The sequence below is a fragment of the Streptomyces paludis genome (assembly GCF_003344965.1).
In the GTDB taxonomy this organism is placed as follows: domain Bacteria; phylum Actinomycetota; class Actinomycetes; order Streptomycetales; family Streptomycetaceae; genus Streptomyces; species Streptomyces paludis.
Genome location: NZ_CP031194.1, coordinates 1,313,879 through 1,371,549 on the forward strand (window position 1 = coordinate 1,313,879; position 57,671 = coordinate 1,371,549).

Consider the following 57,671-nt stretch of genomic DNA (forward strand, 5'->3'; position numbering starts at 1 on the left):
TGGGTGAGCCCGAAGATCGCCGGGATGGAGTCCAGCGCGAACAGCACGTCCGTGGTGCCGATGGCGAGCATGACCACCATCAGCGGGGTCATGATCCGCTTGCCGTTGGCCTGGATGAAGAGCTTGGTGCCGTGGTACCGGTCGGCCACCCCGAAGCGGCGTTCGACCGACTTCAGCAGGCGGTTCTCCTCGAACTCCTCCTCCTCGTCGCCGGAGCGCGCCTCCTGGATGAGCTTCCAGGCGGTGTAGATCAGGAACGCGCCGAAGATGAAGAAGACCCACGAGAAGCTCGCGATGATCGCGGCGCCCGCCGCGATGAATCCGGCCCGCAGGACCAGCGCTATCAGCACGCCGATGAGCAGCACACGCTGCTGGAGCTGGGAGGGCACCGAGAACTTCGCCATGATCAGGACGAAGACGAAGAGGTTGTCGACGCTCAGTGACTTCTCGGTGATGAAGCCCGCGAAGAACTCACCGGCGGCCTGGCCCGTCCCGAACACCATCAGGCCGAAGCCGAACAGCACGGCGAGGGCGATCCAGACGGCGGTCCAGATGCCGGCTTCCTTCATCGAGACGTCATGGGGCTTGCGCCCGATGAAGAAGTCGACGGCGATCAGGGCGCACAGACCAAGGATGGTCAGCACCCACAAGTTCAGGGAAACGTCCACGCCGAAAACAGTAACAGCAAAACCCAAGAAATGGTAAAGAAAAAGGTAAGGGACTACAAAAACCGCAGGTCAGCGGCGCCAAGTTCGGCGGGCATCGGCCACCTGTCCCAACACCTGGCGCACCACACGGCTCCCGCGCGACACCACCAGTGGATCATATGTCCAGGTATGACCCACCCAGGGATCTGCCAGATGGTCGTCGGGCAGCGCGGTGATCCGCAGCAGCGAGCGCCAGAACGGGTCCAGCACCGGGCCGTAACCGGCGGCGTCCGCGCGGTCGGCGACCATCATCAGATGCACGCCGACCGACGGGCCCTCGTCGGCGAGATAGCGCAGCTGCGTCACCGCGCGGTCGTCGAAGCCGTGCGGGAAGTCATTGATGATCAGCAGCTGCTCGGCGGTGTCCAGCTCCGCCGGCAGTGACCCGGTGGCGCCGGCGCGCACCGCCATCTGCACCAGGTCCACCCGCTGGGTGAGCCGGGCGAGGACCGACGCCACGCCCGCCGCGCCGGCCGCGGGCGGCCCGTCGAGCACGCCGGAAGCGGTCAGCGGGGCCAGTGCGTGGGCCGCCGACCGGGCCGGGTCGATCACCTGCACGGTGAATTCGCCGGGCGGGTAGACGGCGAGGAGACGCGCGGCATGGACGACCGCCGTGTCCATGGCCGACAGCCCCGGCCCGGTCCCGCCGGCCCCCGGGGCCGCGCCCGCCGGGGCCGTGCCGGAGCCGGACCGGCCGCTGTCGATCCACAGCCCGCGCTCCAGCGGCAGCCGGATGAGCATCGGGATCCGCAGGCCGGGGCGCTCGGGCAGATGGACATCGCCGAGGCGCAGCGCCATCGGGATCTCCCGGGGCGGCCGGTAGGCGTGCCAGACGGGGCTGTCCCACCGCGCGTAGGCCGGGGGCAGCGCCGGTTCGACGACCTCGGACTCGGCGGTGAGCCGGTCGAGGTCGCGGTCGAGGACGGCGCGGGCCCGCTCGGCCAGCTCGTCATGTCTGGCCCGGGCGTCGGCGCGGGCCGCGTCGGCCGCCGCGCCGACCCGCCGGCGGGGGTCGGCCAGGGCGTCGTCAAGCTCCCGGTCCAGCCGTGACTGGGCGAAGTCCCGCGCGCTGCGGTACGCGGCGACCGTACGGGCCAGGTCCTCGAACATGCCCCAGACCTGGTTGTAGAGGCGCTCGTCCATGGTCCAGCCGGTGGCGTCGCCAGCGACGGGCCGGGGCGGCTCGCCCGCCGGGGCGGGGGCCGGAGCGGCCGGGGGCGCGGGGGCCGCGCGCCGCCGCTTCGGGTGGGTGTAGTCCACGGCTCCGGGCGCGGCGGCGGGGGCCTGTACGGCGCCGGCCAGATGCCGGGCGACCGCGTCCTGGGCAGCGGCGGCGGTCTCCCCGGCGCCCGGCAGCCCCTGGTCGGCGAGGAGTTCGGCGAGGCCGCCCGCGTACCCCTGGCCGACGGCGCGCACCTTCCAGGCGTCCTCGCGGCGGTACAGCTCCAGCGCGATGACGGCGGATTCGGCGTCCAGTCCGGTGAGGGTGAAGTCGGCGATCGCGGCGCCGTCGGTGGAGGTGACGGCGGCGAAGGGGGCGGCGGTGGCGCCGAAGCGGGCGGGTCCGGCGGCGCTCTCGGGGAGCGCGAGCACCACCCGTACCAGCCGGGCCCGTTCGGGCAGGGCCGCCAGGTCGATGTGGAAGCGCAGCGCGGCGGCGGCCTGGCGGGAGACCTCGACACCGGGCAGGGCGGGCGAGCCCGGGTGGGCCGTCCAGCCGGCGTCGGGGGTGGTGCCGTGCTCGTCGCCGAGCGTGACACAGCCCAGGACGGGGGCGGCGGCCGTCACCCGTATCTCCAGCCGGGTGCGGGGCAGTGGATGGTTCTGCCCCCGGACCAGCTCGGCCGTCATCGGCTCTGTCCCCTCGTCGGCGGTGGTGGTGGGCAGGGGCGCGGTCCCCGGCGGCGGTGTGTCTCGCCGGGGACCGCGCGGTTGCCGTAGGGCGGGTCTACAGGTGCAGCAGGATCGCCGGCATCAGGTCCTGGAACGTACGGCCGTTGGCCGCGGTGCCCAGGGCTGTCATCCGCCAGCCCGCGCCCGCGCGGCTGACCTTCGCCATGATCTGCGCGGTGTACTGGCCGCCGCCGTCCAGGGTGTAGCGGGCCAGCTCCTGGCCGTTCGTCTCGTCGACGATGCGGCAGAACGCGTTCTGGACCTCCTGGAAGGTCTGGCCGGTGAACGAGTTCACCGTGAAGACGATCTGGTCGACATGGACCGGGACGCGCTCCAGATCGACGAGGACCGCCTCGTCGTCGCCGCCCTGTCCCGCGCCGCCGACCAGATTGTCCCCGGTGTGCTTCACCGAGCCGTCGTCGCTGACGAGATGGCGGAAGAAGACCACGTCGACCGGCTGCTTGTCGGCGAAGAGCACCGCCGAGGCGTCGAGGTCGATCTCGCGCGTACGGGAGCCGAACAGCCCCCGGCGGGGCGCGGCCTGCCAGCCGAGCCCCATCCGCACCGCGGTCAGGGTGCCCCCGCCCTTCTTCTCCAGACTGATGGCCTGCCCCTTGGTCAGATTGACCCCGGGTCCCCCGGGCGCGGCGCCCTTGGATACGTCAGCCACGTGCTGTCCCCTCTCGCACAGTCCCCCGCAACCGTCCGTATGCGGTTGTGCGGAACCCTACGCAGCGACGCGGGCCCCGCAGCAGGCTCCGGCCGCATCTGTGTCGGTCTTGCAACACACCGGATGTCCCGGTGTGTCAGGCCAGTCCCGCCTCTCTCATCTGCCGCAATTCCTTCTTCAGCTCACCGACTTCGTCGCGCAGCCGGGCGGCCACCTCGAACTGCAATTCGGCGGCGGCGGCCCGCATCCGGTCGGTCATCTCCTCGATGATCCCGGCCAGTTCCGCGGCGGGCCGGTCGGTGACCACCGCTCCCGCCCTGCCGCCCTTCGCGCCCTGCGCGGTCCGGGTGGCGAGCGCGGGCACCGGCGCCCTGCCGGGCTTGCCGTCCTTGCCCTGGCGGTAGCCCGTGCCGAGCAGCGCCTCGGTGTCGACCTCCTCGCGCGCGATGGTCGCGACGATGTCGTTGATCTTCTTGCGGAGGGGCTGGGGGTCGATACCGCGCTCGGTGTTGTACGCGGTCTGCTTCTCCCGGCGGCGGTTCGTCTCGTCGATGGCCTTCTCCATCGCCGGGGTGATCTTGTCCGCGTACATATGGACCTGCCCCGACACATTGCGCGCGGCCCGGCCGATGGTCTGGATCAGTGAGGTGCCGGAGCGCAGGAAGCCCTGCTTGTCGGCGTCGAGGATGGCGACGAGCGAGACCTCGGGGAGGTCGAGGCCCTCCCGCAGGAGGTTGATGCCGACCAGGACGTCGTACTCCCCGGCGCGCAGCTCGCGCAGCAGCTCGATCCGGCGCAGGGTGTCGACGTCGCTGTGGAGATAGCGCACCTGGATGCCCAGCTCCAGGAAGTAGTCCGTGAGGTCCTCGGCCATCTTCTTGGTGAGGGTGGTCACCAGGACGCGTTCGTCCTTGGCGGTGCGCTCGCGGATCTCGTGCACCAGGTCGTCGATCTGGCCCTCGGTGGGCTTGACGACGACCTCCGGGTCGACAAGGCCGGTGGGGCGGATGATCTGCTCCACGAAGCCGTCGGAGCGGGACAGCTCGTAGGCTCCCGGGGTGGCGGAGAGATAGACGGTCTGGCCGATCCGCTCCTGGAACTCCTCCCACCTCAGCGGCCTGTTGTCGAGGGCGGACGGCAGCCGGAAGCCGTGGTCGACCAGGGTGCGCTTGCGGGAGGCGTCGCCCTCGTACATCGCGCCGATCTGCGGCACCGTGACATGCGACTCGTCGATGACCAGCAGGAAGTCCTCGGGGAAGTAGTCGAGGAGGGTGTTGGGCGGGGAGCCGGGGTCCCGGTCGTCGAAGTGCATCGAGTAGTTCTCGATACCGGAGCAGGAGCCGATCTGGCGCATCATCTCGATGTCGTACGTCGTGCGCATGCGCAGCCGCTGGGACTCCAGCAGCTTGCCCTGCTTGTCCAGCTCGGCCAGCCGGGTCTCCAGCTCGTGCTCGATCCCGTTGACCGCCTTCTCCAGCCGCTCGGGTCCGGCGACGTAGTGGCTGGCCGGGAAGATGTACAGCTCCTGGTCGTCGCTGATGACCTCGCCGGTGAGCGGGTGGAGTGTGGAGAGCGCCTCGATCTCGTCCCCGAACATCTCGATCCGGACGGCCAGCTCCTCGTAGACCGGGAAGATCTCGATGGTGTCGCCGCGGACCCGGAAGGTGCCCCGGGTGAACGCCAGGTCGTTGCGCGTGTACTGGATGTCGACAAAGCGGCGCAGCAGCTGGTCGCGGTCCAGCTCCGCGCCGACCTTGAGCGGCACCATGCGGTCCACGTACTCCTGGGGCGTGCCGAGGCCGTAGATGCAGGAGACGGAGGCGACGACGATCACGTCGCGGCGGGTGAGCAGGGAGTTCGTCGCCGAGTGGCGCAGCCGCTCGACCTCCTCGTTGATGGAGGAGTCCTTCTCGATGTAGGTGTCCGACTGGGGGACGTACGCCTCGGGCTGGTAGTAGTCGTAGTACGAGACGAAGTACTCGACGGCGTTGTTGGGGAGCAGCTCCCGGAACTCGTTCGCCAGCTGGGCGGCGAGCGTCTTGTTGGGCGCCATGACCAGGGTGGGGCGCTGGAGCTTCTCGATCATCCAGGCGGTCGTCGCCGACTTTCCCGTGCCGGTCGCGCCGAGCAGGACGACGTCCTCCTCACCCGCGCGGACACGCCGCTCCAGGTCGGCGATGGCCGTGGGCTGATCGCCGCTGGGCTGGTAGGAGCTGACGACCTCGAAGGGCGCCACCGTACGTTCGATCTTGGAAACGGGCCGCATGGATCCACCGTACGACGCCCCACTGACAGTCGGGTCCGGCCGGCCGGTCCGTCACCAGTCGTGGAGGTCCGGGGAGCCGCGGCGGGTCCGGCCGACGCGGGAGGCGGCGCGCTCGGCGGCCTTGTCCGCGGCCTTGGCGGCGGGGTCGCGGCGGGCCGGGCGCGGGCGGATCCGCTGGGCCGGGACGCCGACGCTCCCGCAGGGGTCGGCGGCGGCCTTGGCGGCGCGCTCGCGCTTGCGGCCACCGGTCACCAGCAGGGGGTCGAACACCATCGCCACCGCGGACAGCAGCAGGAAGACGGCCGGGCCGAGCAGCATCGGCAGGAGCAGTTCGGCGGCGGGTTCGCCGCCCGGCGCGCCGGCGTTCTGCGGCAGATGGACATGGACGGCGGCCATGCCCGTGTAGTGCATGCCGGTCGCGGCGAAGCCCATCACCAGGCTGGCGGCCACGCTCGCCATCAGACCGCGGTACGAGACGATGACCCACAGGGCGGCGGTCGCCGCGCCCACGGCGATCAGTACGGAGAGGGTGACGATCCCGGTGTCGTAGTCGACGCGCCCGTCCACCCGCAGTCCGGCCATGCCGAGGTAGTGCATGGTCGCGATGCCGAGGCCGATGATCGTGCCGCCGGTGCCCAGCGCCATCGGGGACGAGCCCCGGTAGCCGACGATGAAGATCCCGATGCCGACCATGACGATGCCCACGGCCAGGCTGGCGAAGGTCGTCGGCGCGTCGTAGCCGATGCGGGCCTCGGCGACGGTGAACCCCGTCATCGCGATGAAGTGCATGGTCCAGACGCCGGAGCCGATGGTGGCGGCGCCGAGCGCCAGCCCGCCCGGTTTCCAGGGACGGCAGGTGCGCAGGGATCTCGCGGTGCAGCGCAGGCCGAGCGCAGCGCCGAGGCAGGCCATGAGAAAGGCCGCCACGGGTGTGACGAGGCCATAACTGAATCCGTCGATGGTGCCCTGCATAGTCTGTGCCCTTCGCCCCTTGTGCCTAACTGTACGGATGCGCTGGTTCCGGGAGGGTAGGACGGCGGACGCACGAATCAAACAGCAGGCTGGAGACTTGTCGATATGACGTTTGCCTCACTCGCGTTAGTGGGTTCCCTTCTGCTGCTGGCGCCGGGCGCCGTGGCGGCCCCGGAGAGCACCGTTCCCACCGCTCCCACCACCGCTGTTCCGCTGGTCATCGCCCATCGCGGGGCCTCCGCGTACGCGCCGGAGAACACGCTCGCGGCCGTCGACATGGCACATGCCCTCGGCATTGACTGGGTGGAGAACGACGTCCAGCGCACCAAGGACGGCGAGCTGGTCGTGCTCCACGACGAGACGCTGGCCCGGACCACGGACGTGGAGCGGGTCTTCCCCGGCCGGGCGCCCTGGCGGGTCGGTGACTTCACGGCGGCGGAGATCGCGCGGCTGGACGCGGGCGGCTGGTTCGCGCCTCGGTGGTCGGGCACGCGCGTGCCGACACTCGCGCGCTATCTGCGGGCCGTCGAGGCCAACCGGCAGAGTCTGCTGCTGGAGATCAAGGGGCCCGAGCGGTATCCGGGCATCGAGGAGGACATTCTGCGGGTGCTGCGCGAGGAGGGCTGGCTGGACCGGGCGCATGTCGCGCGCCGGCTCGTCGTCCAGAGCTTCGGCGCGGACAGCATCCGTACGGTGCACACACTGCGCCCGGACATCACCACCGGGTTCCTCGGCTCGCCGGCGGTGACGGAGCTGCCCGCGTACGCCGCGTTCGCCGACCAGATCAACCCGTCGCACACCTCGCTCACGGGGGCGTACGTCGCCGCGGCGCACGGGCTGAGGGGCCCGCACGGCAAGCCGCTCGCGGTCAGCACCTGGACCGTCGACGACGCGGCGGGCGCGGTGCGGGTCAGGGACATGGGCGTGGACGGGATCATCACCAACCGGCCCGATGTGGTGCGGAGCGCGGTGGGCCGATCCGGGGCGGGCCCGTTGTCAGTGGGGGACCGTACCGTGGTGGCATGAACGAGTACGGAGAGTCGCGGCCGTCGGTGGAGTGGGCCGTCGTGCCGAGCGCCATCGGGCCGCTGCTGCTGGCCGCGACGGAGCGGGGGCTGGTCAGCGTGGCCTTCCACGCCGAGGGCCCCGTGCGGGAGCGGACGCTCGACGGGCTGCGGAGCCGGCTGGGTGCGGAGCCGGTCGAGTCGGCGTCGGGTCGGCTGGCCGGGGCGATACGCGAGCTGTCCGCGTACTTCGCGGGCGAGCTGCGGGACTTCGGGCTGCCGCTCGACTGGTCGCTTTCCTCGGGTTTCCACCGGCAGGTGCTGCGGGAGCTGGCCGCGGGCGTGCCGTACGGCGCGGTGATCGGTTACGGCGAGCTGGCCGCGCGGGTGGGCCGGCCGGGGGCCGGGCAGGCGGTGGGCGCCGCGATGGGCTCCAATCCGCTGCCGGTGGTCGTGCCGTGCCACCGGGTGGTGGAGAGCGGCGGGGGGCTCGGCGGGTTCGGTGGCGGGCTGGAGACGAAGCGGCGGCTGCTGGCGCTGGAGGGAATCCATCCCGAGCCCTTGTTCTGAGGTGACGTTCCGGGGTGAGGTTCTGGGGTGAAGCTCTGGCGTGAAGTTCTGGGGTGAGGCTCCGGCGTGAGGTTCGGGGCGAAGCTCAGGGCGAAGTTCTGGGTGAATTGCCAGGCTTTACCGGCACTTGTCCGCCTTGTGCGGCGGGCTTAGGCTGAGGAAGGGAGCGCCCGCGTCGGGCCACGCTCAACGCGGCGGCGGGCGGGCTCTCCGCTGACCGGGTCATCGGCTGGACGAGCAGGATCCGAGAGGACGGCGAATCGGCAATGAGCGGTGGAAACAAGGCGGTCGCGTACATCAAGCCGGGTGAAGTGGAGGTGAGGTCCACGGATTACCCGACACTGGAACTCCAGGACGGACCGGGCGTCGCCCCGGCCAATGTCGGCCGCACCTGCCGGCACGGGGTCATTCTCAAGGTCCTGGCCACCAATATCTGCGGCAGCGACCAGCACATGGTGCGCGGCCGCACCACGGCGCCCGAGGGCCTGGTCCTCGGACACGAGATCACCGGGGAGGTCGTCGAGCGCGGTCCCGACGTCGAGTTCATCGAGGTCGGCGATGTCGTCTCGGTCCCCTTCAACATCGCCTGCGGGCGCTGCCGCAACTGCAAGGAGCGCCAGACCGGCATCTGTCTGAACGTCAACCCGGCCCGGCCGGGCGCGGCGTACGGCTATGTCGACATGGGCGGCTGGGTCGGCGGCCAGGCGGAGTACGTGATGGTGCCGTACGCCGACTTCAATCTGCTCCGCTTCCCCGACCGGGACGCGGCCCGCGAGAAGCTCCTCGATCTCACGATGCTCTCGGACATCTTCCCGACCGGCTTCCACGGCGCGGTCACCGCGGGCACGGGCGTCGGTTCCACGGTGTACGTGGCGGGCGCGGGGCCGGTGGGTCTCGCGGCGGCCGCCTCGGCCCAGCTGCTCGGCGCGGCGGTGGTCATCGTCGGCGACCTGAACGCGGAACGGCTGGCCCAGGCCCGCAGCTTCGGCTGCGAGACCGTCGATCTCACCCAGGGGACGGTCGAGGACCAGATAGCCCAGATCCTCGGCGAGCCCGAGGTGGACGCGGCGGTCGACGCGGTCGGCTTTGAAGCGCGCGCCCACGGCCGGGACTCCGAGGAGGCCCCGGCGACGGTCCTCAACTCCCTGATGGGCGTGGTGCGGGCCGGCGGTGCGCTGGGCATCCCCGGGCTGTACGTGACCGAGGACCCGGGCGGTGTCGACCAGGACGCCAGGACCGGCACGCTGAAGGTGCGGCTCGGTCTCGGCTGGGCGAAGAGCCATCAGTTCAACACGGGCCAGTGCCCGGTGATGAAGTACCACCGGGGCCTGGCGATGGCGATCCTGCACGACAAGGTCCATATCGCCAAGGCGGTGAACGCGACGGTGATCACGCTGGACGAAGCGCCGCGCGGTTACGCGGAGTTCGACCACGGCGCGAGCCGTAAGTACGTGCTCAACCCGCACGGCGCGCTGGACGGCGTGCAGGCGGCCTGACGTTTGCGCGGGCGCCGCGCGTGCCAGGGATGGGACATGTCAGACACCACATCGCACCGCACCACACCCGACCTGTCCCCCGAGGTACGTGAGGCGCTCGCCGCGGGCCGTCCCGTGGTCGCCCTGGAGTCGACGATCATCGCGCACGGACTGCCGCGCCCGCGCAATCTGGCGGTCGCGGAGGAGCTGGAGGCGCTCGTACGGGCCGGTGGCGCCGTGCCCGCCACGGTGGCCGTGCTGGACGGCCGGCCCAGGGTGGGGCTGGTCAAGGACGAGCTGGAGCGGGTCGCCGAGGACGACTCCGTACGGAAGCTGGGCCACCGGGATCTGGCGCCCGCGCTCGCGTCCGGAGCCTGCGGCGCGACGACCGTCTCCGCGACCGCGTTCCTGGCCGCGCGGGCCGGGATCCGGGTCTTCGCCACGGGCGGTCTGGGCGGGGTCCACCGGGGCTGGATCGACACCCAGGACGAGTCGGCGGATCTGCGGCTGCTGGCGAGGACCCGGATCACGGTCGTGTGCGCGGGCGTGAAGTCGATCCTCGACGTACCGGCGACGCTCCAGCGGCTGGAGACGCTCGGCGTCACGGTCCTCGGCTACGGAACGGACCGCTTCCCCGGCTTCTATCTGGCCTCGTCCGGCGAGCCCGTCGACTGGACGGTCCGTACGCCCGAGGAAGTCGCGACGGTGACGGCCGCCCAGGACGCGCTCGGCGGACCGGAGTCGGCGGTCATCGTGGCGAACCCCGTACCGGAGGCGGAGCAGTTGGATCCGGCGCTGCACGACCGGGTGCTGGCGGAGGCGCTCGACGCGTGCCAGGAGCGGGGCATCGGCGGGCAGGCCGTCACCCCGTTCCTGCTGGACCAGCTGATGCGGCGGACCGGCGGCGCCTCCCTGGAGGCCAACCTCGCGGCGGTGCGCGGCAATGTGCGGCTGGCGGCGCGGATCGCCGTCGCGCGGGCCGCGGCGGCCCGGTGAGCGGCGGTGGCCGCGCGCTGCTCGTCGTCGGGGACGTGATCACGGACGTCGTGGCGCGTTACCGTACGCCGCTCGCGCACGGTACGGACACGGCCGCCGAGATCCATACGATGCCGGGCGGCGCCGGGGCCAACGCGGCATGCTGGGCGGCGCGCGCCGGCTGCGCCGACGTACGGCTGCTGGCGCGCGTCGGCGCGGACGCCCACGACTGGCACGGGGAGCGGCTGCGCCGGGCGGGGGTACGGGCCCGGCTCGTCCGCGACGAGCGGCGGCCGACCGGTACGGTGATCTGCCTGGTCGACGCCGCCGCCGAACGCACGCTGCTCACCGACAGCGGCGCCGCCCTGTGTCTGACGCCCGCGGACTGGTCGCCGTCCCTGCTGGACGGGGTCGGCCGGCTCCATCTCTCCGGTTATCTGTTCTTCGCGGACACCAGCCGCCGACTGGCCGCGGCGGCGATGGAGTCGGCCTCGGAGCGGGGCGTTCCGGTGAGTGTGGATCCCGCTTCCGCGGGCTTCATCGAGGAGTGGGGGGTCCACCGCTTTCTGACGGCAGTCGAGGGCGCCGAAACGCTTCTGCCCAACGCGGACGAGGCGAGACTTCTCACCGGCCGGTCCGACCCGGCGGTGGCCGCCGCCGAGCTGAGCCGCCGGGTCCCGCTCGCGGTGGTCACGCTCGGCGCCGCCGGGGCGCTGGTGGCGCGCGCGGGCGCGGTCACGGCCCGGCTGCCCCCGGTCCCGGCCCGCGCGGTCGACTCGACGGGCGCGGGCGACGCCTTCACCGGCACCTATCTGGCCGCCCTGCTCGCGGGCGCGTCCCCCGCGGCAGCGGCGGCGGAGGGCTGCCGCGCGGGGGCACACGCGGTCACCCTCCCGGGCGGACGCCCGCAGGGGTGAGTGCGGTACGGGCCGCGCCCGGGCTCCTCCCTATCCCTCCGGGCCGTGCCAGGCCGGGTGGCGCGGGTCGTCGGCGCGTACGACCACATCGGCGGCCCGCGCCGGGTCCTCCTCGGCCTCGTACCGTTCGAAGGCGGGGAGCGTCCACCGCTCTCCGGCCTCGGTGCGGCGCCGGAGCGCGGCCGGGGAGAGCCGCAGATGGACCGTGAGGTCGAAGGGGAACCAGTGGCCCAGCAGCAGCGGCCCGTGCAGCACGAGCACCCCGCCCGGCGCGAGCGCCACCCGCGGGCTGCGGGTCGCCCGGTCGCCCGCCGGGTCCCAGAGGTCGGGCAGCACCAGCCCCGTACCGCCCGGCTCCAGCGGTCCGAAGACCTCCCGCCGGAGCGCGCCCGTGTCGAACCAGCCGTCGTAGTACGTGTCGGGGTCCTCGCGCCCGTACTCGTACCGCAGCGACGCGGGCCGCAGGAAGCCGGCCGTGCCGACGGCCAGCACCGAACGCCCGCGCAGCCGCAGCGCGTCGGCGAGCGCGGCGGCCAACGCGCCGGTCCCGGCGGCCGGCGCGCCGTCGACGGCGACGCGCGTCCACGAACCGCCGTCCGCCGGACCGGTCTTCAGCACCCGCTCGGCGAGCGCGTCGGTCAGCCGCTCCCAGGTGATCGCTTCGAATCGCACCCGGTCATCGTCGCTCACGTACCCGGTCGGGCGGCGAAGACCTCCTGGCGGACATCCGGCCGTACGTCCGGCCGGGCATCCGGTCGGCAACGGTCAGAACAGATCGGCGGGGTCCACCGGAAGCGTCTGTTCCGCCCAGATCGTCTTACCGCCCTCCCCCTGCCGTGTCCCCCAGCTCTGGGTCAGCTGGGCCACCAGCATCAGACCGCGCCCGCCCTCGTCGGACACCCGTGCCCGGCGCAGATGCGGCGCGGTGTTGCTGCCGTCGGAGACCTCGCAGATCAGGCTGCCGTCGTGGATCAGCCGGAGCTGGATGGGCGCCACGCCGTACCGGATCGCGTTGGTGACCAGCTCGCTGACGACCAGTTCCGTGGTGAAGACGGCCTCTTCCAGTCCCCACACGGCCAGTTGGGCGGAGACCTTTCTGCGGGCCTCCGCGACGATGGCGGGATCGCAGGACAGCTCCCACGTGACCACCTGGTCCGCGCCGAGCGCGCGCGTCCGGGCGAGCAGCAGGGCGACATCGTCGGCGGGCCGGTCGGGCAGCAGCGAGGTCAGTACGGTGTCGCAGATCTCCTCCAGCGGCGCGGCGGGCCGGGCCAGGGCCTCGCGCAGCACGGTCAGCGACTCGTCGGGCGCGCGCTCGCGGGACCCGATGAGGCCGTTGGTGTAAAGGGCGAGCAGGCTGCCCTCCGCCAGCCGCACCTCGGCCGACTCGAAGGGCAGCCCGCCCAGCCCGAGCGGCGCGCCCGCGGGCACGTCGAGAAAGGTCACGGTCCCGTCGGGGGTGACCACGGCGGGCTCCGGATGTCCGGCGCGCGCCACCGAACAGCGGCGGGAGACCGGGTCGTAGACCGCGTAGAGGCAGGTCGCGCCGACATCCCCGCTGGTCTCGCGCTCGGCGGCGGGGCGCAGCTCGGCCGCGGCCTCCGCCTCCGCGGAGAGATGGGTGACGAGATCGTCGAGGTGGGTGAGCAGCTCGTCCGGGGGGAGGTCGACATCGGCCAGCGTGCGGACGGCCGTACGGAGCCGGCCCATCGTCGCCGACGCCTGGACGCCGTGCCCGACCACATCGCCCACGACCAGGGCGACCCGCGAGCCGGACAGCGGGATCACATCGAACCAGTCGCCGCCCACCCCGGCCCCCGTGTCGGTCGGCAGATAGCGGAAGGCGACCTCGACGGCGGCGTGTGCGGGGAGCGCGGTCGGCAGCAGGCTGCGCTGGAGGGCGAGGGCGATCTCGCGTTCGCGGGTGTAGCGGCGGGCGTTGTCGATGCAGACGGCGGCGCGCGCGGTCAGCTCCTCGGCGAGCAGCAGATCGTCCTGTTCGAACGGTTCCGGCCGCTGGTGACGGGAGAAGGTGGCCACCCCGAGCGTGGTGCCGCGGGCGCTGAGGGCGACGGCCATCGTGGAGTGGAACCCGAACGCCCTCATCTTGGCGGCCCGGCCCGGGGCCTGCTTCTCCCAGCGGGCCATCCCCGGGTCCGTCACGGCCTCCATGACCGGCCGCCGGTCGCGCAGGGCCTCGGCGGCGGGTGACGAGGCGGGGTAGACACCGCTGTCGCCCAGCGGCACGACCAGTTCCGGACAGCCCTCCAGGACCGATGCCGCGCCGACCCGGCGCAGGGTGACATCGCCGGTGAGCGGGCCGGGGGGCGGTTCGCCGCCGTCGCTGACGGTCGGCAGCAGATCGACGGTGACGAAGTCGGCGAGCACAGGGACCGCCACATCGGCCAGCTCCTGCGCGGTGCGCCCGATGTCGAGGGTGGTGCCGATCCTGCTGCTGGCCTCGTTGACCAGCAGCAGCCGCTGCCGGGTGTGGTACTGCCGGGTCCGGTCGTGGGCCGCGACGATCACGCCCAGGATCCGCCCGGCGGCATCGCGCATCGGGGCGATGGAGAGCGACAGGAAGAGGGGGCGGGCGAGTGTCGGGGGACCTGTGTGAGAGGAGTGACCCGGGTCAGCGGAGTGAACGGGGTGGCCGGGGACGCGGGCGGACAGCTCCAGCTGCTCCGGCTTCCCGGTCTCCAGCACCCGCCGCATATGGCGCTCGGTCTCCTCGGCCACCGCACCGGGGGCGGTCTCCGTCGGCCGCAGCCCGCGCACCTCGTCCTCCGACAGACCGAGCAGCGCCTGCATACTGTCGCTCAGGCGCCGGACGCGCAGTCGCGTGTCGTAGATCGCCTCCGTGCACGGGGACTGCACGAAGGACTGCTCCAGCAGCTCCTCGTCCAGTCCGTCCAGTCCGTCCAGCCCTGCACCGAGGACGGACGGGTCGGGCCGGGAGACGACGAACCACTCGGCGGCGCCGTCGCGCGCGGTACGGCGGTGGGCGAGCAGCGGTACGGAGCGGGCGGAGCCGTCGCGGTGCCGCAGCGTCGCCGTACCGCTCCACCGGTATGTCTCGTCCAGGGCGCGCAGGGCCTCGCCGAGGCGGGCAGGGGGCGCACCCGCGCCGCCGCCACCGCCGTCACCATCCGCGAGGAGCACCCGGGCGGGGCGCCGTACGATCTCCGCCGCGCCGTAGCCGAGCAGGGCGCGGGCGCCGTCGCTCCACCGCGCCACGACACCCCGCGCGTCGATGACCGCCGAGGCGGTGTCCGCCCCCGTGGGTGCCTCCGGTCGCGTCATCGTCGCTCATCCCACCCTGTGGGCCACCGTCGATCCCGTCGATACGACCGTCTTCGTATCGAGGGACACGAACATGATCGATGCGAACGTCTTCAAATATGACATCAGGGGTGAATCTTCCCCTTTTCCCCTCGCCGGAAACGGCGACACGCCGCCACCACCGGCCGTCACTCACCCCCGCGCACCGGCCGCGACCCACTCCCCGCGCACCGCCGTCCTCACTCCCCGCGCAGCGCCTTGGCGAGCACCCCGTCCCCCGACACCTCGATCCGCCCCGCCCGCACCCCGTCCGCGACCGTCAGCGAGCCGTCGCTCAGCTCGCGGCAGGCCACCGAATCCAGCGCGAGACAGGCGTCGGGGCGCTCGGCCGGCCCGTCGCCGTACACCGCCTCACCGGCCCCTCCGGTCCCTCCAGTCCCGGCCGCCTCCGTACCGCCGCCGAGCCGCATATGGAACACGCCCTCGTCGAGCCGTACCTCCAGCACACCGGCCGGCTCCCCCGCCGCCGGCCGCCCCTCCTGACCGCCCGGCGCCGCGGACAGCGCCCGCAGCAGCGGTACGGCGAACCAGTGCGCCCGTACGGCATCGGTCGGCCGGCGCTCGCTCAGCGCGGGCGCGCCCCACCGCGCCAGGGCCGTGAGCACCGGCAGCAGCCCGCGCCCCCGCTCGGTCAGCTCGTACACGTACGCGGCGGCGGGCGGTGGGAGTTTGCGCCGCGTGGCCAGTTCGTCCCGTTCCATATCCTTGAGCCGGGACGCGAGGACATCGGTGCTGACGCCCGGCAGATCGGCGTGCAGATCGGTGTAGCGGCGGGGCCCCGCCAGCAGTTCCCTGACGATCAGCAGGGTCCAGCGGTCACCCACGGCATCGAGGGCACGGGCGGCGGCACAGTACTGGTCGTAGCTTCGACGGCGTGGCATGCGACTCAGTCTAGACATATCGTTGGACTTTCCAAGCTCGCACTTGGTAAAACCAAGTATCGAAACAAGGTCTGGGAGGCCACCGCATGGAATTCCGGCAGTCGAGCAAGCTCAACGAGGTCTGCTACGAGATCCGCGGCCCGGTGATCGAGCACGCCGACGCCCTGGAGGAGGCCGGTCACAGCGTGCTGCGCCTCAACACCGGCAACCCCGCGCTCTTCGGGTTCGAGGCGCCGGAGGAGATCGTCCAGGACATGATCCGGATGCTGCCCCAGGCCCACGGCTACACGGACTCGCGCGGCATCCTCTCCGCACGCCGCGCCGTCGCCCAGCGCTACCAGACCCTGGGGCTGACCGAGGTCACCGTCGACGACATCTTCCTCGGCAACGGCGCCTCCGAGCTGATCGCGATGTCCGTGCAGGCACTGCTGGAGGACGGCGACGAGGTCCTCATCCCGGCCCCCGACTTCCCGCTCTGGACGGCGGTCACCACGATGGCCGGCGGCCGGGCCGTGCACTATCTCTGCGACGAGTCGGCGGAGTGGTACCCGGATCTGGACGACATGGCGTCGAAGATCACCGACCGCACCAAGGCCGTTGTGATCATCAACCCCAACAACCCCACCGGCGCCGTCTATCCGCGCGCGATCGTCGAGGGCATCCTCGATCTCGCGCGCCGCCACGGGCTCATGGTGTTCGCCGACGAGATGTACGACCAGATCGTCTACGACGACGCCGTCCACCACACGGCCGCGGCCCTCGCGCCCGACCTGGTCGTCCTGACGTTCAGCGGGCTCTCCAAGACCTACCGTGTGGCCGGATTCCGCTCCGGCTGGCTGGTCGTCACCGGCCCCAAGCAGCACGCCCGCAGCTATCTGGAGGGGCTCACGATGCTCGCCTCGATGCGGCTGTGCCCCAACGCGCCCGCCCAGTACGCCATTCAGGCCGCGCTCGGCGGCCGGCAGTCCATCAAGGAGCTGGTCCGGCCCGGCGGCAGGCTGTACGAGCAGCGCGACCGGGCCTGGGAGAAGCTCAACGAGATCCCCGGCGTCTCGTGCGTCAAGCCGAAGGGCGCGCTGTACGCCTTCCCCCGGCTCGACCCCAAGGTCCACAAGATCCACGACGACGAGCGGTTCGTCCTGGACCTGCTGCTGCGCGAGAAGATCCAGGTGGTCCAGGGAACGGGCTTCAACTGGCCGCGCCCCGACCACTTCCGGATCCTGACGCTCCCGTACGCGGACGATCTCGACGCGGCGATCAGCAGGATCGGCCGCTTCCTGAGCGGATACCGCCAGTGAGGCCGTCGCGCGCCGGTGTGTACGTATGCGGAACCAGCGCGTACGCATACGAGACCCCCGCGTACGCATACGAGACCCCCGCGTACGCACACGCGACCGCCGCGTACGCATCCGGAAACGGAGCGGCCCCGGAGGCGTAGCCTGCCTCCGGGGCCTGAAATGCCACCCATATCGCACGCCGGAGCGTTTAAGAGCCCGGGGCAGTCATGAAGTCGCCGCGTCCTGCCTTTGGACCACCGCGCATCGAGCTGCGCGGGCCGGACTTGAACCGGCATTTCGACGTCCGAGGCCCGAGCCCGTTGGATCCGGCGATCGGCGGCGGATACTGAGTCTGGAGCAATAGTCTGAGATTGAACGCGGTCGCCTCACGGACGGACCGCGCCTTCACGACAAGCTTCAGTTTCAGCCTGCGCTCCTCGCGCACCCCGGCTCACCCGAGAGCGGGCGGCCGGGGAATCACTGAGGCTACCCGAACAGGTAGCCGAACACCGCGTCCCCGACCCGCTGGTCGGTGACCTCGGCGCCATTGGCCTCCTCGCGCGCGAACTTCACGGCCTGCTGGAGCCGCTCGACGCGGTCCAGCAGCTCGTTGACCCGGCGGGCGGGCAGGGACCCGCTGAATTTCACCGTGGTCCAGTAGCCGACGGGGATGTCCTCGTAGTACACCTCGACCTGCGCCGGGTGCTTGTCGGTGGCCTCCGCCTTCACATGGTTGCGGGGGACCTTCTTCGTCCGGAGGGTCCGTACCGCCTCCGTCTTCCACGCGTCCGTCGACGGATCCTGGCTCCAGGACTCCGACGCGTCCAGCACCGGGAGCTTGCGGACGAAGGCGTTCAGCTCCGTCAGCTGCTTCTCCAGGAAGAGCAGATACGCCACCGGCACCTCGGCCAGCAGCACCCGGCCGTCGACGGTGACATCCGCGCGGGCCGAGCAGTTCGCCCAGTCCTTGGTGGCGGTCACATCGAACAGTCTGGTCAGGGTCCTGGCGGTCTCCTTCAGGACATCCTCGGCCTGGACCTGGACCCGGGTGGACTCGGGAGGAAGCTGCTCGCCCTCCTCGTCCTTGGCCTGATACGTACGGGAGATTCCGGCCAGCAGCGCGGGCTTCTGAAGGCCGTGCTGAACCGCCGTCAGGTCCTGGTGCGCCTTGGACTTGACGCCCTTCTCGACTGCGATGATCTGATTGAGCTTCGCCATATGTGGACCTTAACAAGGTCACGCACCGGCCATCGAACGATTATCCGGCTAACAGACCATCTGGCCGGATCGCTCGCCCCAACCGCCCTACCGGAAACGGCGGTTGACGCGATCGCGCCCTTGCGATTGGTATGGACCTGCCAATGTTCCTTCGCTACGCTCCCGCCTGAAAGTGCCCAACGGCGCTCTCCGGTACGTGCTGTTCCACCCCCACCTCGTCTGGAACACAAGAAGGGCCCACCCGATGAAACGCACGACTGTCATACGCACCGGCCTGTCCGCGCTCCTCCTCGTCGGCACCTGGGCGACCGCCGGGCTCGCCCCCGCCGTCGCGGCCCCCGCCTCCCCCGCCACCTCACCCGCCGCCGAGGCACCCGCCTCCGCCGGGCTGCTGACCGCCATGCAGAAGGACCTGGGGCTCACCGCCGACCAGGCCAGAGCCCGGATTGCCGCGACCAAGACCGCGACCGCCGTCGAGAAGCGGGCCGTACGCGCGGCGGGCTCGTCGTACGGCGGTTCCTGGTACGACTCGGAGAGCGACACCCTGACCGTCGCGGTCACCGGCGAGCGGACGGCCGCCGCCGTCCGCGCGACCGGCGCGACCGTGCGGTTCGTCGAGCACAGCGCGAAGCAGCTCGACGCCGTCAAGAAGAAGATCGACACCCTCGCCACCGCCGTGCCCGACGGCGTCAGCAGCTGGGGCGTCGACCAGGAGACCAACAAGGTCGTGGTGACCGTCGTCGCCGACCAGCGTGACGACAACGATGTCCGCGCCTTCCTCGCCCGCGCCCGGCAGGCCGGTCCCGTCACCGTCGAGGAGACCGCCGAGGCCGTCACCACCACCGCCGCGGGCACCGTCGGCGGCGACCCGTACTACACCGGCAACGTCCGCTGTTCCATCGGCTTCTCCGTCCGCGGCGGCTTTGTCACCGCCGGCCACTGCGGCTCGGTCGGCGCCCAGGTCAGGGGCTGGGACAACACGTACATCGGCAACTTCCAGGGCTCGACCTTCCCCGGCAACGACTACGCCTGGGTGAACGTCGGCAGCGGCTGGTGGACCGTCCCGGTCGTCCTCGGCTGGGGCACCGTCTCCGACGCGCTCGTCCGCGGCTCCAACGAGGCCCCGGTCGGCGCGTACATCTGCCGCTCCGGCTCCACGACCAAATGGCGCTGCGGCACGCTCCAGGGCAAGAACATCACGGTCAACTACGGCAGCGGCCGGCTCGTCTACAGCCTGACCCAGACCAGCGCCTGCGCGGAGGGCGGCGACTCCGGCGGCTCGTTCATCACCGGTGACCAGGCGCAGGGCGTCACCTCCGGCGCCAGCGGAAACTGCAGCAGCGGCGGCAACTCCTTCTACCAGCCGATCAACCCGATCCTCAGCCGCTACGGCCTGACCCTGCATACCGCCTGACCTCGCACACTGTCGTCCGGTGCCATCCGGTGCCGTCCGGCTGACATCCAGCTGACATCCGGCGCCGGGGCGCGGGCCGGGGGTACCGCCACCCCCGGCCCGGGCCCCGGCCGTGTCGTGTGCCGGGCCGGGCCGGGTTTCGCCCGTACGCGTACGATCTCCAGCATGTCGCCGGAGCCACCGTACGGGCCCTCAGCCGCATGGGCAGTTGGGGAACACCGCGCGGCCGGCGCGGCCACCGGGCAGCGCACCGTGCTGTACGCCGTACGGTCGGCCACCGCGCTCAACCGGCTGCTCGACGCGCTGCCCGTGTTCGCCGGGGACCACCGCGTACGGCCCCGGTTCACCCTGGTGCCCGGATCGGACTTCGGTACGGACGCGCTCGCCGCGCTCGACGGGGCCGGGGCCAGGACCGTTCCCTGGGAGCGGGCCGTACGGGGCGGGCACGATCTGGTGGTGGCGGCGAGCCCCAACGGGCCGCTGGACGAACTGCCCGGGCCGCTGGTGCTGCTGCCGCACGGGGCGGGATTCAACAAGCGGCTGCCGTACACCTCCGAGGGCGACTCCGCGTCCGGGCTCCATCCGCGCCAGCTCCTGCGCGACGGGGCTCCGCTGGCAGCGCTGCACGCCCTCGCGCACCCCGACCAGCTGGCCGCGCTCGCCAGGGAGTCGCCCGCCGTGGCGGAGCGCGCGGTGGTCGTGGGGGATCCGACGCTGGACCGGATCCTGGCGTCCGGGCCGCGCCGGGAGCGCTACCGCGACGCGCTGGGGACCGGGGGCCGGCGGCTGGTGGCCGTGGTCTCCACCTGGGGGCCCGAGTCGCTGCTGGCGCGCCGGCCCCGGCTGCCCCGGCGGCTGACCGCCGAACTGCCGTACGACGCCTATCAGGTGGCGCTGGTAGCCCACCCCAATGTCCACAGCGACCTCGGCGAGTTCGCGCTGCGGCAGTGGCTCGCGCCCGCGCCGGACGCCGGACTGCTGGTGGCGCGGCCGTACGAGGAGTGGGCCGCGATCCTCGTCGCCGCCGACTGTGTGCTGACCGACCACGGCTCCACCGCGCTCTACGCGGCGGCCCAGGACCGGCCGGTGATCGGCTGCTACGACGGCGGTACGGAGCTGATTCCCGCCAGCCCCATGGCCGGTCTCCTCTCCCACGCGCCCCGCTGGTCGGACGACGCGCCGGCCGAGGACCAGCTCGACGCCGCCGTCGCCGCGTACCGGCCGGGGGACTCCCTCGCGCTCGCGGCGGGCGCCTTCGCCGAGCAGGGGCGTTCGCTGGAGCGGCTGCGGGACCGCTGTTACGCGCTGCTCGGGCTCGATCCGTACCCCGGGGCGCCCGCCGTCAGGCCGCTGCCCGTACCCCGGACCGCCGCGCGGCGGCCGACGGCACTCGGCGCGCGGGTCCGTACCACCGGGAACACGGTCGCGGTGGCGCGCCATCCGCTGGACGGCGGTCCGCACGCCGGCCATGTGATGGCGGAGGACGGCTTCTCGACGCTGAACGAGATGCGGAGCGCCGGGATCGTCGTCCGGCGCGCGCGGTCGGTCGCGCCCGCGTACACACCGGTGCCCGCGCCCTCAGCGGGGTCCGCGGCGGCGTCCGGCGTGGGCTGGACCGTGGCTGCCTGGACAGCCCGGGTCCTGGCGGAGCTGCCCGGCTGCCGGACCGCCGCCGCCGTGCTCGCGCACGATCACTGCGTGCTGCGCCGGCGCGGGGCGCCGGGCACCGACGGGCCGGGCCGCCTTCTCTCCATACGGATCGCCGCCGCCGCGCCGGTACGGGGCGAGCCGCTGGTACGGGCCGATCCCGCCGCCGTGCTCTGCGGTGTCCACGACTGGCTGGAGGCGAACCCGGGCGGCCCCGCCGGTGCGGACGGCACCGGTCCGGCGCTGCCCGTGACGCTCGACTGCGCGGTGGGCGGCCGACGGGTGAGGGTCGTCCTGGCGAGCGCCGCGGAAGGAAACATGGCGGAAGGCGGTATGGCTGGAGGCGGCATGGCGGAAGGCCGCCTGGCCGAAGGCGACGCGGAACTCTGACCGCCCGCCAGGACCGGACCGCGTCCTCAGCTGCTCTCCGGCGCGGCGCCCGCCCCTTCCCGCAGTTCGCGCGCCCGCGCGCGATGCCGCTCCGCCGCGAGCGCGTCGCCGTTCGCCCCGGCCAGCTCGGCGAGTTCCCCGTGGAGCCGTGCCTCGTCGTAACCGGCGCCCCGGCGCCCCTCCACCTCGGCCGCCTCCGTCAGCGCGGTCACGGCCCGGCCGGTGCGGCCCAGCGCCCGGTGGACGCGGCCGAGTTCGGCCAGACAGCGGGCGGTCATCCGTAGGTGGTGGCTCGCGCGCGCCAGGGCCAGCGCGGTGTCCAGCTCGTCCTCCGCCTCGGCGGGCCGGCCGGCGGAGCGCAGCGCCCGGCCGAGCAGAAAGCCCTGGAGCAGCACACCGTAGGTGTTCGGGACGGGCAGCGCGCCATGGATGTCGCGGGACTGCCGGAAGTACGTGACGGCCCGGTCGGGCTCGCCGCGCCAGGCGAGGAACTTGCCCCGGAACTCCAGCGCCGAGGCGTGCAGCCGGGTCCCGGGGACGGCCGACGCGGCGGCGCGCACCGCCCGTTCCGTCTCGGAGTCCGCCTCCGGCGCCCTGCCCGCCCGCCAGAGCGCCTGCGCGAGCTGGCAGCGCAGCCGGATCAGCGCGTCGGGGCGCTCCGCGCGCTCGGCGGCGTCCCGGCCGGGGGTGAACGCCCGGATCGCGTCGTCGTGATTGCCGTGGTCCTCGTAGTGCTTCCACAGCGGTTCGCACAGGGCCCAGGCGTGGGTGTCCTCGCCGAGGTCGGCCGCGATCCGCACCCAGGCGTAGAGCGCCTTGCGTTCCGTGTCGAGCCAGGCCCGCGCGCCCGCCTCGTCGGCGAAGGCGAGATCGGGCGCGTACGGCAGCTCGGGGACGGGGTCGGCCAGGCGCAGCCGGTCCGTCTGTACGGCGCGGTCGGCCCGCTCGGCCTGCCGCCGGTACCAGACGAGGAGCCGGCGCAGCGCCTCTTCGGTCTCGGCCCCGTCGCCGTGCCGGTCGGCGCAGCGCACGGCGTGGGAGCGCAGCAGTCCGTGCAGCCGGAACCGGGTGCGTCCGCGCAGCACCGGCGCCGCTGGTGATACGGCCAGCAGCCCGGCCCCGAGGAGCGCCTCGACCGCGTCCTCCGCTTCGTACCGCCCGGTCCCGAGGAGGGCGGCGGCGGCCTCGACCGTGATGTCGTAGCCGGGGTGGCCCGGCAGCAGCCGGTAGAGGCGGGCGGCGGGCGCGGGCAGCTCTCCGTAACTCGCGTTCCAGACGGCTTCCACCACGGGCAGGCCCCTCTCGTGGAGCTGGGCGGTGAGATCCGCGACGAGCCGTTCGATACCGCGGTGCCGGTGGAGGTGGAGCAGGGTGCCCGCGGCGCGCAGGGCGGCGGGAAATCCCTCGCAGAGCCGGGCGAGGGCGTCCACGGTCTCGGGCGACTCGCGCGGCTGCCCGTCGGCCGGGTCGGTCGGGGTGGCCGCGTCCGATGCGCCGGTCGCGCCGGTCACGATCTTCCGGAGCATCGCGGCGCTGTGTGCCGGGGACAGCGGTCCGAGGGCGAGGCCGATCGCGCCCCGGGCCTCCAGCAGGGGCAGCCGCCGCTGTCCGGTGACGAGGACGAGCGCGTCGGCGGAGGCGGGCAGCAGGGTGGTGATCTCGTCGGCGGACCATACGTTGTCGAGGACGAGCGCCATGCGCGCGCCGCGTGTCTTCTCCCCGTACAGCTCGACCAGCGCGGGGTACTCCGCCCGCAGCCAGTCCTCGGCCACGCCCAGCCGGCGGAGCTGGTGGCGCAGGACGGCCTCGACGTCGATGGAGCGGTCGGTGCGCCACTGGTCCAGATCGACGTAGAAGGTCCCGGCCGGGAACCTCGGGGCGAGTTCCCAGGCGAAGCGGACGGCCAGCGCGGTCTTGCCGATACCGGCCACCCCGCTCAGCACCACGGTCAGCGGGCTGACGAGCGGGGCTTCGCCGCGTTCGTCGACGGCCCGCAGCAGCTGGGTCCGCTGCTCGTCCCTGTTCACGAACGGCGGCACCTCCGCCGGAAGCCGGTGGGCCGCGGCGGTCGTGAGGGGCGGTTCCGCGGTGGCCGTGTGGAAGTGAAGATGCTGGTTCAGGGTGCCGATCTCCCCCGCCTGGATCGCGGACCGCGCGCTGACATCGCCGTTGAACGTCACCGATCCCGGTGCCAGTTCCTCCAGCAGGGCGCGGAGTTCGGGCTCGGCGGCCGGATCCGTCAGTACGTCGCGGAGCAGCCGGTCGCTCCATTCGGCGATCAGCCGGTCGGCGGTCGCGTCGTCGTTGCGCCGGCGGGCCTCGGCGAGCGCGGCCCGGGCGGACTCCAGCTCGGACGCCACGGAGTCCGGGGCCCCGGAGCGCCGCCGCCGGAAGAGCCGCACGACCCCGTCGCGGGCGCGTGTCCAGCCGTCCGTCGCGACCTGCTGGAGCACCGCCGTCATCACCGCAATGGCCAACTCGGCTCCCACCGGGCCCCCTTCGACCGTTGAACCGTACGGACAACCGACCTTACCGGTCACCTCCCCAGCAGGGCGGCGAGTGCGCCGACCGGGTCGGTGTCGGGGGTGCCACGCGGCCACCAGTCCTCGCGGCCGCGGTCCGACTCGTATCCGTACCAGAGCGTGTCGCGGCCGAACCGGAGCTGGAGGGAGCCGGTGGAGAGTCTGTTCCGCCAGGGGCGGAAGTGCGGGAAGTCCGCGGCGACGAGCGCCGGCCGGGCCCGGTCGAAGGGTCCGGCGGGCGGGTCCCAGGGCTCTTCGAGCGCGGCGAGCCCGGCCGGTCCGCCCTGGCGCCAGGCCGCCACGGCGCGGGCCAGGTCGGTCGGGGTGCGGTCGAGCGCGGCGGCCAGGTCCCGGTAGAGCGCTCGGGTGGAGGCGGTCAGCCCGGATCCGGGGTGGGCGGCGGCCAGCCGCACGGCGTCCTGCCAGGGGGTGAGGGCGCCGACGGGGTCGAGTCCGGTGGTGAGGAAGGTGTGCGCGCGGGCCGCCGCCTCACTGGCGAGGAGATCGAGCGCGAGCGGGTCCGGCGCGCCGCTGACCTGCGGATAGGAGGGCGGACGGCCGGGCTGCGCGGGGACGGGGAACGGTGGCGGAAGCGCCGGTCTGGTGCGCGGCGCGAGAGCCTGGGCGGCCGCGACCGTGGGCATCGGCGGCGGGGTCGCGGCCCGCTCGGTGGCCGCGCGGGTGAGGCTGCGCCGGGTGAGATCGGCGAGGACCTCCTGCTCACCGCGGCCCCGCATCAGGAAGAGGACGAACGGGTCCTCGTCCAGGAGTCTGGCCGTCTGGTAGCAGAGCGCGGCGGCGTGTTTGCACGGGTAGCCGTCGTCGGGGCAGGAGCAGTCCGGGGTGAGGTCACCGGCGGTGGGCAGCAGGTCGGCGGAGGCGGCGAGGGTGTGCGGCATGTCCTTGTCGAGGAGGGCGGCGATGTGGTCGGGGCGGGCCGCCGCCGCGTCGAGCAGATCCTCCCAGCCCTCGTCGTCGAGGGTGCGCAGCCGGATCTCCGTACGGTACGGGCGGGGCCGGGAGCCGTGGACATACGCCGTGACACGGCCGGGGGTGACCGTGATCGCGTCGACATGGCCGCTCCCCGCGTACTTCCGGCCGCGCTGGAGCCGGGCGGTGTCGAGGGCGGTCTCCTCCATGGACTCCACCCAGGCGTTGCCCCACCAGGTGGCGGCGAAGTCGCCCTGTGTGCCGGGGCGCGGGGGCAGCGCGGGGAACGTACGGCGGCGGTCGTCGTGCCGGGGGACCCGGGCGGTGCGGGAGCCGCGGAGGGCGCGCGGTGCTGTCATGACGTCCTCCGCAGGGAGACCAGGTCGCGCAGTTCACGGTCGGTCAGCTCGGTGAGGGCGGCCTCGCCCGAGCCGAGGACGGCGTCGGCCAGCGCCCGCTTGGAGGCGAGCATCTCGGCGATCCGGTCCTCGACCGTGCCCTCCGCGATCAGCCGGTGGACCTGGACGGGCTGGGTCTGGCCGATGCGGTAGGCGCGGTCCGTGGCCTGCTCCTCCACGGCCGGGTTCCACCAGCGGTCGAAGTGGACGACATGGCCGGCCCGGGTCAGGTTGAGGCCGGTGCCGGCCGCTTTCAGCGAGAGGACGAAGACGGGGACCTCGCCGGACTGGAAGCGGTCCACCATGCGCTCGCGCTCCTGGACGGGCGTGCCGCCGTGGAGCAGCTGGGAGGGGATCGCGCGGGCCGTGAGATGGGCGGAGAGCAGCCGCGCCAGCGACACGTACTGGGTGAAGATCAGGACCGAGCCGTCCTCGGTGAGGATCGTGTCGAGCAGCTCGTCGAGGAGGGCGAGCTTGCCGGAGCGGCCGGTGAGCCGGGCCGTGCCCCGGTCCGTGTCCTCCTTCAGATACTGCGCGGGGTGGTTGCAGATCTGTTTGAGGGCGGTGAGCAGTTTCATCACCAGTCCGCGGCGCGCGATGCCCTCGGCCGCCGCGATGGCCGCCATCGTCTCGCGGACGACCGCCTCGTACAGGGACGCCTGTTCGCGGGTGAGGGCGACGGGATGGTCGGTCTCGGTCTTCGGGGGCAGCTCGGGCACGATGCCGGGGTCGGACTTCCTCCTGCGCAGCAGGAACGGTCTGACCAGCCGGGCGAGCCGCTCCACCGCCTCCTCGTTCGCCAGGTCCTTGATGTCGGCGCTCTTGGCGTTCTCCACGTTCTCCACGACGCGCGCGTGGCGGGCCCGGAACGCCTTGAGGGGGCCGAGCAGCCCGGGCGTGGTCCAGTCGAGCAGCGCCCACAGCTCGGAGAGGTTGTTCTCCACGGGGGTGCCGGTGAGCGCGATCCTGGCGGGCGCCGGGATGGTGCGCAGCGCCTTGGCGGTGGACGAGAACGGGTTCTTCACGTGCTGCGCCTCGTCGGCGACGACCATGCCCCAGGCGTGCCCGGCCAGGATGTCGGCGCTGCCGCGCATCGTGCCGTACGTGGTGAGGACGAAGCCGTCCGTGACGGCGTCGAGGGTGCGCCCGGCGCCGTGGTAGCGGTGTACGGGGACGCCCGGCGCGAAGCGGGTGATCTCGCGCTGCCAGTTGCCGAGGAGGGAGGCGGGGCAGACGACCAGGGTCGGCGCGGGCCGGGCGCGGTGCAGGTGCAGGGCGATGAGGGTGATGGTCTTGCCCAGGCCCATGTCGTCCGCGAGGCAGCCGCCGAGGCCGAGCGAGGTCATCAGGTCGAGCCAGGCCAGCCCGCGCAGCTGGTAGTCCCGGAGGGTGGCGGCGAGGGCGGGCGGCTGGGGAACGGCGGCGGGCCCGTCGACGAGCCGGTCGCGCAGGGCCGCGAGCGCGCCCGTCGGCACGGCCCGCACCGTCTCGCCGTCCACGTCGGCGGTGCCGGTGAGGGCCACCGCCAGCGCGTCGACCGGCTCCAGCAGGCCCAGTTCGCGTTTGCGCGCCTTGCGGACGAGGGCGGGGTCGACCACCACCCACTGGTCGCGCAGCCGCACGATCGGGCGGTGCGCCTCGGCGAGCGCGTCCATCTCCCCCTCGGTGAGGGGGTCCCCGTCGAGCGCCAGCTGCCAGTTGAACTTCAGCAGTTCGGCGCTGTCGAAGAAGAGGGTGCCGTCCGTCGCGGAGCCGGGCGCGGGCCGGACGACCGCGGCGGCGGTCAGCGTACGGGCCAGCTCCCGGGGCCAGTGCACGGCGACGCCCGCCGCGGCCAGCCGGGCGGCGCCGGGGCCGAGCAGCTCGTACAGCTCGTCCTCGGAGAGCGGCAGCGCGTCGGGGACGTCCCGCTCCAGCAGCCGGGCGAGCGGCGTCCAGACGCGGGCCGCGCGGCGCAGCGCGAGCATGGCGTCGATCCGGGCGCGCGGTCCGAAGGTCTCGGCGCCCCCGCCGGCCCACAGGGCCGTGGCGTCGATGACCAGCGTGGGGTCGGCCAGGCTGTGGATCTGGACGAGGGCGGCCCCGGCGCGCCGGGCGCTGTCCCCGTCGGCCGCTCCCGGCGCGGTCTCCTCGTGGTCGAACAGCTCGTACGCGGACAGGTCGAGCCGCAGTGAGACGCGGACCCCGGCGTCCATACCGGCCGCCGCCTCGGCCGCCCAGGTCCGGGCGCCCGGGAGATGCTGTCCGGCGCGGGCCGCGAACGGGGCGCCCGCGGCGTGCTCGGCGGCCGGGGTGCGCGGCAGGGAGTCGGCCACGGCGTCCAGGAACGCCCGTACGAGCGCTTCGGGGTCGGGCAGCCGCAGCGGGCGTTCCGCGGGGAGCGGTACGGCGTGTGCCTCGGGCGGCATGGCGGCGGCGATGGCTCTGAGCTGCGCGATGTCGTCGGCGTCGAGCGGCCCGGCCCGCCAGGCGTCGTGGTCGGAGGCGGTGAGGCCGGGGAGCAGCCGGCCGCGCGCGGTGAGCTGGAGCGCGTGCAGCGCGGCGGCGCCCCAGCACGCGGCGGCGGGATGGGCGGATCTGTCGTGCCGGGCCCGGGCCAGCAGCGGGAAGGCGTCGGTGACGGACAGCAGCACGGCGGGGACCGTGCGCCGGCGCACCCCGGCCCCGTGGCTCCGTACGACCGTCAGCTCCTGGTCCGCCGCGGGCGGCGGATCGCCCTCCGGCGACCAGAAGGCGACCTTCCCGTCCCGGGGCAGCCCGGCGGGCAGGAAGACCGCGGCGCACCGCACGAGGGCGGGCGAGGGCGGGTCCGGGGCCATGGGCACATGTGCGGGCACAGGTGGCGGAGCGAGGTCGTGCGGGAACTGCGTCATGCCGTTCATCCCCTCCCACCTGGGATCGCCGCTGGATCCGACTACCTCTGCGAGTCTAGGCGGGGGGTCTGACAATGGGCCTCGACCGCTGGGCGGGACAGCACGACGCCCGGCCGGAGAGCCCGGCCGGGCATCGGTGTGACGGCGTGCGCGTGACGGCGTGCGCTCAGCCTCGGTGGGGCACGGTCTCGCGCGCGGAGCGGTCGTCGGCGCTGTCGGTGCTGTCGGCGCTGTCAGCGCTGTTGAGCACGTCGGCGCTGTTGAGCACGTCGGCGCTCTCCGCCTCGGAGGCGACGGCCTCCGTAGCGACGGGCGAGGCGCCGGCCGGTTCGGCGGCGGCGGGTGCCGCCTGGACGGCTCCGGAGACGGCCTGGACGGCCTGCACCGCCTCGGCGGGCGTGGCCCGTTCCAGGAACCGGAGCAGCTCGACGGGGAACGGCAGGACGAGTGTCGAGTTCTTCTCGGCGGCGACGGCGACCACCGTCTGCAACAGCCGCAGCTGGAGCGCGGCGGGCTGTCCGGACATCTGCCGGGCCGCCTCCGAGAGCTTCTTGGACGCCTGAAGCTCGGCGTCCGCGTTGATCACACGGGCCCGGCGCTCCCGGTCCGCCTCCGCCTGCCGTGCCATCGACCGTTTCATCGTCTCCGGCAGCGAGACGTCCTTGATCTCCACCCGGTCGATCTGCACGCCCCAGCCGATGGACGGGCTGTCGATCATCAGCTCCAGCCCCTGGTTCAGCTTCTCCCGGTTCGACAGCAGATCGTCGAGATCGCTCTTGCCGATGATCGACCGCAGGGAGGTCTGCGCCATCTGCGAGACGGCGAACCGGTAGTCCTCCACCCGGATCAGCGCGTCCGCCGCGTCCACGACCTTGAAGTAGATCACCGCGTCGACGCGCACCGTGACGTTGTCCCGGGTGATGCCGTCCTGCGCGGGCACCGGCATCGTCACGATCTGCATATTGACCTTGTGCAGCTTGTCCACGAACGGGATGACCGTCGTGAATCCCGGCCCCCGGACGCCGTCCCGCAGCCGGCCGAGCCGGAAGACCACACCTCGCTCGTACTGTTTGACGACCCGCGCGGCCGCCATCGCGTAAACCGCGCACGCGCAAATCACCGCGACGACCGCGATGACCAGTTCCTCGGCCATGATGGGCTCCCAGACGCCGGACCGATGGTGCTATTACCACGGTATGCCTTGGATGACCCCGGGGCGAGAGGCGTGACACGGGTAAGAAGACATGGGGGCTACGGACCCGGCTCCGTAGCCCGCCCGGCCGCGCACCGGGTGCCGACGCGGCGCGACGGGGCAAAGCTTGCCGGGAGGGGCACTGGCGCCGGGCGTACCCACCCGCCGCCGGACGCCCCGCCGTACGTCCGCTTCCCGCAGAGACGAGGCCGCCCATGTCCGTGATCGATCACCGGCGCCTCGCCCTCGCCGCCGGGGCGGCCCTCCTCACCCTCGGCGGCGCCACCGGCTGCGCGAGTCTGGACCGGACAGGGCTCGGCACCATCGCCTACGAGACGGCGAACAAGCACCTCGTCCAGGTGGACAGCCCCCGAGTCAGGGGCTGCCACCGATTCGCCGCGGCGGGCGCGGTCAAGGTCACGAACCGCACCCGTGTGGACCTGGTCATGTACCCGTCGGACCACTGCGCGGGCGGGAACACGGTCTACATCCCCACCGCGACCGCCGACGAGGTCGCCCCCGGCGCCGGGGTATGGCGCAGCTACACCCTGGTGCACTGACAGCCGCGGCACCCACGGCCCCCGGCCGGGGGCGCTCGGACGCTCCTTCGGTTCGGCGCGGTTCGGCGCTACTTCGGTACGGCCCGCACCCAGGTGCCGTCGTCCGTGAGGTACGCGTCGACCGCCAGTCCCGCCTGGTCGAGATATCCCTCGAACGCCTCCTTCGTCAGCTCACGCGAGTGGAACGTCTGCTTCCAGGTCACGTCCGGGAAGATGTACTCGGCCCGCAGGGCGTCCACCCCGTCCCCCACCGGCTCGCACGCCACCATCCGCACCTGGCAGCCGGCCGCCTCGTCGTACCGCTCCCAGGGCACCGCCCTGTGCCAGTCCAGGCCCTCGCGCTGGATCAGCACGCACCCGTCGTCGGCGACATGCCGGCGGCAGGCCCGCAACAGGGCGTCCCGCAAACGGTGTTCGGCGAAGTGGACCAGATACGACGCGAGCATCACCACGTCGAACGTCTCGTCCAGCTCCAGTGTCTCGATCGGGCTCAGGACCGTACGGGCGCCCCGGATCCTCTCCAGCATCTCGGGGGACTCGTCCACGGCCGTCACCACGAACCCGCGCTCGATCAGCGGATGTGTGACCCGGCCCGCGCCGCAGCCCAGCTCCAGCAGCGACGCCCCGGCCGGGACCGCCGCCGCGATGACATCGGGCTCCCGGCCCGCGGTGAGCCGGGAGTAAAGATCGACAGCGCAGCCGTCCGGTGTGATCGCCCCCGGTCCAGTGCCCTCATGCCCCACACGCATTTGAGTGCTCATGAACAGCAAAACGCGCACCGCCGGGGCGCCGTTCCGCCGCGTGCTGGCGATATCACGCCAAATCATGGTTCGCATAGCGGACACGCCTCGTGGGTACATAGCGGTTACAAGGCGGACGGGAGGTGCGATGTGCCCATGCGTACGGGACGGACGGGAAGCGAGCCGGTGACCGCGCGCAGCGCGCTGCGCATGCGCTTCTGGCTGAGCGTGTGGGGGCTGCTCTGGACCACCGGCGGTACGGCGGCGTTCGCGGTGGCCGGGCAGATCTGGTGGGCGCTGGCCTGCGGGGTGCTCGCGCTGATCGTGGCGGCCGACCTCGTCGTGGTGCGGTGGCGGATCCGTCAGGGCCCGCGTTTCCAGCCGGGCCGGGACGTCCCGCCGTATCCGCCGGGACACGGCCGGAATGTGGTGCTTGAGGAGAACCGCGAGCGGGAACGCGACCGGCTCCGCCAGCTGCGCAACCGCACCCGCGTACCCAGGCACCGCACCCGCATACCCGGACACGGACCGACCGCGGGCAGCGGGCGCTGAGCGGGGAGGCTCACTCCCCGGCGCCGCCGCCGTCGAGGTCGAAACGCGCCGCCTTCATGTACTCCGGCTTGGGATCCAGCGCAGCCGCCAGCCGGAAGTGCCGCTTGGCCAGCTCGGGGCGGCCCGACCGCTCGAACGTACGGGCGAGGGCGAAGTGCGCGAAGGCGTTGTCCGGCTCCCGCTCCAGGACCAGCTCGAATTCCAGCTCGGCGGGGCGCAGCTGGGCCGCGGCGAAGAACGCGCGGGCGCGCAGCAGTCTGGCCGCCGTGTTCTCCGGGTGGGCCCCGATGACCGAGTCCAGCAGCTTCACAGCCCCGCGCGGATCCCGAGCGGCGAGCAGCTGCTCGGCCGCGCGATAGTCGATGACGTGGGTTTCCGGACTCTCTGGCACGATCGCATCCTTCCCTAGCTGCGCGCGTTCAACGCCGGATCCGGCGAAGCTATTCCCCCGGGGTGTCCGGCGGGTTGTCCGCCGGGGTGGCCTGCGCGGGCCCCCGGGTGTCCGCCGCGCGGCCCAGCAGGTCCCGCCAGATCTCGCGGACCCTCGGCTCCAGCCGCTCCAGCGGACCGTCGTTGTCGATGACGAGATCCGCGACGGCCCGGCGCTGCTCGCGGGTGGCCTGCGCGGCCATCCGCTCGCGCGCCTCGGTCTCCGTCATCCCCCGCAGCCGCACCAGCCGGTCGAGCTGGGTCTCCGGCGTGGCGTCCACGACGAGCACCAGGTCGAAGAGGGCCGCCATACCGTTCTCGACAAGGAGCGGCACATCGTGCACCACGACCGACCCGGGCCCGGCGGCCGACTCCAGTTCGGCGGAGCGCGCCCGGACCAGCGGATGCACGATCGCGTTGAGGGCGCGCAGCCGGTCGTGGTCGCCGAAGACGATCCCGCCGAGTTTCGGACGGTCGAGGGCGCCGTCGTCCCTGAGCACCCCCGGGCCGAACTCGGCGACCACGGCGGCCAGTCCGGGCGTTCCCGGCTCCACCACTTCCCGTGCGATCCGATCGGAATCGATCAGCACCGCGCCGTAACCGGCCAGGAGCCTGGACACTTCGCTCTTGCCCGCACCAATTCCGCCCGTAAGTCCCAGCCTCAGCATGGAGCCAGCCTAGCCAGGCCCCCACCGCGCGCCACGACCGCCGCGGTCATCACCGTCGCGACCGCCGCGGTCACGGCCGCGACCGCCGCCCCCGGCCGGGCGGTCAGTGGCCGCCGTCGCCCTCCCGCTCCGCGAGGAACTTCTCGAACTCCCGGCCGATCTCGTCGGCCGACGGCAGCTCCGTCGGCTCCGCCACCAGATTGCCGCGCGTCTCGGCGCCCGCGACCGCGTCGTACTGGTGCTCAAGCCCCTGCACCATCGTGACCAGGTCCTCGTCGCCCTCGCCCAGCTGCCGCTCGATCTCGGTCTGCGTCCGCTGCGCCTCCGTACGCAGGGAGTGCGCGACGCTCGGCAGCACCAGGCCCGTCGCCGCCGTGATCGCCTCCAGCGCGGTCAGCGCCGCGTCCGGGTACGAGGACCGGGCGACATAGTGCGGGACATGCGCCGCGACACCGAGGACATCGTGGCCCGCCTCTATCAGCCGGTACTCGACGAGCGACTCGGCGCTGCCGGGGACCTGTGCCTCGTCGAAGGGGCTGCGGTGGCCCGGCATCAGATCCGTACGGTTGCCGTGCGGGGTGATGCCCACGGGCCGGGTGTGCGGAACGCCCATCGGGATGCCGTGGAAGTTGACGGACAGCCGTACGCCGAGACGCTCGATGATCTGCCGGACGGCCAGCGCGAAGCGCTCCCACTCCACATCCGGCTCCGGCCCCGACATCAGCAGGAACGGCGCTCCGGTGGCGTCCTGTACGAGCCGGACATCCAGCGTCGGCGTCTCGAAGGCGGTCCAGCGGTCGCGGCGGAAGGTGAGCAGCGGGCGCCGTGCGCGGTAGTCGACCAGCCGGTCGTGGTCGAAGCGGGCCACCACCTGGTGGGGCAGCGACTCCAGCAGGTTCTCGACAATCTGGTCGCCGGTCTCCCCCGCGTCGATGTAGCCGTCGAAGTGGTACAGCATGACCAGGCCCGCCGACTCCTGCGCCAGTGCCATGTCGACGACGGCGAGGCCCTTGGGCTCCCATTCGTACAAACCCTGCGGATCAAGCACGGTTACCGCTCCTCCTCGTGTTCTCCAGGGAGAACGCACCACGGAGCGCGGGCATTCCCCGCGCCCCATGGTGCCCAGAAGCCGCTGTCCCTGCCCCGGCCCGTTCGCTCACCCCCGGCCGAGGACCCGCGCGTGCAGCGCCGTGACCGTCCTGCGGGCGGAGGTGAAGGCGCCGTGCTGCCAGGCACTGGCGTACGACAGATGGTCGCCGGTGAAGTAGACGCGTCCGGTGGGCTTGTTGAGCGGGTCGAAGACGGCCGCGTCGGGGCCGCCGGCCAGGGAGTGCCAGGCCGCCTCCAGATGGGGCGTCTGCCGCCAGTGGTGGGAGAAGGACGAGACGAGTTCGCTCCGGTACTTCTCGCCGTGGATCCGTACGCCCTGCTCCACCGCCCGCGCCTCCCGGTCGCGCGGCGCGAGCCGGGCGTAGGTGTCGGCCGCCGTACCGGTGTTGTAGTAGCCGACGAGCACTCCGCGCCGGCCGTGGTGCCCGTACGACGGGTACCAGATGTGGGCGAGGTCGAGATCCGTCTCGGTGATGCCGCCGTAAATCCGGTGGTCGCTCTCCCACCAGCGGCTTCGGTATTCGAGGCCGATCTTGCCCGCCGAGGCCGGCCGGCACGCCTCCAGCGCGGTCTGCACGGCCGCGCCGAGGTTGTGCCGGGTCCTGGCCAGGATGTTGGGCGGCAGCGCGGCCACGCAGTAGTCCGCGTCGATGGTCCGTGTCCGGCCGCCGCGTGTGTACGAGACGCTCACCCCGGCGGCCCGGTCGGTGATCTGCTGGACGACCGCGCCCGTCAGGATCCGGTGCGCGCCGACCGCCCGGGTGAGCGCCGCGGGTATACGGTCCATTCCGCCGACCGGCTGGAACATCAGCATCGCCTGGTCATAGCCGAATTCGAACGCGAAGTACCGGCCGACGCCGCTGGCGAAGACCTCCGAGGCGGCGGGCACCGGTCCCAGCGCCACGCCGGGTGTGCCGGCGGCGCCCGGGTCGACGCGGTAGCCGCGGCGCGTGCTGCCGGTGTACGAGAGCCTGGCGCCGATGTCCCCGAAGCTCTTGAGGAATTCGAGGAGCCGCTCCCGGTCGTCGGCGGTGAGTTCCTCGTCGAGCGCGCCCTTGTTGGTGGCCTTGGCAAGCAACTCGGAGACATAGCCGTACACATCGGCCTTGGCGGTGCGGTGGCGCACCGGGGCCGTCATCCCGGCCTTCTCGTTGTAGAGGTACGCGTTGGCGTTGGCGTTGGTGAAGACCTCGACGGGGACGCCCAGTTCGCGGCAGTAGTCCATGGTGGTCATCCACTGCGGGATCCGGGCGGGGCCCGCGTTGAGGTACTGGCCGTCGGTGAAGCGCGCGGTCTGCCGGTTGCCGTACAGATCGAGGCTGGTGTCCCCGCCGCGTACGGTGAAGTTACGGCCGCCGGTGCGGTCCCTGGCCTCCAGGACCGTACAGTCGTAGCCCGCCTTGCCGAGTTCGTACGCGGTGGTCAGACCGGCTATGCCGGCGCCGACGATGACGACCTTGGCCGCGGCCCGGCCGGTGAGGGTGAGGTCCCCCGTTCTGGGCGCGTGGAACACGGGTTCGCGGCTCGCGGCCTCGGCGGTGGGGGCGAGCCCCAGGGCCCCCATGGTGGCGAGCATCGCGCCCGCCCCTCCGGTGGCGCCCACCTGGCGCAGAAAACCGCGGCGGCTGGTGCCCGTGCTGCTGTCCGGCGCTTGGCTCATGTCCCGGTACCCCTTCCCGTCTTCAGGTGTGCCGGGATCCTGACAACGGGATGTTACGGACCGTCAGATAGCCGCGTGTCCCCCACGTTGCCCTCCCCTCACGGCGATCGCGGGCACACGTCCACGGACATGCGCAGAAGGACATGCGTAAGGCCCGCCCCCCGGAGGGGACGGGCCTTACGTACGACTCAGCTACCGCTACCGCTCACGCGGTGGACCGGAGCGTCAGCTCTGGCCGCCGGCGAGCTTCTCGCGCAGCGCGGCAAGCGCCTCGTCCGACGCCAGGGCGCCGGAGTTGTCGTCGGACTCCGAGGAGTACGAGCCACCACCGGAGGCGGCGGGAGCACTGCCACCGGCGGCGGGTGCGGCAGCACCCTCGGCGGCAGCGGCCTCGTCGGCCTCGCGGGACTTGATGACCTGGGCCTGGTGCTGCTCGAAGCGCGACTGCGCCTCGGCGTACTGGCCCTCCCACGCCTCACGCTGGGTCTCGAAGCCCTCGAGCCAGTCGTTGGTCTCGGGGTCGAAGCCCTCGGGGTAGATGTAGTTGCCCTGGTCGTCGTAGGACGCGGCCATGCCGTAGAGCGTCGGGTCGAACTCGACCGAGGCCGGGTCGTTGCCGAAGGACTCGTTGGCCTGCTTCAGCGAGAGGCTGATGCGGCGGCGCTCCAGGTCGATGTCGATGACCTTGACGAAGATCTCGTCGTTGACCTGGACGACCTGCTCCGGGATCTCCACGTGGCGCTCGGCCAGCTCGGAGATGTGGACCAGACCCTCGATGCCCTCGTCGACGCGGACGAACGCACCGAAGGGAACGAGCTTGGTGACCTTACCCGGGACGACCTGACCGATCTGGTGCGTCCGGGCGAACTGCTGCCACGGGTCTTCCTGCGTCGCCTTGAGCGACAGGGAGACACGCTCGCGGTCCATGTCGACGTCGAGAACCTCGACGGTGACTTCCTGGCCGACCTCGACAACCTCGGAGGGGTGGTCGATGTGCTTCCAGGACAGCTCGGAGACGTGCACGAGACCGTCGACGCCGCCGAGGTCCACGAACGCACCGAAGTTGACGATCGAGGAGACGACGCCGGAGCGGACCTGGCCCTTCTGCAGGGTCGTGAGGAAGGTCTGGCGGACCTCGCTCTGGGTCTGCTCCAGCCAGGCACGGCGGGACAGGACCACGTTGTTGCGGTTCTTGTCCAGCTCGATGATCTTGGCTTCGAGCTCCTTGCCCACGTAGGGCTGGAGGTCGCGGACGCGGCGCATCTCGACGAGGGAGGCCGGCAGGAAGCCACGGAGGCCGATGTCGAGGATGAGACCACCCTTGACCACCTCGATGACGGTACCGGTGACGATTCCGTCCTCTTCCTTGATCTTCTCGATCGTGCCCCAGGCGCGCTCGTACTGGGCGCGCTTCTTCGAGAGGATCAGGCGGCCTTCCTTGTCCTCCTTCTGGAGAACAAGGGCCTCGATCTCGTCGCCGACCTTGACGACCTCATTGGGGTCGACGTCGTGCTTGATCGAAAGCTCGCGGGACGGGATGACGCCTTCGGTCTTGTAACCGATGTCGAGCAGGACCTCGTCCCGGTCGACCTTCACGATGACGCCATCCACGATGTCGCCGTCGTTGAAGTACTTGATCGTCTCGTCGATCGCGGCGAGGAAGGCTTCCTCGTTACCGATGTCGTTGACCGCAACCTGCGGAGTGGTGGCGGTGGTCTCGGTGCTGCTCGTCATGTGGGAAAGGGCTCCGGTGCGGACAGTGAGTCGTAGGTACTGCTACGCCGGGAGCCCGTATCGCCACCTGTAGAAGCCGGACAGCCAAGGAAGCGCCGCCCCGGACAAAGGGAAAGCGCCTCGACAACCGAGGGATACACAGATGCGAGCGCGGCTGCTACGTCTGAGGCGCGCAAGCCCGCAGCGCAACCTTTAGCATACGGGGGCAGCCGGGCACGGTCAATGCGCGAAGGCGCACACCCGGGGTTGAACCTCTCATACCCGGCACAATCAGCGTTCGCTGAGGCCACAGGGCTCCGCGACGACTCCTCGCAGACTACGACGACGGACACGATGATCCAAGAGCAGGAATACCCGGCCGAGCCCGAAGCCACCCGCCGCGACTCCGGCGCCACGGAGAGCAGCCGCGCCAACCGCGGATGGTGGGACCGGAACGCGGACGACTACCAGAACGAGCACGGCACCTTCCTCGGCGACGACCGTTTCGTCTGGTGCCCGGAGGGGCTGGACGAGGTGGAGGCCGCCCTCCTCGGCCCCCAGGAGTCGCTGCGCGACCGCGACATCCTGGAGATCGGGGCGGGCGCCGCGCAGTGCTCGCGCTGGCTGGCCGCGCAGGGCGCCCGTCCGGTGGCGCTCGACCTCTCCCACCGCCAGCTCCAGCACGCGCTGCGTATCGCCGACGGCCGCTCGCTGACGTTCCCGCTGGTCCAGGCGGACGCCGGCGCGCTGCCCTTCGCGGACGGCTCCTTCGACCTGGCCTGCTCCGCCTACGGCGCGATCCCCTTCGTGGCCGATCCGGTACGGGTGTTCCGCGAGGTACGGCGGGTGCTGCGGCCCGGCGGCCGCTGGGTCTTCTCCGTCACGCACCCGGTCCGCTGGGCGTTCCCCGACGAGCCGGGACCCGAGGGCCTGACGGCCGCGTCCTCGTACTTCGACCGCACCCCGTACGTCGAGCAGGACGAGCGGGGGAACGCGGTGTACGTCGAGCACCACCGGACGCTCGGCGACCGGGTGCGCGACCTGGTGGCGGGCGGTTTCCGGCTGGTCGACCTGGTGGAGCCCGAGTGGCCGGCGTGGAACACGCAGGAGTGGGGCGGCTGGTCACCGCTGCGCGGGACGCTGCTTCCCGGGACTGCGATCTTCGTCTGCGAACGGGACTGATCATCCGACCGGCCGCCTGACGCGGGCCACCGGGCGTCCGGGGACCGGAGTGCCAGGCACCGGGGGTCCGGCCGCCGGAGGTCCGGCCGCCGGAGCGCCGGGCGTCCGTGGCGGACACTGAACGGGTGATCCGCCATGACGTCCTCGCCGCCCTCCCCGTACGCACCGCCGTCCCCGCGCTGGAGCGGGCCCTCGAAGAGCACGGGTGCGCGGTGCTGTGCGCGCCGCCCGGGACGGGCAAGACGACGCTCGTACCGCTCGTGCTCGCCGGGCTCCTCGGCCCGTCGGACCGTCCCGTACGGCGCGTGATCGTCGCCGAGCCGCGCCGGATCGCGGCGCGCGCGGCGGCCCGCCGGATGGCCTGGCTGCTCGGCGAGCGCGCCGGGGAGCGCGTCGGCTTCACCGTGCGCGGGGAGCGCGTCGTAGGGCGCGCGACGGTGGTGGAGGTGGTGACCACCGGTGTGCTGCTCCAGCGCCTCCAGCGCGACCCGGAGCTGGCCGGGGTCGACGCCGTCATCCTCGACGAGTGCCACGAGCGGCACCTCGACGCCGACACCGTCGCGGCCTTCCTGCTGGACGTCCGCGCGACGCTGCGGCCCGGACTGCGGCTCGTCGCCGCGTCCGCGACCACCGACGCGGCGGGCTGGGCCCGGCTGCTGGACGACGCGCCCGTCGTGGTGACGGACGGCGTGTCGTACCCGGTCGAGACGGTGTGGGCGCCCCCGGCCGCGCCCGTACGCCCGCCGCACGGCATGCGGGTGGATCCGGCGCTGCTGACGCATGTGGCGTCGGTCGTACGGCGGGCGCTGGCCGAGCGCGACGGCGATGTGCTCTGCTTCCTGCCCGGCGTCGGCGAGATCGGCCGGGTCGCCGGGCAGCTGGCGGAGGTGTCCGCCGAGGTGCTCCAGGTGCACGGCCGGGCGCCCGCCGCCGTGCAGGACGCGGTGCTCGCCGGGTCGGTGGACGGCCGCCGCCGGGTGGTGCTGGCCACGGCCGTGGCGGAGTCGAGCCTGACGGTGCCCGGCGTACGGATCGTGGTGGACGCGGGCCTGGCCCGGGAGCCCCGTACCGACCACGCGCGCGGACTGAGCGCCCTGACGACCGTACGGGTGTCCCAGGCGGGCGCCGGGCAGCGCGCCGGACGGGCCGGCCGTGAGGCGCCCGGGACCGTGTACCGCTGCTGGTCGCGCGGGGAGGACGACCGGCTGGTCCGCTTCCCCTCCCCCGAGATCAAGGTCGCGGATCTGGCCTCGTTCGCGCTCCAGGCGGCCTGCTGGGGCGATCCCTCGGCGGCGGGGCTCGCCCTGCTCGACCCGCCCCCGGCAGGCGCGCTGGCCGCCGCGCGCTCCGTACTGGCGGCGATCGGCGCGGTGGACACGGACGGGCGGGTGACCGCGCGCGGCACGCGGATGGCCGGCATCGGGCTGCACCCCCGGCTCGCGCGGGCGCTGCTGGACGGCGCGCCCGAGGTCGGGGCGCGGCGGGCGGCCGAGGTGGTGGCGCTGCTGAGCGAGGAGCCGCCGAGGTCGTACGGGGACGATCTGGCGGCGGCGTGGCGCGCGGCCCGGCGCGGCGGGGACGCGTACGCGGCGCGCTGGCGCCAGGAGGTACGGCGGCTGACCTCGGCGGTGACGGGCGGCGGGGCCGGCACCGGTGCGGAAGGACCGGGGGCGGGATCCGACGACGCGGCGGCCGGGCTGATCGCCGCGCTCGCCTTCCCCGAGCGGGTGGCGCGGGCGCGCGGCGCGGGCGCGTATCTGATGGTGTCGGGCACGGGCGCGGAGGCGGCCGACGGCTCCGGGCTGCGCGGCGCGCCCTGGCTGGCGGTGGCGGTGGCCGACCGGCCGGCCACCGCCGTGTCGGCGCGGATCCGGCTCGCGGCGGTCATCGACGAGGACACCGCGCGGTCGGCGGCCGGCCGGCTGCGGGTGGCGGGCGAGGAGGTCCGCTGGGAGGACGGCGATGTGGTGGCCCGGCGGGTGGAGCGGCTGGGCGCGGTCGAACTCGCCGCCCGCGCCCTGAAGTCGCCCGCTCCGGAGCTGGTGCGGGCGGCCCTGCTGGACGGGCTGCGGCGCGAGGGTCCTGAGCTGCTGCGCTGGACGCGGGAGGCGCGGGAGCTGCGCGAGCGGCTCGGCTTCCTCCACCGGGAGCTGGGCGGCGGCTGGCCGGATGTGTCGGACGCCGCGCTGCTGGAGCGCCCGGACGCCTGGCTGGAGCCGGAGCTGTCGCGGGCCCGGCGCCGCGCGGATCTGGGCCGGCTGGACGCGGGGCAGGCGCTGCGGCGGCTGCTGCCCTGGGCGTCCGGGGAGGCGGCGCGGCTGGACGAGCTGGCTCCGGAGCGGATCGAGGTGCCCAGCGGGTCCCGGGTGCGGGTGGAGTACGGCGGGCCGCAGCCCGTGCTGGCGGTGAAGCTCCAGGAGCTGTTCGGGCTGCGGGAGACCCCGCGGGTGGCGGGCGACGCGGGGGTGCCGGTGCTGGTGCATCTGCTGTCCCCGGCCGGGCGTCCGGCGGCGGTGACGGCCGATCTGGCGTCGTTCTGGCAGGACGGCTACCGGGCCGTACGGGCGGAGCTGCGCGGCCGTTACCCCCGCCATCCGTGGCCGGAGGACCCGTCGACCGCGGTGGCCACGCGCCGGCTGAACAACCGGCGCTGACCACCGCGCCACCGTGCGGGCCGCCTCGCGGACGGGCCCGCGAACCCGTCGGCTCAGCCGGTCCGTTCGGCTCAGCTCGCCGCGGCGACCGTCAGCTCGATGGTCAGCGTCGCGCCGCCCGCCGTTTCGAGGCGGAGCAGATACGTGCCTTCCGCGTCGTCGGCGAAGATCTTCGGGAGCTGGAGCACACCGTTGGCGTCGGTCGTGAGGTCGGTGAGCTTGCGCAGCGGCTCACCGGCCGCGTCCTTGAAGTACGGTCCGGCGGCGGGCGTCGTGCCGTCCGCGGCGGTGATCATGGCCGCGGTCACCGCCAGGCCGGCCACGGCGACGCCCTTGTAGGTGGCCCTGACCTCGATCCGGTCGGCGAACTCCGCGCCGGGCGCGGCCGTCTGCTCGCCGGTGGTGGTCCTGACGAGCGCGTCCGCCTGGCGGGCCGTGACGGTCGCGGTGTAGTCGAGGGAGGCGACCCCGGAGACGATGGGGATGGCCCGGATGGTGAAGTCGCCCGTCCGCTCGCCCGCCTGGACGGCCGGGGCGGTCGCCGTGCCGTCGGCGCCGGTGACGGCGATCGCGGTGGCCGAGCCCGCCGCGAAGAGGGCGTCCGTGTCGCCGATGATCTCGAACCGGACGACCGTCTTGGCCACGGGCTTGCCCGCCGCGTCCTTGGCGCGTACGGCGGCCCGCTCGGCGAAGCGGGTGCCGGCGACCGCGGTGAGCGTGCCCGTGCCGGCCTTCTCGATCCGGGTGGCCACGGGGGTCGGGGCGGGGTCGGCGGGGGTGGGGGTGCCGGGGTTCCCCGGGGCCGGGGGTGTCGTACCGCCGCCCGGCTTGGTGGGGGTCGTACCGCCGCCGGAGCCACCGGGCTTGGTGGGGGCGGGGCTGGTCTTCGGCGGGGTGCTCGGCTTCGGCGTGGTGCCGGGGGCGCTCGGCGACGGGGAGGGCGAGGGGGTGACCGGGGCGGTGGGGCCGGTGGTGGCCGGGGTCGTACCGGAGCTGTCGGGGACCTCGTGCGAGCCGTTGCGGTAGTACTCCAGCCAGGACAGGACCGTGTGCAGATACTCCCGCGAGTGGTTGTAGCCCAGGATCGCCTGGTGGAGGTACTTGTCGATCGACAGGTCGCGGTCGCCGGCACACAGGTAGTACGCGGCGGCCAGCGCCGCGTCGTACACGTTGTTGGGGTCCTTGCGGCCGTCCCCGTTGCCGTCCTGGCCCCAGGTCTGCCAGGTCGCCGGGATGAACTGCATGGGGCCGACGGCCCGGTCGTAGACCGTGTCGCCGTCGAACTCGCCGTTGTCGGTGTCGGGGATGTTGGCGAAACCCACACCGTTGAGGACCGGGCCGCGGATCGGCGCCAGTGTGGTGCCGTTGTCGTCGACCTCGCCGCCGCGCGCGTGGCCCGACTCGACCTTGCCGATCGCGGCGAGCAGCTGCCACGGCAGATTGCAGCCGGGCTTGGTCTCGCTGAGGGTCTGCTCCGCCCGCTGGTACGCGGAGAGCAGCGTGGCCGGTATGCCCGCCTCCGCCTCCCCCACGGCCGTCCCCGCGCCCGCCCCCTGCGTGTCTATGGAAGTGCTGGGCTTGGCGGGCGTCTTGAGCGGGGGAAGCTCCGTGTAGTACGACGAGTTGCCGGACACCGGGGTGCCGGGCGGCGGGGTCACGTCGGCGGCGCGGGAGTCGCCCACGTCCACCGGGACGGCGCCGGGTGCCTGCGACGCGGACAGTGCCGCGATCGCCGCGGCGGCCACCGCGGTGGTGGTCGCTCCTCTGCGCAGTCGGCTGCCGAATAGCGCTGCCATCGTCTGGCCCCTCCCCCTGGTCGCTGGTCGCGCTCCCCGCGCGAGGACTGACGACCCCATGGCCGTCAGGCGACCCTATGTCAACTCACCACCCCCGCACACCGGTCCGATACGGGGTTTCACCAGTTCGCCACCTCCGGTTCGCCCGGTTGCGGGAAACCCGTCGGAACACGGGCTTCCCGCAAGGCGAATTCCGGTCAGTGCGCCGCGGACTCCCAGTCCGGGCCCACGCCCACCGACACATCCAGCGGGGCGCGCAGCTCGACCGCGCCCGCCATCTCGCGGCGGAGCAGCGCCTCCACCCGGTCGCGCTCGCCCGGGGCGATCTCCAGCACGATTTCGTCGTGGACCTGGAGGAGCATCCGGGAGGCCAGCCCGGCCTCCGTCATGGCCCGGTCGACCTTGAGCATGGCGACCTTGACGATATCCGCGGCGGTGCCCTGGATGGGCGCGTTGAGCGCCATCCGCTCGGCCATCTCCCGGCGCTGCCGGTTGTCGCTGTTGAGGTCGGGCAGATAGCGGCGGCGCCCGAGCATCGTCTCCGTGTATCCCGTGGCCCTGGCCTCCACCACGGCGCGCTGGAGGTAGTCCCGTACTCCGCCGAACCGCTCGAAGAAGGTGTCCATCAGCCCGCGGGCCTCGGCCGCCTCGATGTTCAGCTGCTGGGAGAGCCCGAACGCCGAGAGGCCGTAGGCCAGTCCGTAGGACATCGCCTTGATCTTGCGGCGCATCTCGGAATCAACGGCGGACTTCGCCACCCCGAACACCTGCGAGGCGACCGTGGTGTGCAGATCCTCACCGGAGGTGAACGCCTCGATCAGGCCCGCGTCCTCGGAGAGATGGGCCATCACCCGCAGCTCGATCTGGCTGTAGTCCGCCGTCATCAGCGATTCGTAGCCCGCGCCGACGACGAAGCCGCGCCGGATGGCCCGGCCCTCGTCCGTACGGACCGGGATGTTCTGGAGGTTGGGGTCGGTGGAGGAGAGCCGGCCCGTCGCGGCCACCGTCTGGTTGAAGGTGGTGTGGATACGGCCGTCCGGCGCGACGGACTTGATCAGGCCCTCGACGGTGACCCGCAGCTTCGCCTGCTCGCGGTGGCGCAGCATGATGACCGGCAGTTCGTGCTCGGTCTGCCCGGCGAGCCAGGCCAGCGCGTCGGCGTCCGTCGTGTAGCCGGTCTTCGTCTTCTTGGTCTTCGGCAGACCCAGCTCGCCGAAGAGGACTTCCTGGAGCTGCTTGGGCGAGCCGAGGTTGAACTCGTGGCCGACGGCCGCGTACGCCTCCTTCACCGCCTGCTGGACGGCGCCCGCGAACTGCTGCTCCATGGCCTCCAGATGCGCGCGGTCGGCGGCGATCCCGTGCCGTTCGAGCCGGGCGAGCAGGACGGAGGTGGGCAGCTCGACCTCGTGGAGCAGCTCGGTGGCACCGACCTCGCCCAGCCGTTCGGTGAACGCCGTACCGAGATCGAGGACCGCGCGGGCCTGGATCATCAGCGACTCGGCCTCGGCCTGCTCGTCGGTGCCGAACGCCAGCTGTCCGTCGGCGGCCGGCGCCGGGGCCAGCTCGCGGCCCAGATACTCGACGGCCAGGGCGTCGAGGGCGAACGAGCGGCGGCCCGGCTTGACCAGGTACGCGGCGAGGGCGGTGTCCATCGTGACGCCGCCGACCTGCCAGCCCTGCTCGGGGGCGACCCGCATGGCGCTCTTCGCGTTGTGCATGACCTTGGGGCGCTCCGGGTCCGCGAGCCATGCCGTGAACGCCCGCTCGTCGGCCTCGTCCAGCACCGTCGGGTCGAACCAGCCCGCCGCGCCGCCGGCCGCCGCGAGCGCGACCTCGGTGACGCTGCCGGCCCCCAGGGACCAGGTGTCCACGAGGGCCACGCCCAGCGGCTGTCCGCCGTGCTCCGCCAGCCAGGGCGCCAGCTCGCCGGAGCCCAGGACCGCGCCGTCCAGCTCCACCCCGGCCGCCGGTGCCGGGGCCTCGTCCTCGGCCGCGCCCGGGTCGACCGCGAGCAGCCGCTCGCGCAGGCTCGGATTGCGGATCTCCAGGACCTCCAGCACACCGGTCACCGCCGCCCGGTCGTACGGGACGCGGGCCAGGTCCTGCGGTGTCCTGGGCAGCTCGACATCGCGCACCATCTCGGTCAGCCGGCGGTTGAGCTTCACGGACTCCAGATGGTCCCGGAAGTTCTGCCCGGCCTTGCCCTTGACCTCTTCCGCGCGCGCCACCAGCTCGTCGAAGGAGCCGAACTGGTTGATCCACTTCGCGGCGGTCTTCTCCCCCACTCCCGGGATACCGGGCAGGTTGTCCGACGGATCGCCGCGCAGGGCCGCGAAGTCCGGATACTGCGCGGGCGTCAGCCCGTACTTCTCCTGCACCTTCTCCGGAGTGAAGCGCGTCAGCTCCGAGACACCCTTGGTGGGATACAGCACCGTCGTGTGCTCGCTGATCAGCTGGAAGGAGTCGCGGTCCCCGGTGACGATCAGCACCTCGAACCCCGCCGCCTCGGCCTGTGTGGCGAGCGTCGCGATCACATCGTCCGCCTCGAAGCCGTCGACCGCGAACCGGTCCGCGCGCATCGCGTCGAGCAGCTCACCGATCAGCTCGACCTGCCCCTTGAACTCGTCGGGCGTCTTCGAGCGGTTCGCCTTGTACTCGGGGAACTCCTCCGACCGCCAGGTCTTGCGCGACACGTCGAACGCGACGGCGAAATGCGTGGGCGCCTCGTCACGCAATGTGTTCGCCAGCATCGACGCGAAGCCATAGATGGCGTTCGTCGGCTGCCCGGAGGCGGTCGTGAAGTTCTCCACGGGCAGCGCGAAGAACGCCCGGTACGCCAAGGAGTGCCCGTCCATGAGGAGCAGGCGGGGACGGTTGTCTGCGGTCTTCTTCGATGCTGTCTCAGCCACGTACCCGATCCTGCCACGCCCCACTGACAATCCCGACCGGCCGGCAGCCGCACCCCGGCCCGACCCCGCCCGGCCCCCGAATGTCACAGGCACGTGACAGGATCGAATACGTACGCGAATTCGACAACGCGCGGGAAACACCCCAGGCCCGAAGGAGAACGCGATGGCGACCAAGCCCCCCACCGGAGATCCCGTCCAGGACGCACCCGAGGTCACCGCCCCGCAGCACGCCGCCGCGGGAATCCCCGCCATCGTCCACACCCTCCAGATCGCCCAGCGCCAGATGGGCCTGCGGCGCACCGCGAGCACCCTGCTCAAGGTGAACCAGAAGAACGGCTTCGACTGCCCCGGCTGCGCCTGGCCCGAGGGCGACCACCGGCACACCGCGGAATTCTGCGAGAACGGCGCCAAGGCCGTCGCCGAGGAAGCCACCCTGCGCCGGGTCACCCCGGCGTTCTTCGCCGCGCACCCCGTCTCCGACCTCGCCACCCGCAGCGGCTACTGGCTCGGCCAGCAGGGCCGTATCACCCAGCCGATGCTGCTGGACCGCGGCCCCGACGGCACCGGGAGCGATCACTACGAACCGATCGGCTGGGACCGCGCCTTCGCGATCATCGCCGAGGAGCTGACCGCCCTCGCCTCCCCCGACGAGGCCCTCTTCTACACCTCCGGCCGCACCAGCAACGAAGCGGCGTTCCTGCTCCAGCTCTTCGCCCGCGAGTTCGGCACGAACAACCTCCCCGACTGCTCCAACATGTGCCACGAGTCGTCCGGCTCCGCGCTCTCGGAGACCATAGGCATCGGCAAGGGCAGCGTCTCCCTCGAAGACATCCACCAGGCCGATCTGATCATCGTCGCCGGACAGAACCCCGGCACCAACCACCCCCGGATGCTCTCCGCACTGGAGAAGGCCAAGGGCGCCGGCGCGAAGATCATCTCGGTCAACCCCCTGCCCGAAGCCGGCATGGAGCGCTTCAAGAACCCCCAGACCCCGCAGGGCATGCTGAAGGGCACCGCGCTCAACGACCTCTTCCTCCAGATACGGATCGGCGGCGACCAGGCCCTCTTCCGGCTGCTCAACCGGCTCGTCCTGGAGACTCCCGGCGCCGTCGACGAGACCTTCATCGCCGAACACACCCACGGCTACGAGGAATTCGCCGCCGCCGCCCGCGCCGCCGACTGGGACGAGACCCTCGCCGCCACCGGCCTGGAGCGCGCCGACATCGAGCAGGCCCTCGCCCTGGTCCTCGCCTCCCGGCGCACCATCGTCTGCTGGGCCATGGGCCTCACCCAGCACAAGCACTCCGTGCCGACCATCCGCGAGGTCGTCAACTTCCTGCTCCTGCGCGGCAACATCGGCCGCCCCGGCGCCGGCGTCTGCCCCGTGCGCGGACACTCCAACGTCCAGGGCGACCGCACCATGGGCATCTTCGAGCGGCCCGCGCCCGCGTTCCTCGACGCCCTCGACCGCGAGTTCGGCATCACCTCACCGCGCCACCACGGCTATGACGTCGTACGGTCCATCGAAGCGCTCCGCGACGGCCGGGCCAAGGTCTTCTTCGCCATGGGCGGCAACTTCGTCGCCGCCACACCGGACACCGACGTCACCGAGGCCGCCATGCGCCGCGCCCGCCTCACCGTGCACGTCTCCACCAAACTCAACCGCTCGCACGCCGTGACCGGCACCCGCGCCCTCATCCTGCCCACCCTCGGCCGTACCGACAAGGACGTCCAGAAGGGCGGCCGGCAGGTCGTCACCGTCGAGGACTCGATGGGCATGGTGCACGTCTCCCGGGGCAACCTGCCGCCGGCGAGTCCCCATCTCCTCTCCGAACCCGCCATCGTCGCCCGGCTCGCCCGCGCCACCCTCGGACCCGCCTCCCGCACCCCCTGGGAGGACTTCGAGAAGGACTACGCCACCATCCGCGACCGGATCGCCCGCGTCATCCCCGGCTTCGAGGACTTCAACGCCCGCGTGGCGCGCCCCGGCGGCTTCGCCCTTCCGCACGCTCCCCGCGACGAACGCCGCTTCCCCACCGCCACTGGCAAGGCCAACTTCACGGCCGCGGCCGTCGAGTTCCCGGCGCTCCCCGCGGGCCGGCTGCTGCTCCAGACCCTGCGCTCGCACGACCAGTACAACACCACGATCTACGGCCTCGACGACCGCTACCGGGGCATCAAGGGCGGCCGGCGGATCGTCCTCGTCAACGCCCGGGACGCCGCCGAACTCGGCCTCGCCGACGGCTCGTACACGGATCTCGTCAGCGAGTGGAAGGACGGCGTCGAGCGGCGCGCGCCCGGCTTCCGGGTCGTCCACTACCCCACGGCGCGCGGCTGCGCCGCCGCGTACTACCCCGAGACCAATGTGCTCGTCCCGCTCGGTGCCACGGCCGACACCAGCAACACCCCCGCGAGCAAGTCCGTCGTCGTCCGCTTCGAACCGGGCGAGCGCGGGACACCGGACGGGGAAGAAAGCTGAGAGAAGAGGCCGAGGGAAAAAAGCTAAGCGTTCGCTCAGCCATCTGATAAGCAGGACGGTGTACACGACACACTCGCGACCACACAACGGAGCCGGACCCATGGGTGAGCAGTCCACCGTCAAGTTCCCGCAGGAGATCATCGACGAGTACGCCGCGCACGGCATCGATCTCGTCGCCCTCTTCTCCGCCGGCCACCTCGGCACCCGTATGGGCATGCGGGTCGTCGAGGCGGCCGTGGACCGCGTCGTCGCGACCCTGCCCGTCGAGGGCAACACCCAGCCCTACGGACTGCTGCACGGCGGCGCCTCCGCCGTCCTCGCCGAGACGCTCGGCTCCATCGGCGCGATGCTCCACGGCGGCATCGGCAAGATCGCCGTGGGCGTGGACCTCAACTGCACCCACCACCGCAGTGCTCGCAGCGGCCTGGTCACGGGGGTCGCCACCCCCATCCACCTGGGCCGATCCACCACCACCTACGAGATCGTCATCACCGACGAGCAGGACAGGCGGGTCTGCACCGCCCGGCTCACCTGCCTGCTGCGCGACGCCCCCGGCGCGGAGAAGTAGCGGCCCGCCCGGAACCGTACAAACCTCAAACAAACCTCAAGAAACGGGCCCGGCGCCAACGGCGTCGGGCCGCCCTCTTGTCCGCGCCGGACATTCCACCTAGCGTGCCCCCAAAGAACCGGTCCGGGCAGGGCGGCCCCGGCCCCACACCACACCTCCCACATCACGCCAGAGGTCACTCTACGTAACATCGACGTGAACGGAAATCCGGACGTCGAGCACACAGTCACGCAGGCTGCCCGCTTTGACACTTCAGCCTGCCCGTTTGGCCACGTCAGTACCAAAAACCCTCAAGTCCCTTAGCGGAACTGCGGGTTCTCAGCATGCGGTCAATTCGGAAAGCGAAGAAATGCCACATCCGGCCCCCGGTGGCCGCTCTCCGTTGACCCTGGCATAACAAGACAGTCACATCATGTCCCCACCGCTCCCCACTCCCTGAGACTCCGCTTAGAGTCACGCCCAGTCACCGCGCCACCGGACCCTCTCCCGTCCGGTTCCGGCGCGACCCGGCGTCCCAGTCAGGGACGCCGTGCCCGGGGAAAGGACAGTTCGTGCGTCACCGTTCCTTGTTCATCATCACCACCGCGGTCACCGCAGGAGCGCTTACGCTCTCGGCCTGCGGCTCCCGCGACGACAGCGACGGCGGCAGCAGCGGCGGCGGCGACACCACCGTCGTCATCGGCCTCGACGCACCACTGTCCGGCGACCTCTCCGCGCTCGGCCAGGGCATCAAGAACTCGGCCGACCTCGCCATCAAGAACGCCAACAAGAACAAAGAAGTCCCCGGGGTGACCTTCAAGCTGGAGGCCCTCGACGACGTAGCCCAGGCGGCCACCGGCCAGCAGAACGCCACCAAGTTCGTCGGCAACGACAAGGTTCTCGGCGTCGTCGGCCCCCTGAACTCCAGCGTCGGCCAGTCGATGCAGGCCGTCTTCGAGAGCGCCGGCCTCGTCGTCGTCTCTCCCGCCACCACCAACCCCTCCCTCACCCAGGGCCAGGCGTGGGAGAGCGGCACCAAGAAGCGCGACTTCAAGACGTACTTCCGTACCGCCACGACGGACGCCGTCCAGGGCCCGTTCGCCGCGCAGTACATGTACAACAAGAAGAAGCTCAAGAAGGTCTACGTCATCGACGACAAGAAGACCTACGGAGCCGGCCTCGCGGCCACCTTCACCAAGGAGTTCAAGAAGCTCGGCGGCACCGTGGTCGGCACCGACCACATCAACCCCGAGGACAAGGACTTCGCCGCGGTCGCCAGCAAGGTCGCCGCCCAGAAGGCCGACTTCGTCTACTACGGCGGCGAGTACCCCGCCGGCGGCCCCCTCGCCAGCCAGATCAAGAACGCCGGCGCCAAGATCCCCACCGTCGGCGGCGACGCGCTCTTCAGCGCCGAGTACATCAACCTCGCCAAGAAGAACGCCGAAGGCGACCTCGCCAGCTCCGTCGGCGCCCCGCTGGAGACCCTCGACACGGCGAAGAAGTTCATCGCCGACTACGAGGCCGCCGGCTACAAGGACGCCTACGAGGCGTACGGCGGCTACGCCTATGACTCCACCTGGGCCGTCATCCAGGCCATCAAGGCCGTGGTCGAGAAGAACGACGGCAAGCTCCCGGCCAACAAGGAAGCCCGCGGCCAGGTCGTCGAGGCCATGCAGAACGTCAGCTTCGACGGCGTCTCCGGCAAGGTCGGCTTCGACGAGTTCGGTGACACCACCAACAAGCAGCTCTCCCTCTACGAGGTCAAGAACGGCAAGCACGTCGCCGTCGAGGTAGGCGAGTTCAAGGGCTGATCCGGCCCGCCCGCACCACCCCGTACACACCTGTACACCCATGACCGCGCGGGGGGCGCCACAGCGCCCCCCGCGCGGCCGTATATCTGACGACACCCACAACGGAGGCCCCGCGGTGAACGATCTGCCGCAGCAACTTGCCAACGGCCTGCTACTCGGCGCGCTGTACGGACTCATCGCAATCGGTTACACGATGGTCTATGGCATAGTCCAGCTCATCAACTTCGCCCACGGCGAGATATTCATGATCGGCGGCTTCGGAGCGCTGACCGCATTCCTCATCCTGCCGTCCGGCACCAGCCTGTTCGTCGCGCTCCCGGTCATGATCCTCATGGCCATGGCCTGCTCCGTGCTCGTCGCCATGGGCGCGGAACGCTTCGCGTACCGGCCCCTGCGCGGCGCACCCCGGCTGGCCCCGCTCATCACCGCGATCGGCCTCTCCATCGCACTCCAGCAAGCCATCTGGGCGTTCTACCCCAACGCCAAGAAGGCACGCCCCTTCCCCGAATTCGAAGGCGGCCGCATTGACCTCGGCGCCTTCACCATCGGCCGCGGCGACCTCTTCCTTCTCGCCGCCGCCCCCATCTGCATGATCGCCCTCGGCGTCTTCGTCTCCAAGACCCGCACCGGCCGCGCCATGCAGGCCACCTCGCAGGACCCCGACACCGCCAAGCTCATGGGCATCAACACCGACCGCATCATCGTCACCGCCTTCGCCATCGGCGCCGCCTTCGCCGCCATCGCCGCCGTCGCCCACGGCCTGCGCTACGGCAACGTCGACTTCCGCATGGGCTTCATCGCCGGACTCAAGGCGTTCACCGCCGCCGTGCTCGGCGGCATCGGCAATATCTACGGCGCCATGATCGGCGGCCTCGTCCTCGGCGTCGCCGAAGCCATGGCCACCGCCTACATAGAGAACATCCCCGGCATGTCCCAGCTCGGCGGCGGAGCCTGGAAGGACGTATGGGCCTTCGTCCTCCTCATCCTCGTCCTCCTGCTGCGGCCCCAGGGGTTGCTCGGCCAACGAGTAGCGGACAGGGCGTGACGACATGACCACCACCGAACAGACCACCGCGCCCGTCGCCCCGCGACCGGCCACCGGCATCATCCCGCTGCCTCCCGCCGCCGCCCGTACGGCGACCGCCGCCGGCGCCCTCCTCACCCTCGCGAGCACCTTCCTCGCCTGGACCTGGACCGCCGAATTCCCCGGCGACCTCACCGTCAATGGCTACCCCGGCGGGCTCCAGGTACTCACGCTCACCGGAGCGCTCCTCACCCTCCTCATCACCCTCTCCGCCCACGGCGTCCGCGGCCTCACCTGGCTCACCCCCGGCGGCAAGCACAGCCCCGTACTCCTGCTCGCCCTCGGCACCTTCGCCACCACCTGGTACGCGGTCATCGCGATCGCGGTCAACCTCGGCGGACTCGCCAACCTCGAACCCGGCGGCTGGATCGCGGCTCTGGCCTCCCTGGCCACCCTCGTCGCCGCCCTCGGCCTTCCCGCCGACACCCCCCTCGAAGGCGACCGGACCACCCCCTGGAAGCGCTTCACCCACACCTTCAAGGCGCCCACCCCCGAACCCGCCGCGCCCCTGCCGTCCTGGGCCGAGATCGTGATCATCGCGATCGCCTTCGGCCTGGGGCTCTTCGTCTTCACGTACGGCATCGACACCGAGTACGCCGAGCTGTTCATCGGCTTCATGCTCCTCGTCTGCTTCGGCGCCACCGCGCTCGCCCGCACCGGCCTCAACCACCGCCTCGCGAGCTACACCGCCAAGCACAAGAACGTCACCGTGACCGCGGCCTTCGTCGCCGCCTTCACCTTCCCGTTCACCCAGACGAACGACGCCTACGCCACCATCGGTACCAACATCCTCATCTTCGCCACGGTGGCACTCGGCCTCAACGTGGTCGTCGGCCTCGCCGGCCTTCTCGACCTCGGATACGTCGCCTTCCTCGGCGTCGGCGCCTACACCGCCGCCCTCGTATCCGGATCCCCCTCCTCCACCATCGGCATCCAGCTCCCCTTCTGGGCAGCCGTACTCGCCGGTGCCGCCGCCTCGCTCATCTTCGGCATCGTCATCGGCGCACCGACTCTGCGCCTCCACGGCGACTACCTCGCCATCGTCACCCTCGGCTTCGGTGAGATCTTCCGCCTCGCCGTGCAGAACATGGACGGCGTCTCGGGCCCCAACGTCACCAACGGCCCCAACGGCATTCCCAACATCCCCGAACTGGAGATCTTCGGCTTCAACCTCGGGGAATCCCACACCATCCTCGGCGTCGAACTCGGCAAGTTCTCCAACTACTACCTCCTGATGCTGGTCTTCACCATCATCGTGGTCACCGTCTTCCGCCGCTCCGACCAGTCCCGGATCGGCCGCGCCTGGGTCGCCATCCGCGAGGACGAGACCGCCGCGCGCGCCATGGGCATCAACGCCTTCCGGCTCAAGCTCCTGGCCTTCGCCCTCGGCGCCACCCTCGCCGGCATGGCCGGCACCGTACAGGCGCACGTCACCACCACCGTGACCCCCACCGAGTTCAAGTTCGTCGAAGCGGTCCCCCCGAACTCGGCCTTCCTCCTCGCCGCCGTCATCCTCGGCGGTATGGGCACCGTCAGCGGGCCCCTCATCGGCGCCTCGCTCCTCTACCTCATCCCGGCCAAACTCCAGTTCATGTCCGACTACCAGCTGCTCCTCTTCGGCGTGGCGCTCGTCCTGCTCATGCGATTCCGCCCCGAAGGGCTCATCGCCGACCGCAGGAAGCAGCTCGAATTCCACAGCGCCGACCAACCCGGCCCCGGAAGCCCGCCCAAGGGCGATACCAGCCTCAGCAAGGCGGGGGTGTGAACGACATGACCACCGACACCATCAGCCCCACCACCCGGACCCCCGCCGCACCCGGCGAGACCGTGCTCCACGCCTCCGGCGTCACCATGCGCTTCGGTGGCCTCACCGCCGTACGCGACGTCGAACTCACCGTCAACAGCGGCGAGATCGTCGGCCTCATCGGCCCCAACGGCGCCGGCAAGACCACCTTCTTCAACTGCCTCACCGGCCTCTACATCCCCACCGAGGGCACCGTCTCCTACAAAGGAAAGGTGCTCCCGCACAAATCCCACCTCGTCACCCAGGCCGGCATCGCCCGTACCTTCCAGAACATCCGGCTCTTCGCCAACATGACCGTCCTGGAAAACGTCCTCGTCGGCCGCCACACCCGCACCAAAGAAGGACTCTGGTCCGCGCTCCTGCGCCTCCCCAGCTTCAAGCGGGCCGAACGCGCCTCCGAAGAACGCGCCATGGAGCTGCTTGAGTTCACCGGCCTCGCCGCCAAGCGCGACCACCTCGCACGGAACCTTCCGTACGGCGAACAGCGCAAGCTCGAAATCGCCCGCGCCCTCGCCAGCGAACCCGGCCTGCTGCTCCTCGACGAGCCCACCGCGGGCATGAACCCGCAGGAGACCCGGGCCGCGGAAGAGCTGATCTTCGCCATCCGCGACCAGGGCATCGCCGTCCTCGTCATCGAGCACGACATGCGGTTCATCTTCAACCTCTGCGACCGCGTCGCCTGTCTCGTGCAGGGCGAAGTCCTCGTCGAGGGCAGCCCCGCCACCGTCCAGGGCGACGAACGCGTGGTCGCGGCCTACCTCGGTACGCCCTTCGAGGGCGCCCCGGGAGCCGAGGAAGCCGCCGAGGTGAACGCGGCGGAGGCATCCGCCAGCGCGGCAGCGGCGGAATCGGCCGAAGCCGCCGAAGCGGCCACGTCGGCCGCGGCCGACGCGCCCGACGCGCCGGCCGACAGCGCCGAAGGCGATACGGGCACCACCAGCACCACCGGCACCACCGGTTCGGAAGGAGACTCCAAGTGACCGCGCTCCTGGAGGTCGAGGACCTCAAGGTCGCCTACGGCAAGATCGAGGCCGTCAAGGGCATCTCCTTCAGCGTCGAAGCCGGCCAGATCGTCACCCTGATCGGCACCAACGGCGCCGGCAAGACGACCACCCTGCGCACCCTCTCCGGGCTCCTCAAGCCCGCGGCGGGCCGGATCTCCTTCGACGGACAGCCGCTCGGCGCCGTACCGGCCCACAAGATCGTGGCACTCGGCCTGGCCCACTCCCCCGAGGGCCGGCATATCTTCCCCCGTCTCACGATCACCGAGAACCTCCAGCTCGGAGCGTTCCTGCGGACCGACAAGCCCGGCATCGAGAAGGACATCCAGCGCGCCTACGACCTCTTCCCGATCCTGGGAGAGCGCCGGAAGCAGGCGGCGGGCACGCTCTCCGGCGGTGAGCAGCAGATGCTCGCGATGGGCCGCGCCCTGATGTCCCAGCCCAAGCTGCTCATGCTCGACGAGCCCTCCATGGGGCTCTCCCCGATCATGATGCAGAAGATCATGCAGACCATCATCGAGCTGAAGGCCCAGGGCACCACGATCCTGCTCGTCGAGCAGAACGCGCAGGCCGCCCTGTCCCTCGCCGATCAGGGCCATGTCATGGAGATCGGCAAGATCGTCCTCTCCGGCACGGGCCAGGACCTGCTGCACGACGAGTCCGTACGCAAGGCGTACCTGGGCGAGGACTGACGCCAGGCCCGACCCCGCGAACGACAGAGGCCCGGTGCACCGCGCGCAAGCGGTGCACCGGGCCTCGTCGTACATCCGCCGTACGGCGCTACTGACCGCCGGCCTTGCCGTTCTTCTTCTCCGCCGCGTCCTCGATGACCGCCTCGGCAACCTGCTGCATCGACATCCGCCGGTCCATCGACGTCTTCTGGATCCACCGGAACGCGGCCGGCTCCGTCAGCCCGTACTGCGTCTGGAGCACCGACTTCGCCCGGTCCACCAGCTTCCGGGTCTCCAGCCGCTGCGACAGATCCGCGACCTCCTTCTCCAGCGTCCGCAGCTCCGCGAAGCGCGACACGGCCATCTCGATGGCCGGCACCACATCGCTCTTGCTGAACGGCTTCACCAGATACGCCATCGCCCCGGCGTCCCGCGCCCGCTCCACGAGATCGCGCTGCGAGAACGCGGTGAGCATGAGCACGGGCGCGATGGACTCCGCCGCGATCTTCTCGGCCGCGGAGATCCCGTCCAGGACCGGCATCTTCACATCGAGAATGACCAGGTCGGGCCGGTGCTCCCGCGCCAGCTCCACGGCCCGCTCACCGTCACCGGCCTCACCGACGACGGAGTAGCCCTCTTCCTCAAGCATCTCTTTGAGATCGAGGCGGATCAACGCCTCGTCCTCTGCGATGACGACTCGCGTCGTCAGCGGCGGGACGTGCGACTTGTCGTCATCGTCTACGGGCTGGGGCGACTCGGGGGCGGTCACGGGGGCTCCTTGTTCCGGGCAGGGTGCTGCTCCCCATGAGCCTACCGAGCTGCGGTAAAGTAAGCCTGAGCGGGGGACCCTTTCCCCTTGCTTTCCGAGGCCCCAGTACTCCAACTGGTTAGAGAGGCCGCTCTCAAACAGCGGACAGTGTGGGTTCGAATCCCACCTGGGGCACTTTCCTTGGATTCCAAGGTTGGGTAAGAACCCGTGATGGCCATCGGCCCCGGGCACTGACTACTGCGGACTGTCGTCCTCGCCGATGTGATGCACCCGCACCAGGTTCGTGGAGCCCGCGACCCCCGGCGGGGAGCCCGCCGTGATGATGACGATGTCGCCCTTCGCGCAGCGGCCGATCCTCAGGAGCTGCTCGTCGACCTGGTCGACCATCGCGTCGGTGGAGTCGACGTGCGGGCCGAGGAACGCTTCCACGCCCCAGGTCAGGGTGAGCTGGGCGCGGGTCGCCGGGTCGGGGGTGAAGGCGAGGAGGGGGATCGGGGAGCGGTAGCGCGAGAGGCGCTTGACCGTGTCGCCGGACTGGGTGAACGCGACGAGGAACTTCGCGCCCAGGAAGTCGCCCATCTCGGCCGCCGCGCGGGCCACCGCGCCGCCCTGGGTGCGGGGCTTGTTGCGGTCGGTGAGCGGGGGCAGGCCCTTGGCGAGGATGTCCTCCTCGGCGGCCTCGACGATCCGGCTCATCGTCTTGACGGTGTCGATGGGGTACTTGCCGACACTGGTCTCGCCGGAGAGCATCACCGCGTCCGTACCGTCGATCACGGCGTTGGCGACGTCGGACGCCTCGGCGCGGGTGGGGCGGGAGTTCTCGATCATCGAGTCGAGCATCTGGGTGGCGACGATGACCGGCTTGGCGTTGCGCTTGGCGAGCTTGATGGCGCGCTTCTGGACGATCGGGACCTGTTCGAGGGGCATTTCGACGCCGAGGTCACCGCGGGCGACCATGATGCCGTCGAAGGCGGCCACGATGTCGTCGATGTTCTCGACGGCCTGGGGTTTCTCGATCTTGGCGATGACGGGCAGCCGGCGCTGCTCCTCGTCCATGACGCGGTGGACGTCGTTGATGTCGGCGCCGCTGCGCACGAAGGAGAGGGCGATGACATCGGCGCCGATGCGCAGGGCCCAGCGGAGGTCGTCGATGTCCTTCTCGGAGAGGGCGGGGACGGAGACGGAGACGCCGGGGAGGTTGAGTCCCTTGTGGTCGGAGACCATGCCGCCCTCGATGACGAGGGTGCGGACGCGGGGTCCGTCGACGGAGGTCACTTCGAGGGTGACCTTGCCGTCGTCGACGAGGACGCGCTCGCCGGTGGTGACATCGGCGGCGAGTCCTTCGTAGGTGGTGGAGCAGGTGTGGCGGTCGCCGTCGTGGGGTTCGACGGTGATGGTGAACTCGTCGCCGCGTTCGAGGAGTACGGGGCCTTCGCGGAAGCGGCCGAGGCGGATCTTGGGGCCTTGGAGGTCGGCGAGGATGCCGACGCTGCGGCCGGTTTCGTCCGCGGCTTTGCGTACGCGGTGGTAGCGCTCCTCGTGCTCGGCGTAGGTGCCGTGGCTGAGGTTGAAGCGGGCGACATCCATTCCGGCTTCGACCAGGGCTTTGATCTGGTCGTACGAGTCGGTGGCGGGGCCCAGGGTACAGACGATCTTTGCTCGGCGCATATATCGAGCCTAGAGCTTACCGGTGGGTAGCGAATTGGCCCCGCATGACTACTCAACCACCTTTGGGTGAAGGGTTATTGACAAACGTCGAATTGTGCGCGGGGTCGCTCTTTTGAGCATTTCCGGTGCGATTCATGGACGGTATCCAGGACGGTCAGCCGTTCAAATTTGGCGGGGTCATGGTAAAACGTGCGTTGACCTGGGCGTAGACCCTTTGACGTTGCGGTTCGAGGTCGAGCGGGGGCGCGGCGTCGGATGATTCGGCGGCTCCGAAGGCGGCGCGGCTACGCATGCCGGCGGGGGCGGCCATGCCGTAGCCGATGGTGTTCTC

43 protein-coding genes and 1 tRNA gene (2 of these 44 running past the window's edge) are annotated in these 57,671 nt (G+C 71.8%); 20 read left to right on the plus strand and 24 right to left on the minus strand.

The features are described from left to right. The 5 genes from DVK44_RS05740 to DVK44_RS05760 form a co-directional block, all read right to left on the minus strand. Positions 1–668: the 5' portion of a TerC family protein gene (locus DVK44_RS05740; protein WP_114658640.1), read on the minus strand. It extends 331 nt beyond the left edge of the window; only the first 668 of its 999 coding nucleotides appear in the window; the start codon lies at positions 666–668; its stop codon lies beyond the left edge, outside the window. 69 nt (positions 669–737) lie between these two features. Further along, the gene (locus DVK44_RS05745) at positions 738–2,558 is read right to left on the minus strand and encodes a TerD family protein (protein ID WP_114658641.1); all 1,821 of its coding nucleotides are present in this window, start codon (positions 2,556–2,558) and stop codon (positions 738–740) included. A gap of 97 nt (positions 2,559–2,655) precedes the next feature. Continuing rightward, entirely contained in the window at positions 2,656–3,270 is a 615-nt protein-coding gene (locus DVK44_RS05750; RefSeq protein ID WP_114658642.1) for a TerD family protein, read from the minus strand. A gap of 136 nt (positions 3,271–3,406) precedes the next feature. Continuing rightward, entirely contained in the window at positions 3,407–5,536 is a 2,130-nt protein-coding gene (gene uvrB / locus DVK44_RS05755; RefSeq protein ID WP_114658643.1) for an excinuclease ABC subunit UvrB, read from the minus strand. 51 nt (positions 5,537–5,587) lie between these two features. Beyond that, positions 5,588–6,508: an MHYT domain-containing protein gene (locus tag DVK44_RS05760; RefSeq protein WP_114658644.1), complete on the minus strand. Its 921-nt coding sequence runs from the start codon at positions 6,506–6,508 to the stop codon at positions 5,588–5,590. Between the two features lie 105 nt (positions 6,509–6,613). On the opposite strand from DVK44_RS05760, the gene DVK44_RS05765 reads away from it, so the two are divergent. The 5 genes from DVK44_RS05765 (at position 6,614) to DVK44_RS05785 (ending at position 11,449) form a co-directional block, all read left to right on the plus strand. Then, positions 6,614–7,534: a glycerophosphodiester phosphodiesterase gene (locus tag DVK44_RS05765; RefSeq protein WP_114658645.1), complete on the plus strand. Its 921-nt coding sequence runs from the start codon at positions 6,614–6,616 to the stop codon at positions 7,532–7,534. Beyond that, a complete protein-coding gene (locus DVK44_RS05770) occupies positions 7,531–8,082 on the plus strand; it encodes a methylated-DNA--[protein]-cysteine S-methyltransferase (protein ID WP_114658646.1) in 552 nt (183 codons plus the stop codon). The genes DVK44_RS05765 and DVK44_RS05770 overlap by 4 nt, the downstream gene beginning before the upstream one ends. Before the next feature lie 266 nt (positions 8,083–8,348). Beyond that, complete coding sequence (gene fdhA, locus DVK44_RS05775) at positions 8,349–9,578, plus strand: formaldehyde dehydrogenase, glutathione-independent (protein ID WP_114658647.1); 1,230 nt, start codon at positions 8,349–8,351, stop codon at positions 9,576–9,578. 36 nt (positions 9,579–9,614) lie between these two features. After that, on the plus strand, positions 9,615–10,553 hold the full coding sequence (locus tag DVK44_RS05780; RefSeq protein WP_114658648.1) for a pseudouridine-5'-phosphate glycosidase: 939 nt from the start codon (positions 9,615–9,617) through the stop codon (positions 10,551–10,553). Next, positions 10,550–11,449 (plus strand): carbohydrate kinase family protein, encoded by a 900-nt coding sequence (locus tag DVK44_RS05785; RefSeq protein WP_114658649.1) that lies wholly within the window; start codon positions 10,550–10,552, stop codon positions 11,447–11,449. The genes DVK44_RS05780 and DVK44_RS05785 overlap by 4 nt, the downstream gene beginning before the upstream one ends. A 30-nt stretch (positions 11,450–11,479) precedes the next feature. On the opposite strand, the gene DVK44_RS05790 is transcribed toward DVK44_RS05785, so the two are convergent. From DVK44_RS05790 to DVK44_RS05800, 3 genes are all read right to left on the minus strand, one after another. After that, the gene (locus tag DVK44_RS05790) at positions 11,480–12,121 is read right to left on the minus strand and encodes a nucleoside/nucleotide kinase family protein (RefSeq protein WP_114664926.1); all 642 of its coding nucleotides are present in this window, start codon (positions 12,119–12,121) and stop codon (positions 11,480–11,482) included. Positions 12,122–12,214: 93 nt separating this feature from the next. After that, complete coding sequence (locus DVK44_RS05795; RefSeq protein WP_114658650.1) at positions 12,215–14,752, minus strand: ATP-binding SpoIIE family protein phosphatase; 2,538 nt, start codon at positions 14,750–14,752, stop codon at positions 12,215–12,217. 218 nt (positions 14,753–14,970) lie between these two features. Further along, positions 14,971–15,690 carry a winged helix-turn-helix transcriptional regulator gene (locus DVK44_RS05800; RefSeq protein WP_181957406.1) on the minus strand — a complete coding sequence of 240 codons (720 nt, stop codon included), beginning with the start codon at positions 15,688–15,690 and terminating at the stop codon, positions 14,971–14,973. Positions 15,691–15,758: 68 nt separating this feature from the next. Between DVK44_RS05800 and DVK44_RS05805 the strand changes: the two genes are divergently transcribed. After that, entirely contained in the window at positions 15,759–16,970 is a 1,212-nt protein-coding gene (locus DVK44_RS05805; RefSeq protein ID WP_114658652.1) for a pyridoxal phosphate-dependent aminotransferase, read from the plus strand. 465 nt (positions 16,971–17,435) lie between these two features. Here DVK44_RS05805 and DVK44_RS05810 read toward each other — a convergent pair whose 3' ends face one another. Then, positions 17,436–18,167, minus strand: coding sequence for a DUF7873 family protein (locus DVK44_RS05810; protein ID WP_114658653.1), 732 nt, complete (start codon positions 18,165–18,167; stop codon positions 17,436–17,438). Positions 18,168–18,411: 244 nt separating this feature from the next. On the opposite strand from DVK44_RS05810, the gene DVK44_RS05815 reads away from it, so the two are divergent. Next, positions 18,412–19,581 (plus strand): S1 family peptidase, encoded by a 1,170-nt coding sequence (locus DVK44_RS05815; protein ID WP_114658654.1) that lies wholly within the window; start codon positions 18,412–18,414, stop codon positions 19,579–19,581. 165 nt (positions 19,582–19,746) lie between these two features. Further along, positions 19,747–21,618, plus strand: a complete 1,872-nt coding sequence (locus tag DVK44_RS05820) for a translation initiation factor 2 (protein WP_181957407.1) — start codon at positions 19,747–19,749, stop codon at positions 21,616–21,618. 26 nt (positions 21,619–21,644) lie between these two features. On the opposite strand, the gene DVK44_RS05825 is transcribed toward DVK44_RS05820, so the two are convergent. From DVK44_RS05825 to DVK44_RS05840, 4 genes are all read right to left on the minus strand, one after another. Beyond that, complete coding sequence (locus tag DVK44_RS05825; RefSeq protein ID WP_162793673.1) at positions 21,645–24,107, minus strand: tetratricopeptide repeat protein; 2,463 nt, start codon at positions 24,105–24,107, stop codon at positions 21,645–21,647. Between the two features lie 47 nt (positions 24,108–24,154). Further along, the gene (locus tag DVK44_RS05830) at positions 24,155–25,429 is read right to left on the minus strand and encodes an SWIM zinc finger family protein (RefSeq protein ID WP_114658656.1); all 1,275 of its coding nucleotides are present in this window, start codon (positions 25,427–25,429) and stop codon (positions 24,155–24,157) included. Beyond that, entirely contained in the window at positions 25,426–28,287 is a 2,862-nt protein-coding gene (locus tag DVK44_RS05835) for a DEAD/DEAH box helicase (protein WP_114664927.1), read from the minus strand. The genes DVK44_RS05830 and DVK44_RS05835 overlap by 4 nt, the downstream gene beginning before the upstream one ends. A gap of 220 nt (positions 28,288–28,507) precedes the next feature. Continuing rightward, positions 28,508–29,494, minus strand: a complete 987-nt coding sequence (locus DVK44_RS05840; protein WP_114658657.1) for a slipin family protein — start codon at positions 29,492–29,494, stop codon at positions 28,508–28,510. Between the two features lie 254 nt (positions 29,495–29,748). On the opposite strand from DVK44_RS05840, the gene DVK44_RS05845 reads away from it, so the two are divergent. Further along, positions 29,749–30,093: a hypothetical protein gene (locus tag DVK44_RS05845; protein ID WP_114658658.1), complete on the plus strand. Its 345-nt coding sequence runs from the start codon at positions 29,749–29,751 to the stop codon at positions 30,091–30,093. 68 nt (positions 30,094–30,161) lie between these two features. Here DVK44_RS05845 and DVK44_RS05850 read toward each other — a convergent pair whose 3' ends face one another. Further along, entirely contained in the window at positions 30,162–30,842 is a 681-nt protein-coding gene (locus tag DVK44_RS05850) for a class I SAM-dependent methyltransferase (protein WP_408055291.1), read from the minus strand. A gap of 147 nt (positions 30,843–30,989) precedes the next feature. On the opposite strand from DVK44_RS05850, the gene DVK44_RS05855 reads away from it, so the two are divergent. Beyond that, positions 30,990–31,385 carry a DUF6343 family protein gene (locus DVK44_RS05855; RefSeq protein WP_331461580.1) on the plus strand — a complete coding sequence of 132 codons (396 nt, stop codon included), beginning with the start codon at positions 30,990–30,992 and terminating at the stop codon, positions 31,383–31,385. A gap of 10 nt (positions 31,386–31,395) precedes the next feature. Here the strand turns inward: DVK44_RS05855 and DVK44_RS05860 are convergent, their stop codons facing one another. The 5 genes from DVK44_RS05860 to rpsA form a co-directional block, all read right to left on the minus strand. Beyond that, complete coding sequence (locus DVK44_RS05860; protein WP_114658660.1) at positions 31,396–31,776, minus strand: tetratricopeptide repeat protein; 381 nt, start codon at positions 31,774–31,776, stop codon at positions 31,396–31,398. Between the two features lie 49 nt (positions 31,777–31,825). Next, positions 31,826–32,482, minus strand: coding sequence for a dephospho-CoA kinase (gene coaE / locus DVK44_RS05865; RefSeq protein WP_114658661.1), 657 nt, complete (start codon positions 32,480–32,482; stop codon positions 31,826–31,828). A 103-nt stretch (positions 32,483–32,585) separates the two neighbouring features. Further along, positions 32,586–33,530, minus strand: a complete 945-nt coding sequence (locus tag DVK44_RS05870; RefSeq protein WP_114658662.1) for a PAC2 family protein — start codon at positions 33,528–33,530, stop codon at positions 32,586–32,588. A gap of 108 nt (positions 33,531–33,638) precedes the next feature. Beyond that, positions 33,639–35,168, minus strand: coding sequence for a flavin monoamine oxidase family protein (locus tag DVK44_RS05875; RefSeq protein ID WP_162794254.1), 1,530 nt, complete (start codon positions 35,166–35,168; stop codon positions 33,639–33,641). A 309-nt stretch (positions 35,169–35,477) separates the two neighbouring features. Beyond that, positions 35,478–36,986, minus strand: a complete 1,509-nt coding sequence (gene rpsA, locus DVK44_RS05880; RefSeq protein WP_114658664.1) for a 30S ribosomal protein S1 — start codon at positions 36,984–36,986, stop codon at positions 35,478–35,480. Positions 36,987–37,319: 333 nt separating this feature from the next. On the opposite strand from rpsA, the gene DVK44_RS05885 reads away from it, so the two are divergent. Together DVK44_RS05885 and hrpB are read left to right on the plus strand one after the other, a co-directional pair. Further along, complete coding sequence (locus DVK44_RS05885; RefSeq protein WP_114658665.1) at positions 37,320–38,147, plus strand: class I SAM-dependent methyltransferase; 828 nt, start codon at positions 37,320–37,322, stop codon at positions 38,145–38,147. Positions 38,148–38,272: 125 nt separating this feature from the next. Beyond that, the gene (gene hrpB / locus DVK44_RS05890) at positions 38,273–40,801 is read left to right on the plus strand and encodes an ATP-dependent helicase HrpB (protein ID WP_114664928.1); all 2,529 of its coding nucleotides are present in this window, start codon (positions 38,273–38,275) and stop codon (positions 40,799–40,801) included. 71 nt (positions 40,802–40,872) lie between these two features. Here the strand turns inward: hrpB and DVK44_RS05895 are convergent, their stop codons facing one another. Next, positions 40,873–42,597, minus strand: a complete 1,725-nt coding sequence (locus DVK44_RS05895) for a lytic transglycosylase domain-containing protein (protein WP_114658666.1) — start codon at positions 42,595–42,597, stop codon at positions 40,873–40,875. A 197-nt stretch (positions 42,598–42,794) separates the two neighbouring features. After that, positions 42,795–45,506 (minus strand): DNA polymerase I, encoded by a 2,712-nt coding sequence (gene polA, locus DVK44_RS05900; RefSeq protein WP_114658667.1) that lies wholly within the window; start codon positions 45,504–45,506, stop codon positions 42,795–42,797. 163 nt (positions 45,507–45,669) lie between these two features. Here polA and DVK44_RS05905 point away from each other — a divergent pair, with 163 nt between their 5' ends. The 7 genes from DVK44_RS05905 to DVK44_RS05935 all read left to right on the plus strand — a co-directional run bounded on the left by DVK44_RS05905 (position 45,670) and on the right by DVK44_RS05935 (position 54,924). Then, complete coding sequence (locus DVK44_RS05905) at positions 45,670–47,985, plus strand: FdhF/YdeP family oxidoreductase (RefSeq protein WP_114658668.1); 2,316 nt, start codon at positions 45,670–45,672, stop codon at positions 47,983–47,985. Positions 47,986–48,085: 100 nt separating this feature from the next. Beyond that, the gene (locus DVK44_RS05910) at positions 48,086–48,553 is read left to right on the plus strand and encodes a hotdog fold thioesterase (RefSeq protein ID WP_114658669.1); all 468 of its coding nucleotides are present in this window, start codon (positions 48,086–48,088) and stop codon (positions 48,551–48,553) included. 551 nt (positions 48,554–49,104) lie between these two features. Next, positions 49,105–50,343 (plus strand): branched-chain amino acid ABC transporter substrate-binding protein, encoded by a 1,239-nt coding sequence (locus tag DVK44_RS05915; RefSeq protein WP_114658670.1) that lies wholly within the window; start codon positions 49,105–49,107, stop codon positions 50,341–50,343. Positions 50,344–50,458: 115 nt separating this feature from the next. Beyond that, positions 50,459–51,388 (plus strand): branched-chain amino acid ABC transporter permease, encoded by a 930-nt coding sequence (locus tag DVK44_RS05920; RefSeq protein WP_114658671.1) that lies wholly within the window; start codon positions 50,459–50,461, stop codon positions 51,386–51,388. Positions 51,389–51,392: 4 nt separating this feature from the next. Continuing rightward, positions 51,393–53,192, plus strand: a complete 1,800-nt coding sequence (locus DVK44_RS05925) for a branched-chain amino acid ABC transporter permease (protein ID WP_114658672.1) — start codon at positions 51,393–51,395, stop codon at positions 53,190–53,192. A 5-nt stretch (positions 53,193–53,197) separates the two neighbouring features. Then, positions 53,198–54,211: an ABC transporter ATP-binding protein gene (locus DVK44_RS05930; RefSeq protein WP_114664929.1), complete on the plus strand. Its 1,014-nt coding sequence runs from the start codon at positions 53,198–53,200 to the stop codon at positions 54,209–54,211. Continuing rightward, on the plus strand, positions 54,208–54,924 hold the full coding sequence (locus DVK44_RS05935; protein WP_114658673.1) for an ABC transporter ATP-binding protein: 717 nt from the start codon (positions 54,208–54,210) through the stop codon (positions 54,922–54,924). The genes DVK44_RS05930 and DVK44_RS05935 overlap by 4 nt, the downstream gene beginning before the upstream one ends. An 88-nt stretch (positions 54,925–55,012) precedes the next feature. Here DVK44_RS05935 and DVK44_RS05940 read toward each other — a convergent pair whose 3' ends face one another. After that, entirely contained in the window at positions 55,013–55,672 is a 660-nt protein-coding gene (locus tag DVK44_RS05940; protein ID WP_114658674.1) for an ANTAR domain-containing response regulator, read from the minus strand. A gap of 99 nt (positions 55,673–55,771) precedes the next feature. Here DVK44_RS05940 and DVK44_RS05945 point away from each other — a divergent pair. Beyond that, positions 55,772–55,846 (plus strand) — tRNA-Leu (locus DVK44_RS05945). 60 nt (positions 55,847–55,906) lie between these two features. Here the strand turns inward: DVK44_RS05945 and pyk are convergent. Together pyk and DVK44_RS05955 are read right to left on the minus strand one after the other, a co-directional pair. Continuing rightward, a complete protein-coding gene (gene pyk, locus DVK44_RS05950; protein ID WP_114658675.1) occupies positions 55,907–57,340 on the minus strand; it encodes a pyruvate kinase in 1,434 nt (477 codons plus the stop codon). Between the two features lie 154 nt (positions 57,341–57,494). Continuing rightward, positions 57,495–57,671: the 3' portion of an SIMPL domain-containing protein gene (locus DVK44_RS05955; RefSeq protein WP_114658676.1), read on the minus strand. 558 nt of this gene lie beyond the right edge of the window; only the last 177 of its 735 coding nucleotides appear in the window; its start codon lies beyond the right edge, outside the window; it ends in the stop codon at positions 57,495–57,497.

Excerpts from the sequence above, each read along its gene's own strand:
- DVK44_RS05745 (WP_114658641.1), bottom strand. The coding sequence starts at position 2,558 with ATGACGGCCGAGCTGGTCCGGGGGCAGAACCATCCACTGCCCCGCACC.
- uvrB (WP_114658643.1), bottom strand. The coding sequence starts at position 5,536 with ATGCGGCCCGTTTCCAAGATCGAACGTACGGTGGCGCCCTTCGAGGTC.
- DVK44_RS05760 (WP_114658644.1), bottom strand. The coding sequence starts at position 6,508 with ATGCAGGGCACCATCGACGGATTCAGTTATGGCCTCGTCACACCCGTG.
- DVK44_RS05765 (WP_114658645.1), top strand. The coding sequence starts at position 6,614 with ATGACGTTTGCCTCACTCGCGTTAGTGGGTTCCCTTCTGCTGCTGGCG.
- DVK44_RS05770 (WP_114658646.1), top strand. The coding sequence starts at position 7,531 with ATGAACGAGTACGGAGAGTCGCGGCCGTCGGTGGAGTGGGCCGTCGTG.
- fdhA (WP_114658647.1), top strand. The coding sequence starts at position 8,349 with ATGAGCGGTGGAAACAAGGCGGTCGCGTACATCAAGCCGGGTGAAGTG.
- DVK44_RS05780 (WP_114658648.1), top strand. The coding sequence starts at position 9,615 with ATGTCAGACACCACATCGCACCGCACCACACCCGACCTGTCCCCCGAG.
- DVK44_RS05795 (WP_114658650.1), bottom strand. The coding sequence starts at position 14,752 with ATGACGCGACCGGAGGCACCCACGGGGGCGGACACCGCCTCGGCGGTC.
- DVK44_RS05800 (WP_181957406.1), bottom strand. The coding sequence starts at position 15,690 with ATGTCTAGACTGAGTCGCATGCCACGCCGTCGAAGCTACGACCAGTAC.
- DVK44_RS05805 (WP_114658652.1), top strand. The coding sequence starts at position 15,759 with ATGGAATTCCGGCAGTCGAGCAAGCTCAACGAGGTCTGCTACGAGATC.
- DVK44_RS05810 (WP_114658653.1), bottom strand. The coding sequence starts at position 18,167 with ATGGCGAAGCTCAATCAGATCATCGCAGTCGAGAAGGGCGTCAAGTCC.
- DVK44_RS05815 (WP_114658654.1), top strand. The coding sequence starts at position 18,412 with ATGAAACGCACGACTGTCATACGCACCGGCCTGTCCGCGCTCCTCCTC.
- DVK44_RS05820 (WP_181957407.1), top strand. The coding sequence starts at position 19,747 with ATGTCGCCGGAGCCACCGTACGGGCCCTCAGCCGCATGGGCAGTTGGG.
- DVK44_RS05830 (WP_114658656.1), bottom strand. The coding sequence starts at position 25,429 with ATGACAGCACCGCGCGCCCTCCGCGGCTCCCGCACCGCCCGGGTCCCC.
- DVK44_RS05835 (WP_114664927.1), bottom strand. The coding sequence starts at position 28,287 with ATGGCCCCGGACCCGCCCTCGCCCGCCCTCGTGCGGTGCGCCGCGGTC.
- DVK44_RS05840 (WP_114658657.1), bottom strand. The coding sequence starts at position 29,494 with ATGGCCGAGGAACTGGTCATCGCGGTCGTCGCGGTGATTTGCGCGTGC.
- DVK44_RS05845 (WP_114658658.1), top strand. The coding sequence starts at position 29,749 with ATGTCCGTGATCGATCACCGGCGCCTCGCCCTCGCCGCCGGGGCGGCC.
- DVK44_RS05850 (WP_408055291.1), bottom strand. The coding sequence starts at position 30,842 with ATGCGTGTGGGGCATGAGGGCACTGGACCGGGGGCGATCACACCGGAC.
- DVK44_RS05855 (WP_331461580.1), top strand. The coding sequence starts at position 30,990 with ATGCGTACGGGACGGACGGGAAGCGAGCCGGTGACCGCGCGCAGCGCG.
- coaE (WP_114658661.1), bottom strand. The coding sequence starts at position 32,482 with ATGCTGAGGCTGGGACTTACGGGCGGAATTGGTGCGGGCAAGAGCGAA.
- DVK44_RS05875 (WP_162794254.1), bottom strand. The coding sequence starts at position 35,168 with ATGCTCGCCACCATGGGGGCCCTGGGGCTCGCCCCCACCGCCGAGGCC.
- rpsA (WP_114658664.1), bottom strand. The coding sequence starts at position 36,986 with ATGACGAGCAGCACCGAGACCACCGCCACCACTCCGCAGGTTGCGGTC.
- DVK44_RS05885 (WP_114658665.1), top strand. The coding sequence starts at position 37,320 with ATGATCCAAGAGCAGGAATACCCGGCCGAGCCCGAAGCCACCCGCCGC.
- DVK44_RS05895 (WP_114658666.1), bottom strand. The coding sequence starts at position 42,597 with ATGGCAGCGCTATTCGGCAGCCGACTGCGCAGAGGAGCGACCACCACC.
- DVK44_RS05905 (WP_114658668.1), top strand. The coding sequence starts at position 45,670 with ATGGCGACCAAGCCCCCCACCGGAGATCCCGTCCAGGACGCACCCGAG.
- DVK44_RS05910 (WP_114658669.1), top strand. The coding sequence starts at position 48,086 with ATGGGTGAGCAGTCCACCGTCAAGTTCCCGCAGGAGATCATCGACGAG.
- DVK44_RS05925 (WP_114658672.1), top strand. The coding sequence starts at position 51,393 with ATGACCACCACCGAACAGACCACCGCGCCCGTCGCCCCGCGACCGGCC.
- DVK44_RS05930 (WP_114664929.1), top strand. The coding sequence starts at position 53,198 with ATGACCACCGACACCATCAGCCCCACCACCCGGACCCCCGCCGCACCC.
- pyk (WP_114658675.1), bottom strand. The coding sequence starts at position 57,340 with ATGCGCCGAGCAAAGATCGTCTGTACCCTGGGCCCCGCCACCGACTCG.